Origin of the sequence: Xenorhabdus sp. Sc-CR9 (assembly GCF_963897815.1) — a bacterium.
GTDB lineage: Bacteria > Pseudomonadota > Gammaproteobacteria > Enterobacterales > Enterobacteriaceae > Xenorhabdus.
Window position 1 is genome coordinate 1 of sequence record NZ_CAWQTY010000165.1, and the last position, 45,353, is coordinate 45,353.

40 protein-coding genes and 3 pseudogenes are annotated in these 45,353 nt (G+C 44.9%); 25 read left to right on the forward strand and 18 right to left on the reverse strand.

From position 1 onward, the window contains the following. Positions 1-188 precede the first annotated feature (188 nt). From AACQ81_RS07890 to AACQ81_RS07920, 8 genes and pseudogenes are all read left to right on the forward strand, one after another. A pseudogene (locus AACQ81_RS07890) lies at positions 189-638 on the forward strand (P2 family phage major capsid protein); the annotation flags it as partial. Further along, the gene (locus AACQ81_RS07895; RefSeq protein ID WP_237386913.1) at positions 635-1,156 is read left to right on the forward strand and encodes a GPO family capsid scaffolding protein; all 522 of its coding nucleotides are present in this window, start codon (positions 635-637) and stop codon (positions 1,154-1,156) included. The pseudogene AACQ81_RS07890 and the gene AACQ81_RS07895, both read left to right, overlap by 4 nt. 71 nt (positions 1,157-1,227) lie before the next feature. After that, positions 1,228-1,740, forward strand: a complete 513-nt coding sequence (locus AACQ81_RS07900) for a host cell division inhibitor Icd-like protein (RefSeq protein WP_237386914.1) — start codon at positions 1,228-1,230, stop codon at positions 1,738-1,740. A gap of 2 nt (positions 1,741-1,742) precedes the next feature. Next, positions 1,743-1,961 (forward strand): hypothetical protein, encoded by a 219-nt coding sequence (locus AACQ81_RS07905; protein WP_237386915.1) that lies wholly within the window; start codon positions 1,743-1,745, stop codon positions 1,959-1,961. Continuing rightward, on the forward strand, positions 1,961-4,675 hold the full coding sequence (locus AACQ81_RS07910) for a DUF927 domain-containing protein (RefSeq protein ID WP_237386916.1): 2,715 nt from the start codon (positions 1,961-1,963) through the stop codon (positions 4,673-4,675). The genes AACQ81_RS07905 and AACQ81_RS07910 overlap by 1 nt, the downstream gene beginning before the upstream one ends. A gap of 291 nt (positions 4,676-4,966) precedes the next feature. Further along, complete coding sequence (locus tag AACQ81_RS19700) at positions 4,967-5,179, forward strand: ogr/Delta-like zinc finger family protein (protein ID WP_443089539.1); 213 nt, start codon at positions 4,967-4,969, stop codon at positions 5,177-5,179. A gap of 628 nt (positions 5,180-5,807) precedes the next feature. Next, positions 5,808-6,029, forward strand: a complete 222-nt coding sequence (locus AACQ81_RS07915; protein WP_237386917.1) for a type II toxin-antitoxin system Phd/YefM family antitoxin — start codon at positions 5,808-5,810, stop codon at positions 6,027-6,029. After that, complete coding sequence (locus AACQ81_RS07920; RefSeq protein WP_237386918.1) at positions 6,026-6,424, forward strand: type II toxin-antitoxin system death-on-curing family toxin; 399 nt, start codon at positions 6,026-6,028, stop codon at positions 6,422-6,424. Before AACQ81_RS07915 ends, AACQ81_RS07920 begins: the two co-directional genes overlap by 4 nt. A 235-nt stretch (positions 6,425-6,659) precedes the next feature. On the opposite strand, the pseudogene AACQ81_RS07925 reads toward AACQ81_RS07920, so the two are convergent. From AACQ81_RS07925 to AACQ81_RS07935, 3 genes and pseudogenes are all read right to left on the reverse strand, one after another. Beyond that, positions 6,660-6,779 (reverse strand): annotated as a pseudogene (locus tag AACQ81_RS07925) (IS200/IS605 family transposase); the annotation flags it as partial. After that, on the reverse strand, positions 6,751-7,521 hold the full coding sequence (gene tpiA, locus AACQ81_RS07930; protein ID WP_237386919.1) for a triose-phosphate isomerase: 771 nt from the start codon (positions 7,519-7,521) through the stop codon (positions 6,751-6,753). The pseudogene AACQ81_RS07925 and the gene tpiA, both read right to left, overlap by 29 nt. Before the next feature lie 88 nt (positions 7,522-7,609). Beyond that, the gene (locus tag AACQ81_RS07935; RefSeq protein WP_237386920.1) at positions 7,610-8,218 is read right to left on the reverse strand and encodes a DUF1454 family protein; all 609 of its coding nucleotides are present in this window, start codon (positions 8,216-8,218) and stop codon (positions 7,610-7,612) included. 70 nt (positions 8,219-8,288) lie between these two features. Between AACQ81_RS07935 and AACQ81_RS07940 the strand changes: the two genes are divergently transcribed. Then, entirely contained in the window at positions 8,289-8,735 is a 447-nt protein-coding gene (locus AACQ81_RS07940) for a DUF805 domain-containing protein (RefSeq protein ID WP_237386921.1), read from the forward strand. A 38-nt stretch (positions 8,736-8,773) separates the two neighbouring features. Here the strand turns inward: AACQ81_RS07940 and fpr are convergent, their stop codons facing one another. After that, positions 8,774-9,520, reverse strand: coding sequence for a ferredoxin--NADP(+) reductase (gene fpr, locus AACQ81_RS07945; RefSeq protein ID WP_237386922.1), 747 nt, complete (start codon positions 9,518-9,520; stop codon positions 8,774-8,776). A gap of 316 nt (positions 9,521-9,836) precedes the next feature. Here fpr and emrD point away from each other — a divergent pair. Further along, a pseudogene (emrD, locus tag AACQ81_RS07950) lies at positions 9,837-11,032 on the forward strand (multidrug efflux MFS transporter EmrD). A gap of 140 nt (positions 11,033-11,172) precedes the next feature. Here emrD and glpK read toward each other — a convergent pair. Both glpK and AACQ81_RS07960 read right to left on the reverse strand, forming a co-directional pair. Beyond that, on the reverse strand, positions 11,173-12,696 hold the full coding sequence (gene glpK / locus AACQ81_RS07955) for a glycerol kinase GlpK (RefSeq protein WP_237386923.1): 1,524 nt from the start codon (positions 12,694-12,696) through the stop codon (positions 11,173-11,175). Between the two features lie 74 nt (positions 12,697-12,770). Further along, positions 12,771-13,568, reverse strand: coding sequence for an MIP/aquaporin family protein (locus AACQ81_RS07960; RefSeq protein WP_237386924.1), 798 nt, complete (start codon positions 13,566-13,568; stop codon positions 12,771-12,773). Positions 13,569-13,883: 315 nt separating this feature from the next. Between AACQ81_RS07960 and zapB the strand changes: the two genes are divergently transcribed. Further along, positions 13,884-14,126 carry a cell division protein ZapB gene (gene zapB / locus AACQ81_RS07965; protein ID WP_092553176.1) on the forward strand — a complete coding sequence of 81 codons (243 nt, stop codon included), beginning with the start codon at positions 13,884-13,886 and terminating at the stop codon, positions 14,124-14,126. A gap of 131 nt (positions 14,127-14,257) precedes the next feature. Here the strand turns inward: zapB and rraA are convergent, their stop codons facing one another. The 7 genes from rraA to priA all read right to left on the reverse strand — a co-directional run bounded on the left by rraA (position 14,258) and on the right by priA (position 22,370). Next, positions 14,258-14,767: a ribonuclease E activity regulator RraA gene (rraA, locus tag AACQ81_RS07970; RefSeq protein ID WP_237386925.1), complete on the reverse strand. Its 510-nt coding sequence runs from the start codon at positions 14,765-14,767 to the stop codon at positions 14,258-14,260. A gap of 108 nt (positions 14,768-14,875) precedes the next feature. Then, on the reverse strand, positions 14,876-15,793 hold the full coding sequence (locus AACQ81_RS07975; protein WP_237386926.1) for a 1,4-dihydroxy-2-naphthoate polyprenyltransferase: 918 nt from the start codon (positions 15,791-15,793) through the stop codon (positions 14,876-14,878). Positions 15,794-15,956: 163 nt separating this feature from the next. Then, positions 15,957-17,288: an HslU--HslV peptidase ATPase subunit gene (gene hslU / locus AACQ81_RS07980; protein ID WP_237386927.1), complete on the reverse strand. Its 1,332-nt coding sequence runs from the start codon at positions 17,286-17,288 to the stop codon at positions 15,957-15,959. 11 nt (positions 17,289-17,299) lie between these two features. Continuing rightward, positions 17,300-17,830 carry an ATP-dependent protease subunit HslV gene (gene hslV, locus AACQ81_RS07985; protein WP_092553182.1) on the reverse strand — a complete coding sequence of 177 codons (531 nt, stop codon included), beginning with the start codon at positions 17,828-17,830 and terminating at the stop codon, positions 17,300-17,302. Between the two features lie 139 nt (positions 17,831-17,969). After that, entirely contained in the window at positions 17,970-18,740 is a 771-nt protein-coding gene (gene ftsN / locus AACQ81_RS07990; protein ID WP_237386928.1) for a cell division protein FtsN, read from the reverse strand. Positions 18,741-18,810: 70 nt separating this feature from the next. Next, positions 18,811-19,836, reverse strand: coding sequence for a DNA-binding transcriptional regulator CytR (gene cytR, locus AACQ81_RS07995; RefSeq protein WP_237386929.1), 1,026 nt, complete (start codon positions 19,834-19,836; stop codon positions 18,811-18,813). 335 nt (positions 19,837-20,171) lie between these two features. Beyond that, positions 20,172-22,370: a primosomal protein N' gene (gene priA, locus AACQ81_RS08000; RefSeq protein ID WP_237386930.1), complete on the reverse strand. Its 2,199-nt coding sequence runs from the start codon at positions 22,368-22,370 to the stop codon at positions 20,172-20,174. A 231-nt stretch (positions 22,371-22,601) separates the two neighbouring features. On the opposite strand from priA, the gene rpmE reads away from it, so the two are divergent. Further along, positions 22,602-22,817: a 50S ribosomal protein L31 gene (gene rpmE, locus AACQ81_RS08005; RefSeq protein WP_237386931.1), complete on the forward strand. Its 216-nt coding sequence runs from the start codon at positions 22,602-22,604 to the stop codon at positions 22,815-22,817. A gap of 82 nt (positions 22,818-22,899) precedes the next feature. On the opposite strand, the gene metJ is transcribed toward rpmE, so the two are convergent. Further along, positions 22,900-23,217, reverse strand: coding sequence for a met regulon transcriptional regulator MetJ (gene metJ / locus AACQ81_RS08010; protein WP_237386932.1), 318 nt, complete (start codon positions 23,215-23,217; stop codon positions 22,900-22,902). Between the two features lie 292 nt (positions 23,218-23,509). Here metJ and metB point away from each other — a divergent pair, with 292 nt between their 5' ends. The 3 genes from metB to ppc all read left to right on the forward strand — a co-directional run bounded on the left by metB (position 23,510) and on the right by ppc (position 30,153). Next, positions 23,510-24,670 (forward strand): cystathionine gamma-synthase, encoded by a 1,161-nt coding sequence (gene metB, locus AACQ81_RS08015; RefSeq protein ID WP_237386933.1) that lies wholly within the window; start codon positions 23,510-23,512, stop codon positions 24,668-24,670. 9 nt (positions 24,671-24,679) lie between these two features. Beyond that, positions 24,680-27,115, forward strand: coding sequence for a bifunctional aspartate kinase/homoserine dehydrogenase II (locus AACQ81_RS08020; RefSeq protein ID WP_237386934.1), 2,436 nt, complete (start codon positions 24,680-24,682; stop codon positions 27,113-27,115). A 401-nt stretch (positions 27,116-27,516) separates the two neighbouring features. Next, a complete protein-coding gene (gene ppc, locus AACQ81_RS08025; RefSeq protein ID WP_237386935.1) occupies positions 27,517-30,153 on the forward strand; it encodes a phosphoenolpyruvate carboxylase in 2,637 nt (878 codons plus the stop codon). Between the two features lie 101 nt (positions 30,154-30,254). Here the strand turns inward: ppc and metF are convergent, their stop codons facing one another. Then, positions 30,255-31,142, reverse strand: a complete 888-nt coding sequence (metF, locus tag AACQ81_RS08030; protein ID WP_237386936.1) for a methylenetetrahydrofolate reductase — start codon at positions 31,140-31,142, stop codon at positions 30,255-30,257. 163 nt (positions 31,143-31,305) lie between these two features. On the opposite strand from metF, the gene AACQ81_RS08035 reads away from it, so the two are divergent. Then, positions 31,306-31,467 (forward strand): hypothetical protein, encoded by a 162-nt coding sequence (locus AACQ81_RS08035; RefSeq protein WP_237386937.1) that lies wholly within the window; start codon positions 31,306-31,308, stop codon positions 31,465-31,467. Positions 31,468-31,650: 183 nt separating this feature from the next. Here AACQ81_RS08035 and argE read toward each other — a convergent pair whose 3' ends face one another. Further along, a complete protein-coding gene (gene argE / locus AACQ81_RS08040; RefSeq protein WP_237386938.1) occupies positions 31,651-32,808 on the reverse strand; it encodes an acetylornithine deacetylase in 1,158 nt (385 codons plus the stop codon). 115 nt (positions 32,809-32,923) lie between these two features. On the opposite strand from argE, the gene argC reads away from it, so the two are divergent. The 5 genes from argC (at position 32,924) to oxyR (ending at position 38,496) form a co-directional block, all read left to right on the forward strand. Beyond that, entirely contained in the window at positions 32,924-33,928 is a 1,005-nt protein-coding gene (gene argC / locus AACQ81_RS08045) for an N-acetyl-gamma-glutamyl-phosphate reductase (RefSeq protein ID WP_237386939.1), read from the forward strand. A gap of 57 nt (positions 33,929-33,985) precedes the next feature. After that, positions 33,986-34,759 (forward strand): acetylglutamate kinase, encoded by a 774-nt coding sequence (argB, locus tag AACQ81_RS08050; protein ID WP_237386940.1) that lies wholly within the window; start codon positions 33,986-33,988, stop codon positions 34,757-34,759. Between the two features lie 17 nt (positions 34,760-34,776). Further along, complete coding sequence (locus AACQ81_RS08055; protein WP_237386941.1) at positions 34,777-35,988, forward strand: argininosuccinate synthase; 1,212 nt, start codon at positions 34,777-34,779, stop codon at positions 35,986-35,988. 117 nt (positions 35,989-36,105) lie between these two features. Then, positions 36,106-37,479, forward strand: coding sequence for an argininosuccinate lyase (argH, locus tag AACQ81_RS08060; protein ID WP_237386942.1), 1,374 nt, complete (start codon positions 36,106-36,108; stop codon positions 37,477-37,479). 99 nt (positions 37,480-37,578) lie between these two features. Next, positions 37,579-38,496, forward strand: coding sequence for a DNA-binding transcriptional regulator OxyR (gene oxyR / locus AACQ81_RS08065; protein ID WP_237386943.1), 918 nt, complete (start codon positions 37,579-37,581; stop codon positions 38,494-38,496). On the opposite strand, the gene sthA is transcribed toward oxyR, so the two are convergent. Beyond that, positions 38,488-39,885: a Si-specific NAD(P)(+) transhydrogenase gene (sthA, locus tag AACQ81_RS08070; RefSeq protein ID WP_237386944.1), complete on the reverse strand. Its 1,398-nt coding sequence runs from the start codon at positions 39,883-39,885 to the stop codon at positions 38,488-38,490. The two genes, oxyR and sthA, sit on opposite strands and share 9 nt — an antisense overlap. 207 nt (positions 39,886-40,092) lie before the next feature. Between sthA and fabR the strand changes: the two genes are divergently transcribed. Together fabR and AACQ81_RS08080 are read left to right on the forward strand one after the other, a co-directional pair. Then, positions 40,093-40,743, forward strand: coding sequence for an HTH-type transcriptional repressor FabR (fabR, locus tag AACQ81_RS08075; protein WP_237386945.1), 651 nt, complete (start codon positions 40,093-40,095; stop codon positions 40,741-40,743). A 31-nt stretch (positions 40,744-40,774) separates the two neighbouring features. After that, positions 40,775-41,152: a YijD family membrane protein gene (locus AACQ81_RS08080; protein WP_237386946.1), complete on the forward strand. Its 378-nt coding sequence runs from the start codon at positions 40,775-40,777 to the stop codon at positions 41,150-41,152. An 81-nt stretch (positions 41,153-41,233) separates the two neighbouring features. Here AACQ81_RS08080 and trmA read toward each other — a convergent pair whose 3' ends face one another. Further along, complete coding sequence (gene trmA, locus AACQ81_RS08085) at positions 41,234-42,334, reverse strand: tRNA (uridine(54)-C5)-methyltransferase TrmA (protein ID WP_237386947.1); 1,101 nt, start codon at positions 42,332-42,334, stop codon at positions 41,234-41,236. A gap of 216 nt (positions 42,335-42,550) precedes the next feature. On the opposite strand from trmA, the gene btuB reads away from it, so the two are divergent. Both btuB and murI read left to right on the forward strand, forming a co-directional pair. Continuing rightward, positions 42,551-44,389, forward strand: a complete 1,839-nt coding sequence (gene btuB, locus AACQ81_RS08090; protein WP_237386948.1) for a TonB-dependent vitamin B12 receptor BtuB — start codon at positions 42,551-42,553, stop codon at positions 44,387-44,389. Then, entirely contained in the window at positions 44,334-45,197 is an 864-nt protein-coding gene (gene murI / locus AACQ81_RS08095) for a glutamate racemase (protein WP_237386949.1), read from the forward strand. Before btuB ends, murI begins: the two co-directional genes overlap by 56 nt. Positions 45,198-45,353 lie beyond the last annotated feature (156 nt).

Here is a 45,353-nt window from a genome sequence, read left to right on the forward strand (position 1 = left end):
TAAATAACCGGTTATCGTCAGCAACACGTCCCCAAGCTCCCTTTCGACCGGGTAAGTAGGGCTCAAGTAAATTCCAAACATGATCGGAGATATCGTGACGGCGGTATGCTGGTGCGCTCATGGTTAAATCGCTCTATTTATGGAATACAAATCTTATTATCACATAAAATTACTTATGACGACACTATCTAGGCAAAAATGGGGATTTCCCTAATTTAGATGCTATCGCAAATTACCTTATCATCAAGAAAATCCCCGAAGAGTTCCGCGAAGATCCTCGCTTGGTGGTCTTGGTCGGTTCAGAACTGGCGGCACTCTATCGAGAAAAATTATTTAGTGCTTCGGATAAAGCGGCAGATATTCAAGCCAGCCAAATGGCACTCAGTACCATTGCGGGGCGCTTTGCACTCATTCCGCCGTTTATGCCGGGTCGTCGATTGGTTGTGACGACGTTGGATAATTTGCATATCTATACGCAAAAAAATACCCGGCGTTTCCGCGCGGAATTTGTCGATGAAAGACAGGTGTATGAGCACAGTTATTTGCGTAACGAGGGTTACGGCTTAGGGGATGGCAACCTTTATGCGGCAGTTGATGAAAATGCGATCCACATTGACGAAGGGGTATTTTCCCTATGAGTGAATCACATTTAATGACGACTTGGATTTGTGTTGCAACAGAGGGACAAACCATTGATAAACGTGTTATCGAAGCACAATGGCTGTCTGAAATAGCAGAAACCTACGATCCCCATTATTACACTGCGTTGATCTGGGAGGAGCATAACCGCAATCTTGATAATTTAGGGGAAGTACTCTCAGCCCGAACCGATGTCATTGATGGAAAAGCACGGCTCTACCTGCGATTAAGACCGAATCTCAAGCTTATGGAATATAACAGACAGGGACAAAAATTATTTTGCTCTATCGAGGTTGAAGAAGATTTCCAAGGGCAGGGTATTTTTTATTTGGGAGGGCTTGCCGTTACAGACAGCCCTGCTAGTGTCGGAACCGACAGATTAAGATTCAGTATTAACCGTTCTCACTTTTCCCGAAAGAAAAGTAAGTTTTCGATTAGTTCACCGGCAGTATTTAACTTTTCGGATGGACTCAAGAATACGAAAAATCGTTGGTTTACCGCAATCTCCGCAGGTTAACGCTTTTGCCCGGTTTAGGCTGGGCTATTTTCCTACCCCTATCAACTTCGCAGTTTAAGTCGATTTTAATCATGAAAATAAAAAGGTTGCATCCGTCTGAACGGTTGGGCTATATTGAAAATACGTTAGCAAAATCTAACGTCGGGCGTGAGAACCTGAGAATAGTAAAGGCGACAGTAGACGCCACATGCGTCTTTTTTTGTGTCGTAAATAATGCCTATCTAATGGCGGCTTACGCCTATCTGAATTCAATGGTGGCGTTGTCGGAGCACCCGAAAGGGTGGCTGGTGTCCTTTACTACCAGTTTCTCACCTCTGGCAACGTCACCACCCTATCTTGAGCGTGAGAACTCTGGTGGTGATCCCTTTGATAAAGTAAAGGAGATCATCTTTATGATGGCAGTCCCTACCCAAACTCAATTTAAATTTCTATTCCTGTGCGTAAAACGTTCTGATATTACCGCTAAACCATGCCGTATAGAGGCTACAGCGGCAGATGAACACAATGCAAGAATACTGCTTGTTCATGATTTTGTTCTCTTGTTTGCAGGTCGTTTACCTGTGCAACCAAAGAGAGAGGGTTGATCATGAAAAATACAATCCATAAAAATGCCGTCATTTCTGCTACAGGCGAAAAGCAGCTATTAAGAGTGGCGCAGATGACTGCATTCCTCGCCGAATTATTAAATAACAGCGAGGGGAGGCCTATTTCAAGCGAAGGTATGGCAGTCGTCATGGAGTGTTTATCAGAACAAGTTGAACTCATTATTGATGAAAGCAGCCTAATGAACAGGAATATTAAATAATGAATAATCAAAACTATCCAGGCGCTTCAGCAATACCGACAAGCATACCTTCCGTGACGGATATCGTTAAGGCTGCCAACGGGCGTTGGTATTATATCTTAAGCAATTTAGGGGTAGCTGTACCCGAAAATAACAAGCATGGGGCTTGCCCGAAATGCGGCGGCAAAGATCGCTTTCGGTTTGATGATAAAAACGGGAAAGGCACATGGTTTTGTAATCATTGTGGCAGTGGTGACGGACTCGATTTACTTAAATTAGTGACGGGTCAAGATACCAAAACGGCCTGTTCTGAAATCAATAAAATACTCCTTTTACCGGAATTTAAAAAAATAACGCCAACCAGAGTAAAAAAGGTTGGCGGGCAAAAAGGTATCGAGTTATTTGAAAAACTGAAAACCTTATGTTTTTCAGGGGAAAGCCAATATCTCTCAAATAAAGGCTTAACCCATCATAATTATTTAATTACACAGCAACAATATACGCAAGGCGAGATGATTTTTCCAACTGGCTCACTTTTATTGCCATTAGTTGATAACCAACTTTCAATTAAAGGCGGGCAATTAATCAGCCCGAAAGGGGAAAAGAGCTTGTTATCCGGTTCTGCGCTTTCAGGCTCATTTATTGTTGTCGCTGATAAAGCGGATAAAAACATTGAACAGGTTGTTATTACAGAGGGTTTTGCTACAGGGTTAAGCTTGTCAAAAGTGATTGATGCTTTCATCGTGGCGGCTGTGGCTGCCACTAACCTAGTCAAAGTCGCGCAGCAGTTGAGAGAACGGTGGCCACAGGCAAAAATTATTATTGCCGGTGATAACGATTTGATTGATGGCAAAGAAAATACAGGCAAGTTATGGGCAGAAAAAGCGGCTAAGGCAATAGATGGCTGGGTCACATTGCCACCGACTCACTATAAAGCTGATTGGGATGATTACCGACAAGAAAACAATGCAGACAAGGTAAAAGAGGCATTCTTTGAGGAAATGACCTACTGCGGAAAAGATAAAACCTATTTACCGCAAGGCTTCCGGTTGACTCAAGAATATTTATGGTATGGCAAGCTCGTCAATAAATCGGATGGTGATACCGAAGTCAGGAACATCAAAATTAGTAGCCCAATAAAAGTGACTGCAATTACCTGTGATGCTGACAGTAGTAATTACGGGCGTTTATTAGAATGGAAGGATACTTACGGTAATTGCCGTAAGTGGGCTATGCCGATGGAAATGCTAAGCGGAAGCGGTGAGGAATTACGCCGGGTGCTTTTGGTCAACGGGCTATCCTATATCAATATTTCAGGGCAGGCACGAGCGCACTTGATGGAATACATTTCGCTATGCCGTCCAGAGAGAAAGGTTACTTGTGTCAATAAAACCGGATGGCACGGCAATGTGTATGTTTTGCAAGATGAAGTTGTCGGCACAGGTGCGGACTCCGTTATTCTTCAAACTTCCAGTGTTCAAGGGAAAGACTTTAGAGTATCAGGCTCAAGTGAAGAATGGAGAGAACACATAGGCAAATATTGCGTAGGAAATGCAAGACTCGCCTTTTCCGTAAGTTTAGCCTTTGCCTCATCATTACTGAAATTAGTTGGTGTAGGTGGCGGCGGCTATCATTTAAAAGGTGAATCCACTGATGGTAAGACAACCACAATGAAAGTGGCTGCGTCTGTCTGTGGTGGCACAGATTACTGGTATACATGGCGAGCCACCGGCAATGCGCTTGAAGGTACAGCCTGCCGCCGCAATGATGCAACGTTGATGCTGGACGAAATCAGAGAAGTTGACGGGCGCGAGGCGGGTAATATTGCCTATATGCTGGCAAATGGTCAGGGTAAGGCCAGAGCGAAAACAGATGGAAGTGTCAGAGAAACCAACCGATGGAATTTACTTTTCTTATCAACAGGGGAACTCTCTTTAGTTGAACATGCGGCAAATGCAGGTGAACGCACTTATGCTGGTGTGGAAGTCCGTATGATCCAAATTCCGAGTGATTCAGGTAAACACGGTGTGTTTGAAGAATTGCACCAGTTTACCAGCGGTAAATCACTGGCTGAGTACCTTGAACAGGCTGTGACTAAATATCATGGCTCACCGTTCCGTGATTGGCTGAAATACCTCACTCATGATCTGACATCTATTTCAGGAACGGCTAAAGCCTTAATGAAAGAATATACCGCAAACATGATGCCAGAGAATGCAGGTAATCAGGTTGGTCGCGCAATTACCCGTTTTGCCCTTGTTGCTATGGCGGGGGAAATCGCAACAAGGGCAGGAATTACAGGCTGGCAACAAGGGGAAGCGTATGCAGCGGCTGAAAAATGTTTAGCGGCATGGATGAAAGAGCGGGGACACACCGCGAATCAGGAAGATATTACGGCATTGGAGCAAGTGACCGATTTTATTTCACGTAACCAATTCAGCCGCTTTGCGGATTGGTACGATGAGAATAGTCGTCCTCTCAATATGATGGGCTTTCGTCGCGTTGAAAAAGGCACTGCAAATCAAGATCCAACTGTTCAATTTTATGTTTTATCCTCCGCATGGAAAGAGATATGCAAGGGCTTTGATTCGCGCAAAGTAGCCCGTTTGTGTGTTGAAAAGGGTTGGTTAGAAGCAGGCAAGGACGGCAGGATACAAACGAGTATACGCCTACCAGAAATAGGGCTTAAACGGGTTTACTTATTTAATAGTGACGTCTTAGGTTCTGCCGAATAATCAGGATAAAACTGACTGTCTTATATTTAATGTGTAACAGTGGTAACACTGGTAACAACCAGTTATACCAAGGCTTACCACTGTTACCAGTCAATTTTTGGGAGTGGCAACAACTGGTAACAAAAATAGGCTGTTGCCACTTGTTACCAGTTCGTTTTTTGGAGTGGTAACACATTAATATCTTTTAAATCAACGTTGTTACCAGTGTTACCAGTGTTACCACTGAAAATGGAAAGGTAGATATTTAACTGGCTTTATTCTGGCAGGCAATTGATGTGAGGATTATCGACAATGAAAGTACTAAAAGTTTATTGCACAGAATGCAACGAGCAAGCAACAATCAAAAAAATCAAAACGGAAGGATTGAATAACATACCAGAACTTTATTGTTGCTGTAATGATATTGAATGTGGCCATACATACGTTTTAACCCTAAGTTTTTCACATTCGATACGTCCTAGTAAGTTGGTACAAAATCCACGTAATCATGTATTGAAGTTGTAGTAATCTAAGAATTAGCATCAACATTTTCTGGCTAGAATTGTCAGACGCAGAACGTGAACAGTGACAATAAATTTTTCACACAATTTCAGTTCACACTTCCTCCTACCCCGCATAAAGACTGGCTTTTCAGTTTTTATGTTGGGTTTCCTCCCAAGTAAAAATCTCACGTAAAATAGAAAAATCATTTAATTTCAAATAAATAGAATCGTATCACCAGAATGCAACTGAATAAGAAACTGGAATTTACTGAAATTCTTTTCACTCATTTCAGTTTGAGATTTTTCTCACACAGCCAGTACTGGCACGGTCTGGCGATTTGGTTTGTAGAATTTTAAAACTGAAAAAACTTTTTGATCCAAAATGTGCAGGCGGGTGCGGTGTAGTCCGTTTTACGTGGGGTTTACGTTTATTTCGTGGGAATTACGTGGCGTAGGCGTGATGTGGTGACGTGATCCAAATGAATCCATCTAGACCGCAAAATTTTATCGGCGTAGCTTAGCATGCGATTGGTTGCGTTATATGAAGATGTAAAAAAGTCACCGTTAAAGGTGAGCCGTGCCGGGATCTGCGTTGTTGAATAATCACCCAAGAAATGTACAATTAATATGTACAGATTTGGAGGAATATTATGCGTACATACACCTCAACTCAAGCCCGTGCCAACATCGCGGAAGTGTTGGACACAGCGGCTCACGGTGAACCTGTTGAAATCACTCGTCGAGACGGTAGTTCAGCGGTTGTTATCAGTAGAGCTGAATTCGATAATTGGCAAAACGCTAAGCTGGATGCAGAGTTCAATTCGATTATGCAACGTCATGGGCATACGATAGAGGCACTGACAAATCGATGATATGGGTCAGCGCACAGGAAGTTATCGCTTTTCATGACCGAATATTACAACGGCTTCCCGGCGTTGCCGGAATGCCCGATTCTGGCAGAGCTGAAGCGCTCATCTATCGGGTACAAAACCGTACACACTATGAAGGCATAACAGATATTTTTGAACTTGCAGCGACCTATTGGGCTGCTATCGCACGTGGTCATATTTTCAATGATGGTAATAAGCGCACCGCGTTTTTCGTTACCATGACTTTTCTCTATCGTAACGGTATCAAGATCCGTGATAACGACAATACATTGGAAAACTTAACAGTAGATGCCGCTACGGGCGAGAAAACCGTTGACCAGTTGGCGCAGCACCTGCGCGAATTGGTGGACTATACTAACCCGAGCGGTAATCCATGATAACAGCACGTTTTTTTGAGGATGCAAGGAACATCTCAATTTAGCGTGTACCCAAGGGTGTACCCCTAGAAAATATTGAATATCACCAACCCAGCAACGACAAGGCTTTACTCCCCATACTCAATGAATAGATCCAGTTCCTTAGCATTTCAGAGAATGTTATAAAGCCAGATATACATTGTTATATCTGGCTTTTTTTACTATCAGAGCATTGCAGGGCGAATCACAATAGCGCATGATTAGAGTGTAGATGCTCTTCGATTATTTCAACGCCTTTGTACTTACAAAGGTCTCGTAAAACCCCACCTATACTCGAACGTATACTGCTAAAAGGCTTTTTTCGCTTCTGCTGCGGCTTTCACGATTACGGCGAAAGCATCCGCTTTCAATGATGCGCCACCGACCAGCGCGCCGTCGATATCCGGCTGAGTGAACAATTCTGCGGCATTGCTGGCGTTGACAGAGCCACCGTATTGAATGATGACTTGTTCAGCGATAGCTGTATCTTGCTTCGCGATGTGGTCACGAATGAATTTATGAACAGTCTGTGCCTGAGCAGGAGTCGCAGATTTGCCAGTGCCGATTGCCCAGACCGGTTCGTAGGCAATAACGGTATCTTTGAATGCTTCTGCGCCCAGAGTATTCAGGACAGCATCAATTTGACGCGCACAAACGGCTTCGGTCAGACCGTCTTCATTTTCCTGTTCAGTTTCGCCTATGCACAGAACTGGGATCAGGCCTTGTTCTTTAAGGATAGCGAATTTTTTTGCAATGAACTCATCGCTTTCTTTGTGATAAGTACGGCGCTCAGAGTGACCGATAATGATATATTGCGCACCAACGTCTTTCAGCATTTCTGCGGAAGTTTCGCCAGTGAATGCGCCAGAAAGGTTAACATCAACATCTTGTGCACCGAGGACGATGCGGCTGCCTGCCAGCGCATTCTTTGCCAGGGAAACATAAACTGTTGGTGGTGCAATAGCGACGCCACAGCCGTCAACGTTGCTCAGTTCTTTACGCAGACCTGCAATCAGGTCGTTAACCATGTGGGTACTGCCATTTAATTTCCAGTTACCCATAACTAATGGATGTCGCATATTTTTCCCTCCAACCAGAAAATAATCAAATTGCGAAATGGATGAACAGTATAAAGATCATCAACGCGAATAGCTCTGCTCTGTGTCACTAATTTTCATTTGAGGAAGCGTCAGATAGCGATAGCTTAATCGGTTCAATTGCGAAGGTCATTATATTTTCGCTGCTGTTTACGATGACATAGCGTATAGCTCCCATTTTCTGACTGAAGGCTGGATGTTTCTCCGCAGCTTGCAAAAGTTTTTCCAATTGGCCTTTAGCCTGGTCAGGGGAGAATGTCGGTTCAAACTCGTTGATAAGAGCGGTCATATACTGTTTTGCCAGTATAAAGTTTTGCTCATTTTTGGGTTCATTTGGTGATGATAGTAGCGTAATTTGCAGGCTTTTGATCTTTTCGCTACCTCGTTCCAGTATTGCCGAAGAATATATTTTGTCATTGATTCTGCTGGCAGCACGGATAAAAGGCTGGGAAATATCCTTGCTTGCAATGACTTTATATTCGTACAGGTGGATTTTAGGGTTTTTCTTGTTATATTTTTCGCGGAAAACAGGGATGGTATCTTCGAAAGTCGGAGAGCCAGGTAGTAGATACATCAACGATGAGTTTGTTTCTGGTGTGATAGAAAGCTCGCCCGCAACGGCTGATAATGGTAAACCGATACCAAAAGCGATTAATATTGCCACCAGAAGTTTATTCATGCCTGTTTTCATTTTGTTACTCACTGAGTTAAATACTGGAAAAACAGCATCCACAATTGGAAAAGAATACATGACATTACAACAATGGGGATTCTCATTCAAAGGTCGAATTGGGCGACGGGAGTTTTGGATTGGTATCGGTATCTGTTTCGCTTTAATTTTTATACTTCTGACACTGCATGGAATGCATGTGCTTTCCATGAATTATGCGACGATTAGTGTTGTCTTGCTGTTGTATCCGACTGCGGCGATTTTCTCGAAGCGCTTGCATGACAGGGATAAACACGGCGGTTGGATATTGTTGTTCGCACTGGCTTGGATATTGTTGTCTCTTGATTGGAGCGCAATGGCACCGATATGGCAATGGGGAATTGGTCGTTTTGTTCCAACGCTGATTTTCGTTATGATAATGCTTGATTGTGGTGTCTTCCGCGGAACTGAGGGCGCTAATCGTTTCGGTGAGATGGCAGAAACAGTTGATCATATTTCTGCCAATGAGCCGACTCAAAAAAACTGATCAGTTAATTTCGGGTGCTTTAGTTATCAATATGGTGATTACCAGTATTGCTCGCTAGTGATATGCCCCGGTCTACGGCGCAAATGTTTTGTCATATTACGCTGTTCCTTCAATAATTGTTGGGTATCCCTGACCATTTGGGGATTCCCGCACAGCATGACATGGCTGTTTTCTGCTTGCATTGGCAATCCAACTGCCGTTTCTAGTTCGTTATTCTCAATTAATGCTGGAATTCTACCCATCAGTGAATCCGGTCGGTTTTCTCGACTGACGATGGTCTGTATTCTTAATTTGCCCTGAAATGTTGCTTCTAATTCTTGCATCATCGGTAAATAACTCAGATCTTTTCCCCATCTGACAGCATGAACCAATACGATATTTTTAAATCGCTCCAGACCATTTTCTTGTTGGAGGATGGAAAGATAAGGCCCAATGGCGGTGCCGGTTGAAAGCATCCAAAGTGTCTGGCAATCAGGAATTTCATCAAGAACGAAAAAGCCAGCGGCTTGTTCCGTGACCAGCAGTTCATCACCGGTTTTTAATGTCGCCAATCGGGGGCTAAGTTTTCCTTCGGGAACAGTAACTAAATAAAATTCCAAATTGTTATCATTGGGCGAATTGACGTAAGAGTATGCACGCTGAATCCGCTCTCCTTCAATTTCTAATGCAAGTTTCGCAAATTGTCCGGCGGTAAATTTTTCAATCGGTGCATGAATCTTGAGACTGAAGAGTGAATCTGTCCAATTGGTTATGTCGGTAACTTTTCCTGTAACCCAATTTGCCATTACGATTAACCTCTCTACACAATGGGTGAGAATAAATATGATGCGGATTGATACTGTGTGAACTGGTGATTTTTTTGCATTGATTCTACGTGATTGCCTGAAATAGCATTATCGATTATGTGTTACAGTTCGATTAACTGGTTTTCTGCCAATTTATTGGGTTGATATGTACACTTTTATTGACATGGCTGGGTAATTCAACTGTTATTTTTTATTCAGTTAAAATTGTATACCACGAAGAAAGAATATAGATTTGCTTATTCCATCATTTCTAATGAAGTTAGTACGTCATGATAACCTCTTGTATGTAAATGCGATGAGAAAGATAGAACATTTTAATTTACTGTTGATGTTGATTGCCTTAGCTGCCGTAGGGCAAATGACACAAACAATCTATGTGCCGGTCATTGCAGATATGGCGAGTGAGTTAAGTCAACCTGCGGGCGAAGTTCAGCGGGTCATGGCTGCATATCTGTTTTCTTATGGGCTTTCGCAGCTTTTTTATGGACCACTATCCGATAAAGTGGGTCGCCGACCAGTTATTTTAGCGGGAATGTCTATTTTTTTGGTTGCGACGACATGTGCACTGCTTGCCCCAAATCTCTTGGTACTGGTAATTGCCAGTGCCTGTCAGGGATTGGGTACAGGGGTTGCAGGTGTGATGGTGCGTACCATGCCTCGTGATTTGTATACTGGTACGACGTTGCGTTATGCCAATAGTTTGCTGAATATGGCGGTGTTGGTCAGTCCTCTGTTAGCCCCTATGATTGGTGGTCTGATTGCTCACCAATTTGGCTGGCGTTCCTGTTATTTATTTCTATTGATATTGGGGACAATAGTCACTTTTTTTCTATTCAGGCGCTTATCGGAAACTCGTCCCACTCAGACTGAACCTAGCACGATGTTGGTGTCTTTCCATCAATTGCTCTCTCATGGCAATTTTGTAGCTTATTTGGTTATGCTGGTAGGCGGTTTGGCCGGAGTGGCTGTTTTTGAAGCGAGCAGTGGAGTGTTGATGGGTGCTGTCTTGGGGCTGGATAGTTTAACAATCAGCATCCTGTTCATTTTGCCGATTCCTGCGGCTTTTTTTGGTGCATGGTATGCAGGGCGTGAAGGTAAAACATTTTATCGGCTTATGTGGCACTCTGTTATTTGTTGCTTGTTGGCGGGAATATTAATGTGGTTGCCTGGTTGCCTGGTTGGTTCGGGATTATGAATATCTGGACTCTGTTGGTACCTGCCGCAATATTCTTTTTTGGTGCAGGCATGTTGTTTCCATTGGCAACAACAGGGGCGATGGAGCCATTTCCTTATCTGGCTGGCGCAGCGGGTGCTCTAGTGGGAGGGTTTCAGAATATAGGTTCAGGTGTGGCAACATGGTTGTCGGCAATGTTACCGCAAAATAGCCAATTCAGTGTTGGTATGTTGATGTTTTCCATGGCACTGCTGATTCTATTTTTTTGGTTGCCCATTTCTCAGCGGATGCAGCATCAGGAACATACGCTGTCGTGAAAGTAGGATCAAGCGCTACATCAGGTAAAAAGGGTATCTCCGGGAAAAATCGCAGATATAAAGAAGCTTTGGCATTGTAGTACTGCCATGCCAGAGCTTCTGTTAACCCGAAAGTTATCATTTTGAGATAATTAAGTTTTTTAGGCGCGATCTTCCCACTCTTGAGCGCGGGCAACGGCTTTTTTCCAACCATTGTATTTATGATTGCGTTCAGTTGTTTCTATACCTGGACGGAATTCTTTTTCTATAGTCGCTTTACTCTTCACTTCATCCAGATCCTGCCAGAAACCGACGGCCAGACCTGCCAAGAACGCGGCTCCCAACGCTGTACTTTCGCGTACTTCAGGACGCTCCACGCGGGTGCCCAAAATATCGGACTGGAACTGCATCAGGAAATTATTGGAAACTGCACCACCATCTACACGCAGAGCTTGTAGGCGTGTACCTGCATCCGCTTGCATTGCATCCAGCACATCTCGGGTTTGGTATGCGATGGATTCGAGTGTGGCACGAATAATATGATTACTATTAGCACCACGAGTCAGGCCGAAAATAGCACCACGGGCGTAAGGATCCCAATATGGGGCACCAAGACCAGTAAATGCAGGTACGACATAAACACCATTGCTGTCTTTTACTTTGCTTGCGAAGTATTCGGAATCTGTGGCATCAGAGATGATTTTTAATTCATCACGTAGCCACTGAATGGAAGCACCACCAACGAATACTGCACCTTCCAGTGCATAGTTGACTTCACCACGTGGGCCACAGGCAATCGTGGTTAGTAATCCGTGGCTGGAACGAACGGCATCTTTACCGGTATTCATCAGCAGGAAGCATCCTGTACCGTAGGTATTTTTTGCCATGCCCGGATGAACACACAGCTGTCCGTACAGGGCGGCTTGCTGGTCACCTGCAATACCCGCGATAGGAATGCGCGTACCCCCTTTACCGCCAATATTGGTTTGGCCATAAATCTCTGAGGAAGCGGCGACTTTTGGCAGGATAACGCGAGGTATGCCCAGCTCATCAAGGATTTTCTGATCCCAGTCCAGATTATGAATATTGAACAGCATGGTACGGGAGGCGTTGGTGTAATCGGTCACATGTACACGTCCCTGAGTCATTTTCCAGACTAACCATGTATCAACTGTACCGAACAATAGCTCACCGTTTTCAGCACGTTGGCGGGCACCTTCAACATTGTCCAAAATCCATTTGATCTTTGTACCAGAAAAATAGGGATCAACGACCAGGCCGGTATTTTGGCGAATATACTCTTCCAATCCCTCTTTTTGTTTCAGTTTGGTACAGATATCGGCTGTTCGACGACATTGCCATACAATTGCGTTATAAACAGGTTTACCGGTCTCCTTTTCCCAAATAATGGTTGTTTCCCGTTGGTTAGTAATACCAATGCTGGCAATTTGATCAGAACTGATATCTGCTTTTGCCAGCACTTCAACCAATGTAGAGCTTTGGCTTGCCCAGATTTCCATTGGATCATGTTCCACCCAACCGGGTTTCGGATAGATTTGTGGAAACTCTCGTTGTGAGATACAGACAATATTGGCATCGTGATCAAGCACGACGGCCCGTGAACTGGTTGTCCCTTGATCCAGAGCAACGATATATTTTTTTTCGGTGTTATTTTCTGTTGTCATAACTATAACCTGGTTTTATTTATGCATTCATTTTTATTGTTTTGGTATTTTGCCATTGATTGAGTATGGCAAATTTAAACCTCGCGCGGTAAATGGCGAGTAATGAGTTTGCGGTAACCAAAAGCACCTAAGATTGCACCAACGATAGGAGCTATCAATGGAACAAGGCAATAGGGAATATCCCGGCCACCAGTCAGGGCAATGTCTCCCCAGCCTGCTAAATAAGCAACTAATTTAGGGCCAAAGTCACGGGCTGGATTCAGGGCAAATCCGGTCAGCGGACCAAAGGATCCACCGATAACCGCAATCAAAATACCGATCAACAGAGGTGCCAATGGTCCTTTAGGAATGCCATTGCCATCATCTGTCAACGCCAGAATCAGACATAGCAGGATGGCTGCGATGATGATTTCGACGATAAATGCATGTAACACAGAGATCTGGGTCGCGGGGTACGTAGAGAAAACGCCTGCTGTAAAGAGGCTTTCTCGTGAACCGCGAACGATACTGTGCACTTGCTCATAATCCAGGAAAAGGTTGTAATACATCATGTAGACGATGGCGGCTGAGGCAAAGCCACCGAGCATTTGGGCAAGGATGTAAGGCAGCACTTTTTTTCTGTCAAAGTTGGCAAATAGACATAAAGCGATGGTGACAGCGGGATTAAGATGTGCGCCTGAAATACCGGCAGTCAGATAAACTGCCAAAGCGACACCAAAGCCCCATATGATACTGATTTCCCATAAGCCTAATTGTGCCCCTGCAAGCCGTGCAGCAGCAACGCAGCCTAATCCAAAGAAAACGAGCAACGCAGTACCCAGAAACTCTGAAATGCATTGACCTGATAATGTTGGTGTTGTGGTCTGGCTCATTTCTATATCCTATAAAAGAAGTACAGAGAAAGATTAATTATTAGTCCTTTCTTATTGTATTGTGAGAAAGATTCCTGTGAATTTATCGTTAATGCGCGTAAACGAGAAATAGCGAAATTGAAATCTGCGTGTTGCGTCAACAAAATGAGCGAATTCGCATTTGTTTGCAGTTTTATTTCACTTAGAAATGTGATCTCATATACATTTTGGTTTAGTCGCGATATTTCTCGTTATACCGCACTTTGAATGGATGAAACTAGACAGGCGTTAATAGGCTAAATACAATCAAGGAATTGCTTACAAGAGGGCCAGAGAATGTCATTTGAAGTTTTTGAAAAACTAGAATCCAAAGTTCAGCAAGCGATCGATACCATCACTTTGCTGCAAATGGAAATTGAAGAATTAAAAGAAAGGAATGCGGTGTTATCTCAGGATGTCCAAAATTCGACAGACAGCCGTGAGGTACTGGTACGTGAAAATGAGCAGCTCAAACAAGAACAATCAGCATGGCAAGAGCGCTTACGTACCCTGCTGGGTAAAATGGAAGATGTACAGTAAGGTATTCACCGCTTAGCTGAAAAAAGGGCGATTATTACGCCCTTTTTTATACCTACTGATTTTATACCCAATAAAAACAGTAGGTATATCATCGTGGTGATAGGTGAAAATGTTACTAATTCATTCAGTGACTACACTTCATTATCATCGCTGTCTTCGTCAATCTCTAGCGGAACATCTGATAAGACGATACCTGTATTGTCTGCATAGAGATAATCGCCAGAGAAGAAAGTCACACCACCGAAATTCACCCTGACATCACTTTCTCCTACCCCTTCGCTATTGGAACCGGCAGGAATGGCAGCCATTGCTTGAATGCCAATATCAAGCTCAGAAAGATAATCGACCTGACGAACTGCGCCGTAGACGACAATGCCTTCCCACTCATTATTGGCGGCTAGTTGGGCGAGTTCTGCATCAACTAGTGCCTTGCGTACTGATCCACCACCATCAACGAGCAAAATGCGGCCATGCCCATTTTCTTCTAGTAAATCATACAGCAGGCCATTGTCTTCAAAGCATTTCACCGTGATTATCTGACCACCGAATGAAGTACGCCCACCAAAGTTGGAAAAGAGTGGTTCTACCACATTTATGTCTTCTTGATAGATATCACAAAGTTCGGAAGTATCATATTTCATGGGATTTACGTCTGGTTTATGCAAGGAGCGGACAGTATATCCTTTTAAAGTCAACGTTGGCAAAATCATCAATCTTAAAGCTTAGTTATAAAATTGATACTTACTCGCTTAATTAAGCACTAATCCAATGGAAAACAGCACATTGGTCAATAATGCCACTTTGACCATTTGTACTAACTTAGGACGCATGCCTTCTGGTGTTGGATCGCGCAGTACTTGTAATATATGTTTAAATAACAAAGGAAAAGTGAGTAAAAACAGCCAGTTGACCCAACTATGTGAGTACAGCAGAGTAAAGGAAATAAGGCAGATAACAGCGCTTATTAACAGGGTTGCGTGGTAATAACGGGCCTTTTTCCCCCCCAATCTCACAGCCAATGTATTTTTTCCGTTTTGGTGGTCAGTTTCGATATCACGTAAGTTATTAATATTCAGTACTGCCACGGAGAGCAAACCACAGGCAGTTGCAGGCAGGATTGTGCTCGGGGAAAAAGAGTTCGCCTGTAGATAATAAGTACCAATGACACTCAGCCAGCCAAAGAAGATCAGGACAGAAATATCGCCCAGCCCCATATAGCCATAAGGTCTGGTTCCCACCGTATAAGTGATGGCTGCCGCAATCGCCAGTAATCCCAGTAACAAGAAACCAATAATATCGCTTGGGCTATTACCGGCGACGATGATTAGTGCTATGCCAGAAAGACAGGAGAGCAGCACAGTGAGCTTCAATGCATTTTTCATCTGTTTTGCTGTGATAAGGCCTTTTTGCATCCCGCGCATCGGGCCAATACGTTTGTCTGTATCACTGCCTTTGGTGACATCCCCATAATCATTGGCGAGGTTGGAAAGAATTTGCAGCATTGCAGCGGTTAATAAAGCGAGCAACGCCACCGGCCATTTAAAATGTCCCGTCCATGAAGCAAGGGCTGAGCCTGTTATGACAGCAGCTACAGCCAGTGGGAGCGTTTTGGGGCGTAAGCTCTCTAACCATGCCTGTATCTGACTGGTAGACGTTGTTGAACTCATATAGTCACTGTTTATCACTATTTGGTTGGTGTATGACAAATTTTATACCATCGAAAATAGAGTAATGGGAGGCTTTTAGCCTCCCATTTACTATTTCTTTGCGCTATGTTCGCACTCAGTCACGTTTACGTGAATAAGTTTGGCGAATTAGGATTATTACCGATTACAAAATAAACCGGCTCAAATCTTCATTGGCAACCAGCTCATCCAAGTGATCTTTAACGTAGTCAGCATTGATTTCAACTGATTGGCCATGGCGTTCACTGGCATCAAAAGAGATATCTTCCATCATGCGTTCAAGCACGGTATGCAGACGACGGGCACCAATGTTTTCGGTGGTTTCGTTCACTTGCCATGCTGCTTCTGCAATTTTACGGATACCATCAGCAGTGAAGTCGATATTCATGCCTTCGGTTGCCATCAGCGCTTTGTACTGTTCAGTCAGGGACGCGTTAGGCTCAGTTAGAATACGTTCGAAATCTTCAGTTGTGAGTGCTTGCAGCTCGACGCGGATTGGTAAACGTCCCTGAAGTTCTGGGATCAGATCAGAAGGGCTGGAAACCTGGAACGCACCGGATGCGATAAACAGAATATGATCGGTTTTGACCATGCCATGTTTAGTGGAAACTGTGCAGCCTTCTACCAATGGCAGGAGATCACGCTGGACGCCTTCACGGGAAACATCTGGGCCGGAAGTTTGACCACGTTTACAGATTTTATCGATCTCATCAATAAAGACGATACCGTGCTGTTCAACTGAATCAATGGCCTGTTGTTTCAATTCTTCAGGATTAACCAGTTTTGCGGCTTCTTCTTCAACCAGCAGCTTGAATGCGTCTTTGATTTTCATCTTGCGGCTTTTTTGACGCTGGCCTGCCATATTCTGGAACATGGACTGCAACTGGTTAGTCATCTCTTCCATGCCCGGGGGGGCCATGATTTCAACGCCAACCGGAGCGGCTGAAACTTCGATTTCGATTTCTTTGTCGTCTAACTTGCCTTCACGCAGTTTTTTGCGAAATGTCTGACGAGTCGAAGACGGCTCAGATTGAGATTCAGTTTGTCCCCAGTTATTTTTTGCTGGTGGCAGCAGAACATCCAGAATGCGTTCTTCCGCGAGTTCTTCGGCACGATAGCGGTTTTTCTCAATAGATTGCAGGCGTACCATTTTCACTGCGGCATCAGTCAGATCACGGATAATGGAATCGACTTCTTTACCGACATAACCGACTTCAGTAAATTTAGTTGCTTCGACCTTGATGAAAGGGGCATTAGCCAGCTTTGCCAGACGACGGGCGATTTCGGTTTTACCGACACCAGTTGGTCCAATCATCAAAATATTTTTCGGAGTGACTTCATGACGCAGGTTTTCATCTAACTGCATACGGCGCCAGCGGTTACGCAGGGCAATAGCAACAGCACGTTTCGCTTTATCTTGACCAATGATATGATTGTTAAGTTCGCTGACAATTTCGCGTGGAGTCATTTCAGACATACTATCTATCCTTACGCTTTTGAAGGTAGTTCTTCGAAGTTATGATTATGGTTAGTGTAAATGCAGATATCGCCAGCAATGGTCAGGGCGCGTTCTGTGATTTCCCTGGCACCGAGGTCGGTTGTTTCCAGCATTGCCCTAGCCGCAGCCTGTGCATATGAACCACCGGAACCAATGGCGATCAGATCATTCTCTGGCTGAATCACGTCACCGTTACCTGTAATAATCAAAGAAGCATTTTCATCTGCGACTGCAAGCAGGGCTTCCAGCTTGCGTAGCATGCGATCGGTTCGCCAGTCTTTGGCAAGTTCAACGGCCGCTTTGGTCAGGTGTCCTTGATGCATTTCCAGTTTTCGTTCAAATAATTCGAATAGCGTGAAAGCATCAGCAGTACCGCCGGCAAAACCCGCGATGACTTTGTCATTGTAAAGGCGACGCACTTTGCGGACATTGCCTTTCATAACGGTATGACCCATTGTTGCTTGTCCATCACCACCGATGACGACTTTGCCATTACGGCGAACACTTACGATTGTAGTCACGAGTTAGCCCCTGGTTACAAAATAAAATATGGTACACACGGAACATTGGCCTGTGTTCCCGCAATTGCCTGTAATTTTGCTGAGAAAAGCACCGTATGTAGGTTATTAGCTATGTAAGATGGGGGAATTTTCTGATTTTTCAACCCCCAGCAGGGCGGAGAATACAGCCGGATACACCTGCATCTGCAACACGATTGCGCATTTTTTCAGCGTCACCCTTGTTTTTGTAAGGACCCAGTACAACGCGGTGCCAATTGTCTTTGGTGGTAATCTGGCTTTCAATGCCTGCAAATGCAAGGCTGGCGCGGACGGATTCAGCCTGTCCCATCGCTCTGAAAGAGCCGCATTGTAGCATCAACTTGGACCCATTTGATGCCGGTTTTTGCTCTGGTGAAGATTGCACAGATTGTTCTGGCTGCTTTTGGGTATTTTCTTGTGCAGGAGGATTAATTATTACATGTGAGCGTGGGATGGGTTCACTGTTATAAGGCACTTCTTTCAATGAAATAGGCGGCTGACGCATGTCTGTCTGTATTTGCTCAAGTAACTGCTTCTGTTCTGCCGTAAGTTGAGTTGCTTGATTTAACGGTCGGTTCAAGAGCACAGCAGGATCTTGTATTGAAGTCTCATTAACAGGCCTATTTTCTAATTCTTTGATATAACTCCAGCGCTCTTCTGGTTTTGGTGGCAGGCCATGACCTTTGGTTTGGTGAGAAGGTTGTGGCTCATTTTGCACACTTTCTTTCTTGTTCTGTACGATGAAATAAAGACCACCAATAAAGACGACCACCAAGGCCACAGCAACGGCTAATGTAGTTTTGGGTAATCCTTGAGACTGATTTTTTTTCTTACCAGTACTTTTCTGACGGGGATTGGTACGCCCGCGACTTACATAATCTCGTTGTGCCACTGTTTAATTCACTGAGTTATTTAAAATTAAGGAATGGATAACTAATGTTACTTAACCTGTGATTATTTGCCTAGCTTTTAGGCGAACAAGTACTCTCACGAATGGTCAATTCGGCATCCAATAATCTTGAACCTTTGGAAACCAGGCGCCCCTGAAGTTGTTCCAGCAATAAAAGCATGGAGTGGTGCCCAATTTCATAACGAGGCTGCGCTACTGTGGTTAAAGCCGGTTCGCAATATTGAGCTAGTTTTAAATTATCAAAACCAACAACAGAAAGATCCTCCGGTAATTTTAATCCCATTTTTTTAGCTTGCCACATTGCACCCATTGCCATGACATCACTATGACAGAAAATAGCGCTTGGTGGCGTTGGCAAAGTCAGCAGATTTTCCGCTAAGGTAGCGCCGCTTTCGTGGGTAAAATCCCCACAGACGATATATTCTTCGCGAATGTCTTCACCTGTGCGCCGCAATGCCTGAATATAGCCTTGCAGTCGATAGTGGCACAATGGCATGGTGTCAGGCCCTGTAATACAGGCAATGCGTTTGTGTCCCAGTTTTTGCAAATGATGGGTGGCATTGAAAGCGGCTGTCAGGTTGTCAATATGGACCGTCGGCAGTTCCAGGTCTGGTGAGAATTCATTGGCCATGACCATGGGCGGCAGGTTTTTTTGTTCTTCTTTGGAAACATCGAAAGGAATATTTGAACCCAGCAGCACCATACCATCAATGCGTTTTGTAATCAGAAGGTTGATAAAGGCGTGCTCTTGCTGTTGCTGATGTTTGCAATCGCCAATCAGTACCAAATAACCATGCTCTGCTGCGGTTTCTTCAATGCCGCGAATAACTTCGTTAAAAAAAGGATCACTGATATTCGGTACGATAACCAAAATCGCTCTGGATTCATTGCGCCGTAAGTTCTTGGCAAGATTGTGGGGATAGTAACCGACTTCTAATACGGCATTCTCGACTTTTTGGCGGGTACGGGCAGAAACCTTGTCAGGATTCATAAGAGTTCTTGATACAGTTGCGGTAGAAACACCAGCTACTTTGGCAACATCTTTCATGGTTGCCAACGCGCAATTCTTTTTTTCCATAGTCCACTCCTCACTTTCTACAGGCAGCTAAACGATTGCTCTCCGGCTGCTAAAAAAACGCCAGACATCCCTGAGCAGACATTTTTGAGTGCTGAGCAGGAAGTACTGGCGGATTGTTTTCTACAGTCATATTAATAATTTCATTTTAAACTGATTAATAGACCAATCCGTTACTTTGTTTACATAAAAAGTGTGATATGAATCATTTCTTAGAGATACTTCGCAAATCAAGGAAATAATTGTCTCTATTTTTCCAAAAATGTTCTGTCCAATTTTGTCGCTTTGCGACGATGCGCAATTTTCTATTTCTGTTATTGAGTCACGGTTTTCTGTTATCAACCTTCAATGGGATCAACATCAATGTTCCATTTCACTTTGCGAGCTTGTGGCAGAGTGGTGATTTGCGGATAGATAGCCGACATCATTTTCTGGAGGAAAATGCGCGAAGGGTGTTGAATCATCAATTGCCAGCGGTAACGACCGCTTCGCTTGGCTTGTAATGCCGGTACTGGTCCCATGATCCACAAATAGTCATCACGCTGTGGGTGATGTTCAAACAGTTGGCGCATGTGCTGTAAAAATGCGGACGCTTGCTGATTGTCATGATCTTCTGAACGAAGCAAGATGTGGCTGGAAAAAGGTGGCAGATGGACTTGTTGCCGTTCTTCCATTGCTTGTTGGGCAAAGGCATCATAGCCTTTTTCCAGCATTACTTGTAAAAGCGGATGCTCAGGATGGTGGGTTTGAAGGACAACTTCTCCCCGTTTTCCGGCCCGTCCTGCCCGACCGGAGACTTGGGTATAGAGTTGGGCGAACCGTTCTGCTGCCCGAAAATCGGCAGAAAACAGGGCACCATCAACATCAAGCAAAGCAACGAGTGTAACGTCAGGGAAATGATGACCTTTTGCCAGCATTTGGGTGCCAATCAAAATTCGTGCTCCGCCTTGGTGTACTTCAGCAAGTTGCTGTTCCAGCGCACCTTTACGGCTGGTGGTATCACGGTCGATGCGGGTGACTGGAATATTGGGGAACAGTTTTGTTATGCCATCTTCCAGTTGTTCAGTACCCAGACCGACCGGAATTAAGTTAGTGGAGCCGCATTGCGGGCATTGACGCGGGATCGCGCGTTGGCTGTCACAATGATGGCAACGCAAGTGACGGTGGTTTTGGTGCAGGGTGTAATAGTGTTCACAGCGTCGGCATTCTGCTATCCAGCCGCATTCATGGCAGAGCAAGGCGGGAGAATAACCACGACGGTTCAGGAACAGAATGACCTGATTATCAGCCTTGAGGTGTTCGCGGAGGCGGTTGATAAGCGGTTGTGATAAACCAACGGTGAGTGGCAATCCTTTCAAATCAAGCAAATGCTGGGTTGCAGGTTGGGCATGGCCTGCCCGCTTGGTTAGTGTCAGTTGACGATATTTGTTCTGTTGAACATTGTATAACGTCTCCAGTGCGGGTGTGGCTGTGCCCATAATAATTGGGATATTCTCTTTTTTGGCAAGGAATACAGCCAGATCACGAGCGTGATAGCGCCAGCCTTCTTGTTGTTTGTAAGAGCTATCATGTTCTTCATCAATGATGATAACCCCCAGGTGATAAAAGGGGGTGAACAAAGCAGAGCGCGTCCCGATGACGATAGCGTTTTCCCCCCGTTTCGCCCGCAGCCAAACCGCCAGACGTTCACTGTCATTTAAAGCTGAGTGCAGAACATCAACAGGTGCATTGAAACGCTCTCGGAACCGACGGATAGTTTGTGGGGTTAGTCCTATTTCGGGTACCAGAATCAGCGCTTGTTTGCCCTGTTCAAGAATATTTTCCAGCACACTGAGATAGACTTCAGTTTTTCCTGATCCAGTGATACCCGCAAGCAGCCACGGAGAAAAAGTTTTATCTTCTGCACGGATAGCACCTACTGCAGTAGCCTGTTCTGTATTGAGCTTTAACCGCTCTCCGATAATTTCAAAATATGCATGCCAGTTTTCTGCTTCTGGTTGTATTGGGTGCAGATCTATCAGTGCTTTCTTTTTCAGTGATTGTAATGCGCTTTCACTTAATTCCAACTCAGAAACTTGGTGGCGATAAATAGGATTTTGGCGCAAAGTGGCCAGAGCCTGCTGCTGTTTGGCAGAACGTTTGAGTTGTTCAATAGGTAGCTCCCGGCCTGCTTCGGTCACCTGCCACTGCCAAAGTGGAGCAAATTCTGCATTTTTCCCCTGACGTAGCAAAACAGGCATGGCATGAAACAAAACTTCTCCCAGAGGATAGTGATAATAGCTGGCAGCCCATAGGAGCAATTGCCAGAGATCGTCAGGAAAAAGTGGCTCTGTATCGAGGACAGAAAAAATTGACTTTAGTTGTTCAGGAGGAAATTCGCTGCTGTCTGCGATAGCAATGACAACACCAATGGCATTACGCTTGCCAAAAGGCACGAGGACACGGACACCGATAGCTGGCAACGGTACCCCTGTGGGTAACAAATAATCAAAAGCGCGGGCTAGGGGGACAGGCAACACAACCTGAACAACTGTCATAAGGCGATTTCCGAATGATTAATGACCAGATAAAACGTGGCGAAAAAATTATAATGGTAAGGGTATCATAGCAAAGCGGCGGATTTCATTGCGCAATAAACCGATATTCTGTATGATCCGCCGCCTTTGGTATAGAAATTACCGATACTTATTTTTTTTATCAACACGACGTGTGGTGTCTGGCGGCAACACGGCTGGATAGCGACACGGCCTTACACAGAGGTTTCCCCCATGAAAAAAGGTATTCATCCTAAATACGAAGAAGTTACTGCGTCTTGCTCTTGCGGTAATATTATGAAAATCAAATCTACCGTAGGTCACAGCCTGAACCTGGACGTTTGTGGTGCATGCCACCCGTTCTACACCGGTAAGCAGCGTGATGTTGCGACTGGTGGTCGTGTTGATCGCTTTAACAAACGTTTCAGCGTTCCAGGTGCTAAGAAGTAATGACTTTTCTCTGCTTGTAATCAATACAGGCAGGATAGTTGAAACAAAAACGCCCAATGTTTTGCATTGGGCGTTTTTGTTATCAATATTCCCATGTTTCAGGATCAATGCCGAGTTCACGCATCATAACTTTCGCTGCTTCAGGGATTTCATCATGACGTTCTTTGCGTAAATCATTATCGTCAGGCAGAGGCTGTCCAGTGAACGCATGGAGAAACGCTTCACACAGCAATTCGCTATTTGTTGCATGACGCAAATTATTCACCTGACGACGGGTACGTTCATCTGTCAGGATCTTCAATACCTTCAATGGGATTGAAACCGTAATTTTTTTGACCTGTTCACTTTTTTTGCCATGTTCAGCATAAGGGCTGACATACTCACCATTCCACTCAGCCATGAGATACCTTAAATAGTTCTTGAATCAAGTAATTAAAATCAGAAGTTAATATATTTTTCTGATCTGTTTTCATGTTGGTAATACGGTAGTCTAGCATAATTAGACTATCGACTATATCGCTCCAGCCGCACGAACTCATAAAATATAACCAGAAGAAATATAAGGCATGAAAGTAATCATTGAGTTGCCGTATTAAACCGCAAATGATTTTGGATGTCTAGATGTATTGACGTCTATCTTGCCAGTCGTTATCCTTGCGTGACACCAATAATAATGACGATGGGTAAAGTTCATGGGATGTAAGCAAGCGACCGTTGCGGTTCACAGCGGTTTAAATACTGATGAACAATATGGTTGTGTGGTTCCGCCTATTTATCTTTCCAGTACCTATAATTTTACTGGTTTCAATGAACCCAGAACGCACGATTATTCCCGGCGTGGCAATCCGGGGCGTGATGTTGTCCAACAGGTTCTGACAGAACTGGAAGGTGGTGCTGGAGCAGTTATGACGAGCAGCGGCATGTCTGCCATCCACCTGTTGTGCACTGTATTCCTGAAACCGGGCGATTTATTAGTAGCGCCCCATGACTGTTATGGTGGCAGTTACCGTTTATTTGATAGCTTGAGTAAGCGTGGGGCATACAATGTCATTTTTGTTGATCAGGCGGATGAGAATGCCCTTAAACTGGCGTTGGCACAAAAGCCAAAACTGGTACTGATTGAAACCCCCAGTAATCCATTGCTGCGGATTGTTGATATTCAACACATTTGTAAATTAGCGCATGAGATTGGGGCGTTGACTATTGTGGATAACACCTTCTTAAGTCCAGTGTTGCAAAAGCCACTGGATTTAGGGGCTGACATCGTGGTTCATTCTTGCACGAAATATTTGAATGGGCACTCTGATCTGATTGCCGGGGCAGTTATCGCCAAAGAACTGGCAATTGCGGAAGATTTGGCATGGTGGGCCAACAATATTGGTGTGACAGCGGGCGCGTTTGACAGTTATCTGTTATTGCGTGGCATTCGTACTTTGTCTGCCCGTGTGTTACTCCAACAAAATAATGCGGCTGTCATCGCGGATTATTTGCAACAGCAGACGCAAGTGAAAAAGCTCTACTATCCGGCGTTGAAAAACCATCCGGGGCATGCAATAGCCGCCAAACAGCAAAAAGGTTTTGGGGCGATGCTGAGTTTCGAACTGGATGGTGATGAACAGACCATGCGTCGTTTTTTATCTGCGTTAAAATTATTTACTCTGGCTGAATCTCTCGGAGGCGTGGAATCGTTGATTTCTCATACTGCAACGATGACACACGCGGGGATGTCGGCAGAAGCTAGGGTTCAGGCAGGGATTACGGATTTGCTTCTTCGTGTCTCTGTAGGAATTGAAGATAGTCAGGATTTAATTACTGATCTGGATAATGCGTTTCAGGCAGCGGCAACGAGGTAATCATTAATCATGAGTGCACTGGCAACAGCGGGGGCGGAATCTGGCCGCCAGTTACATAAATTTGGCGGCAGCAGTTTAGCTGATGTGAAATGTTATCAGCGGGTTGCGGATATTATGGCGAATTATAGCCAGCCGGGTGATTTGATGGTGGTATCGGCGGCAGGCAGTACAACCAATCAGCTTATAGATTGGTTGAAATTGAGCCAGAGTGATCGGATATCAGCACATCAAATACAACAATCGTTGCGGCGCTACCAGCAAGAGTTGATCCGTGGTTTGTTGCCAGAAGCCGTTGCAGAAGAACTGGTCATAAAGTTTATCGCTGATCTGGAAAGGTTGAGCGCACTGCTGGATAAACCCGTTACAGATATCACATACGCAGAAGTTGTCGGCCACGGTGAAATCTGGTCTGCACGTTTGATGGCGGCGGTACTTGATCATAAAGGCATTCCCAGTGCCTGGCTGGATGCTCGCCAGTTTCTGCGGGCAGAACGCGTTGCCCAGCCGCAAGTCGATGTCAGTTTGTCTCAGCCTCTTCTTAGCCAGCTATTGATCCAAAATCCTAATAAGCGTTTGGTTGTCACTGGGTTTATTTCCAGCAATCAAAGTGGTGAAACAATATTACTGGGGCGTAATGGCAGTGATTATTCTGCTACACAGGTCGGTGCTTTGGCTGGAGCTAAAAAAGTCACAATTTGGAGTGATGTGGCGGGAGTTTACAGCGCGGATCCCCGCAAAGTCAAAGATGCATGTCTGTTGCCATTGCTGCGTTTGGATGAAGCCAGCGAATTGGCGCGTCTGGCTGCACCTGTACTTCATACCCGAACATTACAGCCTGTCTCTGTCAGCGATATTGATCTGCAACTGCGTTGCAGTTATCAGCCGGAACAGGGTTCTACCCGCATTGAACGAGTACTGGCGACAGGGACCGGAGCGAAAATCGTTACTAGCCATGATGATGTTTGCCTGATTGAATTGCATGTTTCCTCGGCCCATGATTTCAGACAAATTTACAAGGATATTGATTCACTGCTGAAACGTGCTCAGATTCGGCCGTTGGCAACTGGGCTGCATGCAGATTGTAACTTGATCCAACTTTGTTATACCTCTGAGGTGGTAAACAGTGCCCTTGATGTTTTACAGGATGCAGCTTTACCCGGAAGACTTTCCTTGCGTGAAGGATTGTCTCTGGTCGCACTGGTGGGAGCGGGGGTATGCAAGAATCCGTTGCATAGCCACCGTTTTTATCAACAACTAAAAGATCAACCTGTTGAATTTATTTGGCATGCCGAAGAGGGTATCAGCCTTGTTGCCGTTTTGCGCCTGAGCCAGACTTCTCACGTGATTCAGGGATTGCACCAGAGCCTGTTTCGAGCAGAAAAGCGTATTGGTTTGGTACTCTTTGGTAAAGGAAACATTGGTTCACGTTGGTTAGAACTGTTTGCCCGCGAACAGAAAAATCTTTCTGCCCGCAGTGATTTTGAATTTATTCTGGCAGGCGTTGTGGATAGCCGCCGAAGTTTACTGAATTATCAGGGGATTGATGCTGGCAGGGCATTAGCATTCTTTGATGATGAGGCAATTGGACATGAAGACGATGCACTTTTTTTATGGATGAGAGCGCATCCTTATGACGATCTTGTCGTACTGGATGTCACAGCAAGTGAAGAATTGGCCAAAGAATATATCGATTTTGCCAGTTATGGTTTTCACGTTATCAGCGCCAATAAAGTTGCCGGTTCTTCTGACAGCAATACGTATCGCTCGATCCGCGATGCCTTTGCAAAAACAGGTCGCCATTGGTTATACAATGCTACAGTTGGTGCGGGATTGCCGATTAACTATTCCGTCAGAGATTTACGGGAAAGTGGTGATACGATTTTATCTATCAGCGGTATTTTTTCCGGAACATTATCATGGTTGTTCTTGCAGTTTGATGGTTCTGTGCCTTTCAGTGATTTGGTAGAACAAGCGTGGCAGCAGGGATTGACGGAACCAGACCCGAGAATTGATCTTTCTGGTCAGGATGTGAGGCGTAAGCTGATTATTCTGGCGCGCGAAGCGGGTTATGAGATAGAACCTGATCAAGTCCGTGTTGAATCACTGGTGCCGGAAGAAGCGCGCATTGGCTCTGTTGAAGAATTCTTTGAAAACAGTGCAGCCGTCAATGCACAGATGCTTCAACGATTGGAAGCGGCACGGGAGATGGGGATGGTACTGCGTTATGTCGCACGTTTTGATATCAGCGGTAAGGCGAAAGTGGGTGTGGAAGCGGTACGTAATGATCACCCACTAGCTTCATTACTGCCGGGAGATAATGTTTTTGCAATAGAAAGCCGATGGTATCGTGATAACCCGCTGGTGATCCGTGGCCCTGGTGCGGGGCGAGATGTTACTGCGGGAGCTATCCAATCAGATTTAAATCGCCTGTCACAGCTTTTGTAGAGCCACTGTTTCTATCGGCCCATTTTGAGGCAGGGATATGACGTACTATCCCTGCCTGTATCACATCCATTCATTAAAAAAACGCCTTACTATTCCTTTTATTGAGTACAAGCAAGGCAATCAACCGGATTATCTTCTAAAAAATAAAATTTGATCAAATGTCATAAAATCCGCCCAAATTGTTTATTTTTTGATATGAATAGAGTGCTATACCTAAATAGATTTCAAGATGCAGCCAATAAAACCGCAGCTCGAAAACGGGGTATAGAGATGAGCAAAAGAACCTGTTCTTATGCCCGATAGCAAAATATGAAATATTTAAACAGAAACAGGGTAGATGCCGATTGAGCCAATCATCTGGCTAAATGGGTGACATACAGCAACACAAGGCCAGAAACCACATGAATCAACAATATTCCGCAATGCGAAGTAATGTCAGTATGCTCGGTAAGTTGCTGGGCAACACTATCAAAGAGGCTTTGGGAGAAGATATTCTTGATAAAGTTGAAACGATCAGGAAGCTATCCAAATCATCCCGAGCAGGTAATGAGGCCCATCGTCAGCAGCTTTTATCGACACTGGAAAATTTATCCAATGATGAACTCCTGCCCGTTGCCCGTGCTTTTAACCAATTTTTAAATCTGACCAATGTCGCTGAACAATATCACAGCATTTCACCACACGGTGAAGCTGCGAGTAATCCGGTAGCGTTGGCAGCATTGTTCAATCGTCTTAAAGACAAACAATTCAGCAACGATGATTTGGCCAACGCCGTTAATGAGCTGGCAATTGAATTGGTTCTGACGGCTCATCCGACAGAAATTGCCCGTCGTACTTTGATTCACAAATTGGTTGAAGTTAATGGTTGTTTGGCTCAACTTGATCATGACGATTTGGCGGATTACGAACGCAATAACATCATGCGTCGGCTGTGCCAGTTGATAGCTCAATCATGGCATACCGATGAAATCCGCAAAATCCGCCCAACCCCGATTGATGAAGCAAAATGGGGGTTTGCTGTTGTCGAAAACAGCTTGTGGGAAGGTGTGCCGGCGTTTCTGCGTGAGTTCAATGAACAACTGGAAGAATCCATTGGTTATAGTTTGCCAGTAGAAGCGGTGCCGGTTCGTTTCACTTCTTGGATGGGCGGGGATCGCGATGGTAATCCTAATGTTACTGCTGAAATTACCCGTCATGTTTTGCTGCTCAGCCGTTGGAAAGCGGCAGACTTATTCCTGAAAGATATTCAAATTTTAGTTTCTGAACTCTCTATGTCTGAGTGTACGCCTGAACTACGCCAAATGGTGGGCGGTGATCGGGTTCTGGAGCCTTATCGTGAGATTGCTAAGCAGTTGCGGTCACAATTGAATAACACGCTGGCTTATCTGGAGAAACGCCTTAAAGGTGAACAAGTTCTGCCACCGGCAGATTTATTATTACATAACGAACAGTTATGGCAGCCATTGTATGCCTGTTATCAATCGCTGAAAGTCTGCGGTATGGAAATTATCGCAAATGGGCAACTGTTGGATACCTTGCGCCGCATTCGTTGCTTTGGTTTGTGTCTGGTGCGCATTGACATTCGGCAGGAAAGTACCCGTCATACCGATGCGATTGCGGAACTGACGCAATATTTGGGAATGGGAGATTATGCAAGCTGGCCTGAAGCCGAGAAACAGGCATTTTTACTGCGCGAATTGAATTCGAAACGGCCTCTTACTCCGCGTGATTGGCAGCCAAACCCAGAAACTCAAGAGGTGTTTGAAACCTGTAAAGTTATCGCGGAATCGCCACAAGATGCGATCGCCACTTATGTTATTTCCATGGCGAAAGTACCTTCTGATGTGCTGGCAGTGAAATTATTGCTGAAAGAAGCGGGCAGCTCATTGTCATTGCCTGTTGCTCCGTTGTTTGAAACCCTTGAAGACTTGAACAATGCGGAAATGGTTATCCGGCAACTGTTGGGTATCGCATGGTATCGTGATCTGATTAAAGGCAAGCAGATGGTGATGATTGGTTACTCTGATTCTGCGAAAGATGCGGGCGTGATGGCAGCATCCTGGGCGCAATATCGGGCGCAGGATGCCTTGATCAAAGTGTGTGAAGAAGAAGGTGTCATGCTGACTCTGTTCCACGGACGCGGCGGCTCGATTGGTCGCGGTGGCGCTCCTGCTCACTCTGCTTTGCTCTCCCAACCACCGGGGAGTTTGAAGGGGGGATTGCGCGTAACGGAACAAGGGGAAATGATCCGGTTTAAGTTTGGCTTACCGCAGGTGACGATAAGTAGTCTAGCGTTGTATGCCAGTGCGATTCTGGAAGCAAACTTGCTGCCACCACCGGAACCAAAAGCAGAATGGCACCAGATCATGGAAACTCTCTCGGATGTTTCCTGCGATATGTATCGAGATTACGTCCGTGAGCAACCCGAGTTTGTGCCTTACTTTCGGGCAGCCACACCTGAACAGGAATTGGCAAAACTGCCGTTGGGTTCGCGGCCAGCTAAGCGCCGTCCTACGGGCGGTGTTGAAAGCCTGCGGGCGATCCCGTGGATATTCGCATGGACACAAAACCGCCTGATGTTACCGGCATGGCTGGGTGCTGGCGCGGCGCTGCAACAGGTGATTGACGAAGGTAAACTGTCGGCATTAACCGATATGTGTCACAACTGGCCCTTCTTCAATACCCGCATTGCCATGCTGGAGATGGTGTTTGCCAAAGCGGACTTATGGCTGGCGGAATACTACGACCAACGTTTGGTAGAGCCGCAATTGTGGCCTCTTGGAATTAAACTGCGCAACCAGCTTGCAGAGGATATCAAAACGGTGCTGACAATCTCGCAGGATGAGCAATTGATGGCGGATTTGCCGTGGATTGCGGAATCTATTGCGTTGCGTAATGTATATACCGATCCGTTGAACGTACTACAGGCGGAATTGTTGCAACGCTCCCGTCAACAGGAAGACCTTGATCCGCACCTTGAACAGGCGCTGATGGTAACAATTGCGGGCGTGGCGGCTGGGATGCGCAATACAGGTTAATATTTGATTTTATGGAAATAATAAAAGCCGGATGGGGAACTTTTCGGCTTTTTTATTTCCATTTTTCAACAACGAAACTTCCCAACAACGAAACAATGCAATTATGCAGGGCGAACCCCCAGTGTATGGCAGATGGCGTAACTCAATTCCGCTCGGTTCAGGGTATAAAAATGAAAATCCTTCACCCCTTCACGACTGAGAATTTTCACCATATCCATGGCAATAGATGCTCCCACTAAATTGCGACTTTCCGGGTCGTCATCCAATCCTTCAAACATTCTGGTCATCCAGCTTGGGATGCGGACGTTAGTCATCGTGGCGAATCGTTGTAGTTGACGAAAGTTCGAGACAGGCAAAATCCCCGGCACAATTTCTACATCAATCCCCGTTGCGACACAGCGATCACGAAAACGGAGATAACTTTCTACATCAAAAAAGAATTGGGTAATGGCGCGATTAGCTCCGGCGTCAATTTTATGTTTTAAATTAATCAGGTCTGACTGCGCGCTTTTCGCTTCTGGATGTACTTCTGGGTAAGCCGCAACGGAAATATCAAAATCCGCCTCTTCTTTTAATAGCTCAACTAAATCAGCACCATACATTCCTGGTCTACAACTATTATTAGGTAAATCGCCCCGCAATGCCACGATATGACGAATGCCACTTTGCCAATAATCATGGGCAATAGTGCGCAGTTCTTCACGGTTGGCATCAATGCAAGTCAGGTGCGGAGCTGCATCAAGGCCAGTTTTTTCTTTGATTCCTTTGATGATGCTGTGGGTACGATTACGCTCACCAGAGTTGGCACCATAGGTGACGGAAACAAATTTAGGTTTCAGCTTGCTTAAGCGATCAATAGATTTCCACAGGGTTTGTTCCATCTCAGCAGTGCTGGGTGGAAAGAATTCAAAGGAAACTCGAATCTGCCCTTCAAGTTCAGCCAGATTCTGATTCAGCGCTTCTCGCTGATTTGCATGGAAAAAACTCATACCCTGTGCCCTCGTGAACAATCGGATCTTTTTTGTGATATCCGCTTACGTTTAGATGCTTAAATGTTTATATGTCTATCCGTTTAGATGTCCAAATAGAATGGTTGAAGCTGGGTTTTTAGTCAATCGAGAAATGTCTTATTCCCAATGAGGAATATTCAAAGTGATCAGGAAAGAAATTCATGTTTGGGGTGGCACATGGGAATGTGGCGAACAATCGGCTATTATCGGTAAGAACGGCGTGGCGCTGCAAATCGTTGGCCAAACAACCCCAACTGATCGGCGGCGCGATCCGCAGCCCACAGGGCAAGGTGGAACTCGGTGAGAGCAAAGTCAGCCAGGAGGACGTCAGCGGTCAGCATCATCGGAGTGGCGGTCGCGTCAATACGAGCATTACGGCAGGCGGTCTGGATTGGGACCACGGTCCCAATCATTTTCGGCCCACTCTTAATAGAGACAAAACGAAAAGCTTCAATGTACTCACTGAGGTTATTATATGTAGTGAAAGTTAACCACCATCCAAACAAAAATGCTCTACAAGCTGTGAAAGCAGTTTTCTTGTTGGTTCAATAAATGCCATGTCCAAAAATTCATCGGGCTGATGCGCCTGTTCAATCGACCCCGGTCCCAAGACCAATGTCGGGCACAGTTCCTGAATAAAGGGCGCTTCCGTACAGTAATTGACTGTATCCGCTTTTGTTCCCAACAATTTTTCAATCACGCCAACCAGTTTGTGGTCTGTCGGGCACTCATAACCCGGAATGGGTGGGTGAAGTTCTGTCACGCTCAGGCGTCCCGGCCAGCGCTGTTTCACGGGTTCCAGTGCGTCATTCAGCAATCCGTTCAAATCCTGTAAGGTCAGTCCGGGAAGCGGGCGGATATCCATATGCAGTTCACAGCAGGCACAAATGCGGTTTGCGGCATCTCCGCCGTGAATATGACCGAAATTCATGGTGGGATAAGGAATGACGAAAGCCGGATTGTGATAACGCTCCTGCAAAGTATTACGTAGTTTTATCAGCTGGGTGATGGACTCGTGCATCAGATCAATAGCATTGACGCCCCGTGCCGGATCACTGGAATGCCCTGATTTTCCTTCTATGCGGATTGCTTGGGCCATATGCCCTTTATGGGCGTGGATTGGCTGTAATGATGTGGGTTCGCCTATGATAGCGAAATCAGGCCGAATGTTGGCATTGGCAGCAAAATAACGCGCACCTGCCATTGATGTTTCTTCGTCAGCAGTAGCCAAGATATAAAGGGGATGAGACAGTTTGCTGACATCAATATCCCGTACTGCATCAATGATAAAGGCAAAAAAGCCCTTCATGTCCGCCGTGCCGAGACCATATAACTTGCCATCGCGCTCTGTCAGTGTGAATGGATCTTGTGTCCAGCATCCCTCATCAAAAGGGACGGTATCCGTATGACCACATAGCAGCAAACCACCTGAACCACTACCCAATGTTGCCAGTAGATTGAATTTGCCCCGGGTTTCAGGGACGGGTTGAATTTCAATCGAAAAACCAATCTCTTTTAGCCATTCCGCCAGTAGATTGATAACAACTTCATTACTTTGGTCTAGTTCAGCATCATTTGCGCTGATAGATGGAGCTGCAATGAGCTGATGATATAACTTAATAAATGCCGGTAATTTCATATTCACTGTTGACAGCCCTTACTCATAATAGTATCAATATTCATGCAGATTAATTGCATACAAATGCAATTATATCGTTGGTTAACACTGTTGGTTAACACTAATAAGGTGAATAAATCCCATGCTGAATACATTGATAGTTGGTGCCAGTGGTTATACCGGAGCTGAGTTAGCAGCATATCTGCAACGTCATTCCCATGTCCACATCTCCGGCTTGATGGTTTCTTCTCAAAGTTCAGATGCGGGAAAGCCTTTTTCAAAACTTCATCCGCAATATAAGGGCATCCTTGATTTGTCCTTACAACCATTGACTGATGTGTTTGAAGCAGCGAAAGGTATTGATGTGGTTTTCCTCGCAACTGCTCATGAAGTCAGTCATGACATTGCACCGTTATTTCTGGAAGCGGGCTGTATTGTGTTTGATTTATCAGGTGCCTACCGAGTACAAAATACACAGTTTTATAAAAAATACTACGGGTTCGAGCATAAAAATGCCGCATGGTTAGCGCAAGCTGTGTACGGGCTGGCAGAGTGGCAGGCAGAAAAAATCAAGCAAGCACGATTGATTGCGGTTCCCGGATGTTATCCCACTGTTTCCCAACTTTCATTGAAGCCATTGCTTGAAAAAAATTTACTGGATACCGGGCATTGGCCTGTCATCAATGCGGTCAGTGGTGTCAGCGGCGCAGGGCGGAAGGCATCAATCATCAACAGCTTTTGTGAAGTGAGTTTGCAGCCTTATGGTGTTTTTAATCATCGTCATCAACCTGAAATTGCAACGCATTTAGGCACTGAAGTGATCTTTACACCTCATTTGGGCAATTTTTCACGAGGGATTTTGGCCACAATCACCTGCAAATTGAAATCCGGTGTAACAGAAGAACAGGTTAGTGAAGCTTATCAGCAGGCGTATCACGATAAACCACTGGTTCGTTTATACAGCGAAGGATTCCCCGCGTTGAAAGCTGTCGTTGGTTTGCCGTTCTGCGATATTGGTTTTGCTGTTCAGGGGCAACATCTGATTATCGTGGGTGCTGAGGATAATTTGTTGAAAGGTGCAGCAGCACAGGCGGTGCAATGCATGAATATTCGTTTTGGGTATGAAGAAACGCAGGCGTTGCTTTAAGTTCATTCCGAAAAATTAAGATTCCGACAAATTTAATACTGACAGAGGATAAAGCCGATGGTTCCGTTAGTTATCAAGTTGGGTGGTGTGTTATTAGACAATGAAGAAGCGCTGGAGCGGTTATTTACTACGTTGCAGTTATACCGAAAAACTCATAAACGTCAGCTGATTATTGTGCATGGTGGTGGTTGTTTGGTTGATAAGCTGATGCAGAAATTGCAGTTGCCGATTTTGAAGAAGCAGGGCTTGCGGGTCACACCGGAAGATCAAATCGATATTATTGCAGGCACATTGGCAGGGACTGCTAACAAAAAGTTGTTGGCATGGGCAACAAAGCTCCGTTTACCTGCTATTGGGTTATGTCTGGGAGACGGAGGCGTTGTGACGGTATCCCAACTTGATAAAGAGTTTGGGCACACAGGAAAAGCGCTGCCGGGGAAACCCGATCTCCTGAAAATTTTGCTGGATGTGGGCTATATACCGATTATCAGCTCAATCGGTATCACCGAACATGGTGAATTAATGAATGTGAACGCCGATCAGGCGGCAACTGCCATCGCTCAGGTGTTAAATGCGGATTTGGTTTTTTTGTCTGATGTCAGCGGAATTCTGGATGGAAAAGGTCAAAAAATCCCGGAAGCCACGGCGGAAAGGATCGAACAGTTAATTGAACAGGACATTATTACCGACGGCATGATAGTGAAAGTAAAAGCAGCATTGGATGCGGCAAAAACACTTGGGCAACCCGTGGATATTGCGAGTTGGCGACATGCAGAGCAGTTGGTTGCTTTATTTAATGGCATACCCGTTGGCACACGAATTCTGGCGTAATTAAAAAGGTTACTTCTATGACTAAAAATATTAAAAAAATCGTTCTGGCATATTCAGGTGGTTTAGATACTTCCGCCATTATTCCGTGGCTGAAAGAGAATTATGGTAATTGTGAAGTCATCGCATTTGTTGCTGATGTTGGGCAAAGTCGTGAAGATTTGGACGGTGTGGAGCAGAAAGCATTGCGTTCCGGTGCTTCTGAATGTCACGTTGTCGATCTGCGTGAAGAGTTTATCAAAGAGTATGTTTATCCCGTGCTGAAAACGGGTGCGTTATATGAAGGTAGCTATTTGCTTGGCACATCAATGGCTCGCCCAATCATTGCCAAGGCTCAGGTTGAACTCGCGCTGAAAGTGGGAGCGGATGCTGTCGCCCACGGTGCAACCGGTAAAGGTAATGATCAGGTTCGGTTTGAAAGCACGTATACCGCGCTGGCACCACATCTGAAAGTGGTTGCCCCGTGGCGGGAATGGGATTTGCGTTCCCGTGAGGCACTGCTGGATTACCTGAAAGTGCGTGATATCCCCACGACCGCGACGCTGGAAAAAATCTATAGCCGTGATGAAAACGCATGGCACATTTCAACCGAAGGTGGTGTTTTGGAAAGCACATGGAATGCAGCCAATAAAGATTGTTGGGTATGGACAGCAGAACCCGAAGATGCACCGAATGAACCAGAATATGTCACGGTGACAGTTGAAAAAGGTGAAGTGGCTGGTGTGAACGGTCAGGCATTCTCACCGTATCAGTGTCTTAACGCGCTGAATGAGTTGGGGGCTAAGCATGGCATTGGCCGGATTGATATTGTAGAGAACCGTTTGGTGGGCATGAAATCCCGTGGTTGTTATGAAACACCGGGGGGAACCATCATGATGGAAGCGTTGCGTGGCATTGAACAGTTGGTTCTGGATCGCGATAGCTTCAAATGGCGTCAGCAGTTGGGATTGGAGATGTCTTATGTTGTCTATGATGGACGCTGGTTTGCTCCGTTGCGTCGGTCAATTCAAGCCGCAGCTGAAACATTGGCTGTCAGTGTCAGCGGTGAAGTTGTTCTGAAACTGTATAAAGGACAGGTGACAGCTGTGCAGAAAAAATCTGCCTATAGCCTCTATTCTGAAGAGTTCGCCACTTTTGGTGAAGATGAGGTGTATGACCACAGTCATGCCGAAGGTTTTATCCGCCTGTATTCGCTTTCTTCACGCATTCGTGCGCTGAACAGCACAAAATAGTGATAACCAATTCTTGGCAATCAACAGTAATTAGACATACCCAATGGATTTCAAGATGCAGCGCGGCCAACAAAGCAGCAACTTGAAAGACGACGGGTATAGAACAGGAACGATATTATGGCACTTTGGGGCGGGCGTTTCAGTCAGGAAGCCGATCAGCAGTTCAAGCAATTCAACGATTCACTGCGTTTTGATTATCGTTTGGCAGAGCAGGATATTGTAGGCTCGGTAGCATGGTCAAAAGCACTAGTTACGGTAGGAGTATTAACTTCAGGAGAGCAACAAAAGCTGGAACTGGCTTTGAACGAGCTATTGGATGAAGTGCGAACCAACCCCAAGGCCATTTTACAAAGCGATGCGGAAGATATTCATAGTTGGGTAGAAGGGCAACTTATCGGGAAAGTGGGAGATTTGGGTAAAAAACTTCACACGGGGAGAAGCCGTAACGATCAGGTCGCAACTGATCTGAAATTATGGTGCAAAGATCAGATTGCCCATATTCAGAAAGCACTTGTCGAGTTGCAACAGGCGTTAGTGAGCACGGCTGAGAATAATCAGGATGCAGTAATGCCGGGTTATACCCATTTGCAGCGGGCGCAACCCATCACGTTTGCTCATTGGTGTCTTGCTTATGTGGAAATGTTGGCCCGTGATGAAAGTCGTTTGCAAGATGCACTGAAACGGTTGGACGTCAGCCCGTTGGGATGTGGTGCGCTGGCTGGAACTGCTTATGATATCGATAGGGAACAATTGGCATCATGGCTTGGTTTTGCTTCGGCGACAGGCAACAGTCTGGACAGTGTTTCTGATCGCGACCATGTTTTGGAGCTGTTGTCAGGTGCAAGTATTAGCATGATTCATCTTTCCCGTTTTGCGGAAGACTTGATTTTCTTCAACAGTGGGGAAGCAGGGTTTGTTGAATTGTCAGATCGAGTGACATCCGGCTCTTCCTTGATGCCACAAAAGAAAAATCCCGATGCATTGGAGCTTATTCGTGGCAAGTGTGGACGGGTTCAGGGGGCATTGACGGGGATGATGATGACGCTGAAAGGGCTTCCCCTCGCTTACAATAAAGATATGCAGGAAGATAAGGAAGGCTTGTTTGATGCACTGGATACATGGCTGGATTGCCTGCATATGGCGGCGCTGGTGTTGGATGGCATTCAAGTAAAACAGGCTCGTTGTGAAGAGGCGGCAAAGCAAGGGTATGCAAATGCGACTGAATTAGCCGATTATCTGGTCGCAAAAGGCGTGCCATTTCGTGAAGCACACCATATCGTCGGTGAAACTGTAGTGGCTGCCATTGCTAACGGTAAGGCGCTGGAAGAGTTTTCTCTGCTTGAATTGCAAAAATTCAGTGATGCCATTTCTGTGGATGTTTATGACGTTTTATCACTGCAATCTTGTCTGGATAAGCGTCTGGCAAAAGGAGGGGTTGCACATGAACAAGTGAAGCAAGCGATTGTTCAGGCGAAGCAGCGATTTAGATAAAAACACGAATAATTACCATTGGTTGATAGTTTTTTCTTCTCGTGGATATAATGATTCATTGATCAATACTATCATTGATATCAAATGCTGAGGTTGGGAATGAATATCCGCGATCTGGAATACCTTGTAGCACTTGCTGAATACCGGCACTTTCGTCGAGCTGCTGATGCCTGTCATGTCAGCCAACCAACACTGAGCGGGCAAATCCGCAAGCTGGAGGATGGGTTGGGCGTGATGCTGTTGGAGCGCACGAGCCGCAAGGTATTATTTACCCAACAGGGTATGTTGCTGGTGGAACAGGCCAAAACCGTATTGCGGGAAGTGAAGGTCTTGCAGGAGATGGCTTCCCTTCAAGGCGAAAGTATGTCTGGGCCGCTGCATATTGGCCTTATTCCGACAGTCGGTCCCTATCTCCTGCCTCTTATCATTCCTGCACTGCATAAATTATTTCCTAAATTGGAAATGTACCTGCATGAAGCTCAAACCCAAAACCTGCTGGCACAGTTAGATAGTGGAAAGCTTGATTGCGTGATTTTGGCTCTGGTGAAAGAAACAGAAGCATTTATTGAGGTACCGCTTTTTGAGGAGTCGATGAAATTAGCGGTGTATGAAGGCCATAAGTGGTCAGAGAGAACTCAAATCAACATGAATGAACTGTCCGGTGAGAGATTATTAATGCTGGAAGATGGGCACTGTTTGCGTGATCAAGCGATGGGGTTTTGTTTTCAGGCCGGCGCTAAAGAAGATATGCATTTCAGGGCAACCAGTCTGGAAACGCTGCGGAATATGGTGGCCGCAGGGAGTGGTATTACCTTGCTGCCTGCCTTAGCAGTTCCAAAAGAGGGTAAGCGTGATGGTATTTGTTATCTGGAATGCAAAGAGCCGGAACCCCAACGTTCAGTTATATTGGTTTATCGTCCCGGTTCACCTCTGCGTGGTCGCTATGAGCAATTGGCAGAGGCGATCCGAACTAAAATGGGTAATTATTTAGACGAACTCGGAAAAATATCAAAATAACCGATTTAACCCATTGAGTGCTGCAACACGGTAAGCTTCGGCCATTGTTGGATAGTTGAAGGTTGTATTAACGAAATATTCGATATTATTGCCTTCACCTTTTTGTTCCATTATGGCCTGACCGATATGAATGATCTCTGCGGCCCGCTCGCCAAAACAATGAATACCCAAAATCTGTTTTGTTTCACGGTGGAACAGGAGCTTGATACTGCCGACATTCATACCTGCAATCTGTGCTCTTGCCAGATGCTTGAATTGAGCACGTCCTACCTCATAAGGAATTTTCATTGAGGTCAGTTGCTGCTCTGTTTTGCCAACAGAACTGATTTCAGGAATGGTATAAATCCCTGTTGGGATATCTTCCACCAAATGCAGATCAGCTTCTCCTGTCGTCATTGCTTTTGCCGCAATGCGACCCTGATCGTAGGCTGCTGAAGCTAAACTCGGGTAACCGATGACATCACCAACTGCGTAGATATTTTTATTGCTGGTTTGGTAGACGCGATTAACTTTGAGTAAGCCCCGGCTATCTGTTTCCAATCCGACATTTTCCAACCCTAACGTATCTGTATTACCCGTTCGGCCATTGGCATACAGAAGGCAGTCTGCTTTAACTTTCTTGCCGGATTTCATGTGAACAATCACACCATCATCAACACCTTCAATCTTTTCGTATTCTTCATTGTGGCGGATGATAATGCCACTATTCCAGAAGTGGTAGGACAAGGCATCAGACATCTCTTGATCAAGGAAAGAGAGCAGGTGATCACGTGTATTGATCAAATCAACCTTAACACCTAATCCCCGGAAGATAGAAGCATATTCACAGCCAATCACCCCTGCACCATAAATAATCACGTGGCGCGGTTCGTGATCCAGTTGCAGTATGGTATCGCTGTTATAAATACGGGAATGGGTAAAATCGACATCAGGAGGGCAATAAGGGCGGGAACCAGTGGCAATGATGATTTTGTCCGCACTCAATACGTCAACACTATCATCGGCATAACGCACACTCACCCGATGCTCATCAATAAGTGTTGCTTCTCCAGAAAACATTCGGCACCGATTGCGTTCATAAAACCCTTGGCGCATTTTGGTTTGCTGGTTAATAACGACTTCAGCATGGCGCAGTATTTCAGAAAATGAGGAACGAAGAATGCGGGAGTTATCACTGTAGAGGGGATTTTGATTAAATTCGATAATACGGCTGACGGCATGACGGAGAGCTTTCGACGGAATAGTTCCCCAATGGGTACATCCACCACCGACATTATTATAACGTTCTATCACTGCAACGTTTTTATCTTGTTTCACTAACCCCATTGCTGCTCCTTCCCCACCGGGACCAGAGCCAATCACAATGGCATCAAAATGAGTATATTGCATAGAGGAATGACCTGTTTTTACACAAAATAACAACTCTATCTTAACATTAGTTGGAGTAATAACCCAATGAGCATATGGTTTTTATCTCATTGTTTAAAAATAAAATAGAAAAACCCCGAATAATATCTTTAAGAGAACAATCACAGCAAACTAAGCAGAATCTGTTATATTTGCCCCATTATCGAGTTGAGACAGATCAGGATTGTTGTGAGTAACGTAACTGGCATCAGAGCAAAACAGAAAGAAAAAACCCGTCGCTCCCTGATTGAAGCGGCATTCAGTCAACTTAGTGCTGAACGCAGTTTCACTAGCTTGAGTCTGCGGGAAGTGGCTCGGGAAGCGGGTATTGCACCGACTTCTTTCTATCGTCATTTTCGGGATGTAGATGAGTTAGGGCTGACGATGGTGGACGAAAGTGGTTTGATGTTACGCCAATTGATGCGTCAGGCTCGCCAGCGTATTGCAAAGGGTGGCAGTGTCATCCGAACGTCTGTCTCAACGTTTATGGAATTCATCGGCAACAACCCTAATGCATTCCGCCTGCTGCTGCGTGAACGTTCTGGCACATCGGCTGAATTTCGTGCGGCTGTAGCACGAGAAATCCAACATTTTATTGCTGAACTGGCAGACTACCTCGAGCAAGCGAGTCATATGCCACGTCATTTTACTGAAATACAAGCCGAGGCGATGGTAACCATTGTATTCAGCGCAGGCGCAGAAGCGTTGGATATTGATGAGGAGAAAAGATGCCGTCTCGAAGAACGTTTAGTTTTACAACTCCGCATGATTTCCAAAGGCGCTTATTATTGGTATCGTCGTGAGCAAGAAAAAAACACTGTCCCTAAAAACGATCCCTAAACCTTCTGAATAATAAAAGGAGAATAATACGATGGAACAATACCGCCAAGATAAAAGCACAATGTTGCTGGCTCTTATCGTTGGTCTGGCAACACACGGAACTTTCTCAACATTTTTCAATTCTTATATTTCTTTTTCCATTTTTCCAATTATTGCACTGGTACTTTCTCTGTATTGTCTCCATCAACGTTATTTGAATTATCCAATGGCTGAAGGATTACCAAAACTCACGATAGGATGTTTCTTTTTAGGAATGTTCATGTACAGCGCATTTATTCGGATGGAATATCCGGAAATTGGCTCTAATTTCTTTCCTGTTGTCATTGGTACTGCACTGGTATTCTGGATTTACCTAAAGGTGAAAGGGCGTAAACAGCAGGCGATACTGACGTCAGAAAGCCAAAACTGATAGTTTCTGGCCCCATGGTTCAACAAAAACGCCACAAGAATAGCTCTGTGGCGTTTTTGTTTTTGGACAGTTTGATGACGACTAGCCTCTTTTTTCGAGCAGTACACCGCATTCCATATGGTGGGTATAAGGAAACTGATCAAAAAGTGCCAGTTTGCTGACATTGTGGGTTTGTGTCAGTGTTTCCAGATTTTGGCAGAGCTTTTCTGGATTGCAGGAAATATACAGGATACGTGGGTACGCTTGAACCATTTTGACGGTTTCTTCATCCAATCCACTGCGCGGAGGATCAACAAAGATGGTTTCACATTGATAACTTTTTAAATCAACCCCTTGTAGTCGGTTAAACTCCCGCTCGCCATTCATCGCTTGTGTAAATTCTTCCGCTGACATACGGATAATTTGTACATTATCAATCTGATTTGCTGTGATATTAAATTGTGCGGCAGCAACTGAAGGCTTAGCAATTTCCGTTGCCAGTACTCGGTCGAAATTCTGCGCCAGTGCCAGAGAGAAATTGCCATTACCACAATACAGCTCAAGCAGGTCGCCTTTTGAGTCTTTGGTGATATCAATTGCCCACTCCAACATATGAATATTGATGCTGGCATTAGGTTGCGTAAAGCTGTTTTCAACCTGACGATAAATCATGGTGTTACCAGCAACAGATAATTCTTCATCTATATAATCATGGTCGAGCATGATTTTGGTTTTTGCTGCGCGTCCGATAAGTTGGACATCAAAACCTTTTGCCATTAATTGGCTACGCAGAACGATTGCCTGTTCACGCCACTCATCATCCAGTTTTTTATGGTAAAGCAGGGAGACAATGATTTTGTTGCTACGAGTGGAAAGGTAATCTATCTGAAACAGTTTGTGGCGTAATATTGAGTTATCTTTTACACCCGCAATGATGGCCTGCATCATGCTGTTGATGAGTTGATTGGCAACTGGAAACTGATCGATGCGGATACGCTGCTTGGTCTGCTGATCAAACATAATGTGGTAGAGGTCATCTTCCTCATGCCAGATACGGAACTCTGCCCGCATTCTGTAATGTGATGCAGGGGAACGGAAAACTTCAGGCTCAGGGGCGCTAAAGGGAGCCATCATTCCTTTTAGGCGGTGGGCCTTCTCCATCAATTGATTTTCATAATTTTCCGTTGGCAAAGCATTCTGCATTATCTGGTTCTCGTATGGTCGCGTTAAGAAAAATTTCCGAGCGGCATTGTAGGGGAAGCGCAAAGGATGTCCAGTTTTCTGGTTTATCAGCTTCTTTTTTTGATGGAGAAGGGTTCTGGACACCTTAAGATCTTCATCGTAGCATGACCCTTTATAGTTAGGTGCATATTGGATGCATAAAAGTTAGATACCACACATCCTCTCATCACAAATCTTATGATAAATAAAAGACATATCCTTTTTTCTGTTGTGTCTGTGGCCGTGTTTTCTGGCTGGAGTCATGTTGCAGTTGCGGATAATCAAGATCCGATAGTCGTTACAGCCAATCGTTTTAAACAGCCGATTTCTTCAGTGTTAGCACCAATGACGGTAGTGACTCGTGAAGATATAGATAATTGGCAATCCAGTAGCTTAGTCGATGTTTTACGCCGTTTGCCGAGTGTTGATATTGCACAGAATGGTGGCATTGGGCAACATTCATCCTTATTTGTTCGTGGCACAAACTCAAATCATACTCTGGTGCTGGTGGATGGTATTCGTTTGAATCAGGCTGGTATTACGGGTTCGGCTGATTTTAGTCAGATCCCAATCTCAATGGTGCAAAGGATAGAATATATCCGTGGTGCCCGCTCTGCTGTATACGGTTCTGATGCCATCGGTGGTGTAATCAATATCATCACAAAGAGAGAACAACGGGGAACCACACTGAATGCCGGTATTGGTTCGAATGGATATCAGAACTATAACGGTTCAACCCAGCAAAAACTCAGTGAGGATACCTTATTAACAGCGGCGGCAGGCTATACCTATACCAAAGGGTTTGATGTGATTGTTGATGGTAAAACAGGAGGGTATCGTCAGCCGGATCGTGATGGCTTTATGAGTAAAATGCTGTGGCTGGAAATAGATCATAAAATAAATGAGCAAGTTAGTGGATTTGCTCGAACCTATGGGTTTAATAACCGGACAGCTTATGATGCATGGAGTATCGGCGATACCGATACTCGCGAATTATTCAGCCGTACTTATGATGCTGGAATTCAATTTAACCAAGGTATTTATTCTTCACAACTAATTGCCAGTTACAGTCATGTAAAAGATTACAACCATGCTCCTGACTATGGACGTTATGGTAAAGCGACCAGCTTGAGTGATTCCAAACAATACAATGTTCAGTGGGGAAACTTATGGCAAGTAGGCCATAGAGCGATCAGTAGTGGCGTGGATTGGAAGCGGGAATCGGTTGCCGCAGGTTCCAATAATATCCCCGTCCAAAAAGATGTCGATAACACAGGATTGTACTTAACGGCACAGCAAAGAATTCATGATTTCACATTGGAAGGAGCAGTGCGTTCAGATAATCATTCTGAATATGATTGGAATACAACATGGCAAACTGGAGCGAGCTGGGAATTCCTTGATGGTTATCGTTTCATCGTTGCCTATGGGACAGCGTTCAAAGCTCCGACTTTGAACCAACTTTATAGCCAATGGGGCAATGAAAGCCTTAAACCAGAAAAAAGTAAACAATGGGAAGGTGGTATTGAAGGATTGACAGATCCACTGAATTGGCGTTTGTCTGTTTATCATAATGAAATTGAACAGTTGATAAATTTTACCAATGACCGTTATGAAAATATTGGTAAGGCTAAAATAAAAGGTGTTGAGTGGACGGGAACAATAGATACTGGCATATTCCAACATCAACTCACATTACAGTATGTTGATCCGCGTGATGGCAATGACCAGCAATTAACTCGCAGAGCTAAACAGCAAGTTAAATACCAATTAGACTGGGAAACTTTCAATGTTGATTGGGGGATAACTTATCAATATATTGGTAAGCGTTATGACCAAGATTATAGTGTGTTCCCTCCGAAAACAGTGAAATTGGCAGGTGTAAGTCTATGGGACATCAACGCCTCATATCCAATCACTGACCACCTTATAATTCGTGCTAAAATAGCTAATCTGTTTGATAAAAATTATGAGACAGCCTATGGCTATCGCACTCCAGGAAGAGAATACTACCTCACCGGCAGCTACAACTTCTGATTTAAATAAGACCGCCCGTCCAACGATTCTGGTTTTTGATTCCGGAGTGGGTGGTTTATCTGTCTATCAAGAGGTCCTACAGGTGTTGCCGGGGCTCCACTATATATATGCTTTCGACAATGAAGCATTTCCTTACGGCGAAAAAACAGCTGAAGTGATTATCGAAAGGGTTGTTCATATTGTTGATATTATTCAAAAAAAACATCCTTTGGCAGTTGTTGTTATCGCCTGTAATACTGCCAGTACAGTCAGTTTACCCACTTTACGCGAACGCTTTCCCTTTCCTGTTGTTGGTGTTGTTCCTGCAATCAAACCAGCGGCAAAACTGAGTTGTAACCGTATTGTGGGCTTATTGGCGACACGTGCTACAGTGAATCGTGACTATACCAAAGAATTAATTACCCGATTCGCTACAGATTGTCAGATACATTCAATAGGATCTGCTGAATTGGTAGAATTGGCTGAGAGGAAGTTGCACGGCAATGATGTTCCACTAGAAGAGTTGGAAAAAATATTGAAGCCATGGCTGAGAATGAAAGAACCACCGGATACTGTCATTTTGGGTTGCACTCATTTTCCCCTGTTAGCAGAAGAACTCTCGCAAATTTTACCCGCTGGAACAAGATTAGTTGATTCAGGGATTGCAATTGCTCGCCGAACGGCATGGTTGGTTAAAAATAAGGGTGATTTGTTTTTAACAACTGAAAATAACTTGGCTTATTGCACAAAAATAGAAGCAAATAGTGAAGCTTTGCGTCCCGTTTTACGTGAATATGGCTTCCCTGTGCTGAAAAAACTACCAATTTAAGTGAGATTTGCCGTAATAATCAGCTGTCGGTAATTTTTTTGAAAAAAACTCTTGTCAGCGGCGGAAAACCCCCTATAATGCGCCACCACTGACCGACGCTGCGCTGAGACAGGCCGCGGCGGGAAGTCGGAAAAGAGCGAAAATAAACGCTTGACT

What these genes read in the sequence shown, in the direction of transcription:
- AACQ81_RS07900 (WP_237386914.1), top strand. Translation starts at nt 1,228, where the DNA reads ATGAAAATAAAAAGGTTGCATCCGTCTGAACGGTTGGGCTATATTGAA.
- oxyR (WP_237386943.1), top strand. Translation starts at nt 37,579, where the DNA reads ATGAATATCCGCGATCTGGAATACCTTGTAGCACTTGCTGAATACCGG.
- AACQ81_RS19700 (WP_443089539.1), top strand. Translation starts at nt 4,967, where the DNA reads ATGAAAGTACTAAAAGTTTATTGCACAGAATGCAACGAGCAAGCAACA.
- metB (WP_237386933.1), top strand. Translation starts at nt 23,510, where the DNA reads ATGGGATGTAAGCAAGCGACCGTTGCGGTTCACAGCGGTTTAAATACT.
- AACQ81_RS08080 (WP_237386946.1), top strand. Translation starts at nt 40,775, where the DNA reads ATGGAACAATACCGCCAAGATAAAAGCACAATGTTGCTGGCTCTTATC.
- hslU (WP_237386927.1), bottom strand. Translation starts at nt 17,288, where the DNA reads ATGTCTGAAATGACTCCACGCGAAATTGTCAGCGAACTTAACAATCAT.
- argH (WP_237386942.1), top strand. Translation starts at nt 36,106, where the DNA reads ATGGCACTTTGGGGCGGGCGTTTCAGTCAGGAAGCCGATCAGCAGTTC.
- AACQ81_RS08055 (WP_237386941.1), top strand. Translation starts at nt 34,777, where the DNA reads ATGACTAAAAATATTAAAAAAATCGTTCTGGCATATTCAGGTGGTTTA.
- rraA (WP_237386925.1), bottom strand. Translation starts at nt 14,767, where the DNA reads ATGAAATATGATACTTCCGAACTTTGTGATATCTATCAAGAAGACATA.
- metJ (WP_237386932.1), bottom strand. Translation starts at nt 23,217, where the DNA reads ATGGCTGAGTGGAATGGTGAGTATGTCAGCCCTTATGCTGAACATGGC.
- rpmE (WP_237386931.1), top strand. Translation starts at nt 22,602, where the DNA reads ATGAAAAAAGGTATTCATCCTAAATACGAAGAAGTTACTGCGTCTTGC.
- AACQ81_RS07960 (WP_237386924.1), bottom strand. Translation starts at nt 13,568, where the DNA reads ATGAGCCAGACCACAACACCAACATTATCAGGTCAATGCATTTCAGAG.
- AACQ81_RS08020 (WP_237386934.1), top strand. Translation starts at nt 24,680, where the DNA reads ATGAGTGCACTGGCAACAGCGGGGGCGGAATCTGGCCGCCAGTTACAT.
- AACQ81_RS07910 (WP_237386916.1), top strand. Translation starts at nt 1,961, where the DNA reads ATGAATAATCAAAACTATCCAGGCGCTTCAGCAATACCGACAAGCATA.
- zapB (WP_092553176.1), top strand. Translation starts at nt 13,884, where the DNA reads ATGTCATTTGAAGTTTTTGAAAAACTAGAATCCAAAGTTCAGCAAGCG.
- AACQ81_RS07895 (WP_237386913.1), top strand. Translation starts at nt 635, where the DNA reads ATGAGTGAATCACATTTAATGACGACTTGGATTTGTGTTGCAACAGAG.
- metF (WP_237386936.1), bottom strand. Translation starts at nt 31,142, where the DNA reads ATGAGTTTTTTCCATGCAAATCAGCGAGAAGCGCTGAATCAGAATCTG.
- fpr (WP_237386922.1), bottom strand. Translation starts at nt 9,520, where the DNA reads ATGGCAAATTGGGTTACAGGAAAAGTTACCGACATAACCAATTGGACA.
- argB (WP_237386940.1), top strand. Translation starts at nt 33,986, where the DNA reads ATGGTTCCGTTAGTTATCAAGTTGGGTGGTGTGTTATTAGACAATGAA.
- tpiA (WP_237386919.1), bottom strand. Translation starts at nt 7,521, where the DNA reads ATGCGACATCCATTAGTTATGGGTAACTGGAAATTAAATGGCAGTACC.
- AACQ81_RS07975 (WP_237386926.1), bottom strand. Translation starts at nt 15,793, where the DNA reads ATGAGTTCAACAACGTCTACCAGTCAGATACAGGCATGGTTAGAGAGC.
- priA (WP_237386930.1), bottom strand. Translation starts at nt 22,370, where the DNA reads ATGACAGTTGTTCAGGTTGTGTTGCCTGTCCCCCTAGCCCGCGCTTTT.
- ppc (WP_237386935.1), top strand. Translation starts at nt 27,517, where the DNA reads ATGAATCAACAATATTCCGCAATGCGAAGTAATGTCAGTATGCTCGGT.
- sthA (WP_237386944.1), bottom strand. Translation starts at nt 39,885, where the DNA reads ATGCAATATACTCATTTTGATGCCATTGTGATTGGCTCTGGTCCCGGT.
- AACQ81_RS07940 (WP_237386921.1), top strand. Translation starts at nt 8,289, where the DNA reads ATGACATTACAACAATGGGGATTCTCATTCAAAGGTCGAATTGGGCGA.
- glpK (WP_237386923.1), bottom strand. Translation starts at nt 12,696, where the DNA reads ATGACAACAGAAAATAACACCGAAAAAAAATATATCGTTGCTCTGGAT.
- trmA (WP_237386947.1), bottom strand. Translation starts at nt 42,334, where the DNA reads ATGCAGAATGCTTTGCCAACGGAAAATTATGAAAATCAATTGATGGAG.
- AACQ81_RS07920 (WP_237386918.1), top strand. Translation starts at nt 6,026, where the DNA reads ATGATATGGGTCAGCGCACAGGAAGTTATCGCTTTTCATGACCGAATA.
- argC (WP_237386939.1), top strand. Translation starts at nt 32,924, where the DNA reads ATGCTGAATACATTGATAGTTGGTGCCAGTGGTTATACCGGAGCTGAG.
- cytR (WP_237386929.1), bottom strand. Translation starts at nt 19,836, where the DNA reads ATGGAAAAAAAGAATTGCGCGTTGGCAACCATGAAAGATGTTGCCAAA.
- AACQ81_RS07915 (WP_237386917.1), top strand. Translation starts at nt 5,808, where the DNA reads ATGCGTACATACACCTCAACTCAAGCCCGTGCCAACATCGCGGAAGTG.
- murI (WP_237386949.1), top strand. Translation starts at nt 44,334, where the DNA reads ATGGCTATCGCACTCCAGGAAGAGAATACTACCTCACCGGCAGCTACA.
- AACQ81_RS07935 (WP_237386920.1), bottom strand. Translation starts at nt 8,218, where the DNA reads ATGAATAAACTTCTGGTGGCAATATTAATCGCTTTTGGTATCGGTTTA.
- btuB (WP_237386948.1), top strand. Translation starts at nt 42,551, where the DNA reads ATGATAAATAAAAGACATATCCTTTTTTCTGTTGTGTCTGTGGCCGTG.
- AACQ81_RS07905 (WP_237386915.1), top strand. Translation starts at nt 1,743, where the DNA reads ATGAAAAATACAATCCATAAAAATGCCGTCATTTCTGCTACAGGCGAA.